The organism is Kocuria rosea, from assembly GCF_023715525.1.
Lineage (GTDB): Bacteria > Actinomycetota > Actinomycetes > Actinomycetales > Micrococcaceae > Kocuria > Kocuria rosea_A.
In genome coordinates this window covers 1-57671 of record NZ_JAMBOG010000002.1, presented here as the reverse complement: position 1 = coordinate 57671, position 57671 = coordinate 1, and the positions used below count along the sequence as shown (strand labels likewise).

Sequence of the window (57671 nt, the reverse complement as noted above, 5' to 3'; positions counted from 1 at the left end):
CCCGTGGACCTGTCCCCGTGGCGCGACGACGTCCCGGAGCTGGAGCACCCCGCGGGGACCGACCGCGCCCGGCTGGAGGACGCCACCGAGGCGATCATGCGCGCCGTCACCGCCGAGCTCGCCGTGCTGCGCGGCGCCGAGGCCCCGCCCCGGCCGTGGGACCGCCGCCGAGGAGGACGACTGTGACCGGGGCCGGCGCCGTGCCCGGCACCCCGCCGGCCGCCCGGTCCGCCGCCGGCCCCCGGAAGGCCGCCGTCCTGGGCGCCGGCTCCTGGGGGACCACCTTCGCGAAGCTGCTCGCCGACAGCGCGCGGGAGACCGCCCACGCCCGCCACGAGCCGCTCGCGCGCACCGTGGTGCTCTGGGGCCGCGACGCCGCCGCCATGGACCACGTCGCGCGCACCCACGTCAACGACCGCTACGTCCCCGGGATCCGGCTGCCCGAGCGGCTGGCCGTCACGGGGGACCTCGCCGCCGCGGTGCGGGGCGCGGACCTCGTGGTCCTCGCCGTGCCCGCCCAGTCGCTGCGCGCCCAGCTGCCGGCCGTGGCAGCGCTCATCGACCCGGACGCCGTCGTCCTGTCGCTGGCCAAGGGCCTCGAACGGGACACCGGGCTGCGGATGAGCGAGGTCATCGCCGAGGAGCTCGGGCGGGACACGGGCCTGGGCGCCGAGCACTGGCGGGCGCGCACGGGCGTGCTCTCCGGGCCGAACCTGGCCATGGAGATCGCCGAGGAGCAGCCCACGGCCTCCGTCGTGGCCGCCTCCGACCCCGCCCTCGCCGCCTGGGTGGCCCGCGCCTGCCGCACCCGCTACTTCCGCCCGTACACCAACACCGACGTGGTGGGCACGGAGGTCGGCGGCGTGGTGAAGAACGTCATCGGCCTGGCCGTGGGCATCGCCGACGGCCGCCACTTCGGGGAGAACTCGAAGGCGTCCATCATCACCCGCGGGCTCGCCGAGACCACCCGCCTCGCCCTGGCCCTCGGTGGCCGGCTGGAGACCCTCTCCGGGCTGGCCGGGATGGGGGACCTCGTGGCCACGTGCTCCTCCCCGCTGTCCCGCAACCGCACCGCGGGCCGGCTGCTGGGCCTCGGCAAGACGATGGCCGAGGTGGAGGAGGAGATGACCCAGACCGCGGAGGGCATCAAGTCCGCGCCCGCCGTGCTCGCCCTGGCCCGCGGGCACGGCGTCGACATGCCCATCACCGAGGCCGTGGTCGCGGTCCTGCGGGAGGAGATCGACGTCGACGACCTGGCCCCGCTGCTGCTGGGCCGCGAACTCAAAGCCGAAGGAACCGATTCATGACCCCCCACACCTCCCCGGTGCCGGACACCGCCGCCCGCCCCTGCGTCGCCGTGCTCTTCGGCGGGCGCTCCAGCGAGCACTCCATCTCCCTCATCACGGCCCGCGGCGTGCTCCAGGCCATCGACCGGCGGAAGTGGGACGTCGTCACCGTGGGCATCGCCACCTCCGGGGAGTGGTTCCTGTACCCGCAGGAGGAGCTCGAGCGGCTGCTCGAGCAGAGCCCGATCGCGGAGCTGCCCGTGGGCGAGGAGCGCGTGAGCCTGCCCCTGGAGGTGGGGGAGAGCGAGCTGCTCGTCCGCCAGGCCGGCCCCTGCGGGGAGACGGTCACCCGCGACCGGCACATCGACGTGGTCCTGCCCCTGCTGCACGGGCCCTTCGGCGAGGACGGCACCCTGCAGGGCCTGCTCGAGCTCGCCGACCTGCGCTACGTCGGCTGCGGGGTCACCGCCTCGGCGATGGGCATGGACAAGCACTTCATGAAGCTCGCCTTCGAGGCCGCCGGCCTGACGGTCGGGCCCTACGCCGTTGTCACCGACCGCCAGTGGCGGCGCGACCCCGAGGACGTGCGCGCCCGGATCGCGGCGCTCGGCTTCCCGGTGTTCGTCAAGCCCGCCCGCGCCGGGTCCTCGTTCGGGATCACCAAGGTGGACGGGCCCGAGGGCCTCGACGCCGCGATCGACGCCGCGCGCGAGCACGACCGGAAGCTCGTGGTCGAGGCCGGCATCCCGGGCCGGGAGATCGAGTGCTCCGTGCTCCAGGGCCGCGGCACGGACCCGGCCCGCACCTCGATGCCCGGGGAGATCGAGATCGTCGACGAGCACGCCTTCTACGACTTCGAGGCGAAGTACGTCTCCCAGGCCTCCGCGAAGCTCAGCTGCCCCGCGGAGCTGCCCCAGGAGGCCGTCGACGCCATCCGCGCCGACGCGGTCACCGCCTTCGAGGCGCTCGACGGCGAGGGCCTGTGCCGCGCCGACTTCTTCTACACCCCCGACGGGCGCGTGGTGATCAACGAGGTGAACACGATGCCCGGGTTCACCCCGATCTCGATGTACCCGCGGATGTGGGCGGAGTCCGGCCTCGCCTACGGGCAGCTGATCGACGAGCTGCTCACCCTCGCCCTGGAGCGGCCGGTCGGCCTGCGCTGACCGGCCGGCGCCGGCGGGTGCCGCCGGCCGGGAGGACCGGTGCTCGGCGCCGCCCGCCGGGGCCCTGGCCGGTGTGGCGGGACGCGCGTATCGTGGACGGAGGTCGAGCAGGGGCCGTGGGACACCGCATGCGACGAAGGATGCTCTCATGGACCACAAGCTCTCCGTGCTCGTCCAGGTCGACCTCGAGGGCCACGACGTGCGCCTGTTCGTCACCGGATGCCTGACCGAGGTCAACCAGCACGCTCTCTACCCCCTGATCCGCCGCGCCAGGACGCTGATCCCCCCGGTGACGGTCAGCGTGGACCTCACCGCCGCCGAGCACGTGGAGGCGATCGCGGTGGACCTGCTCCGCTGGGCGGTCGACCACGACGCCGGCATGGAGGGGGCCAGCCCGGTGGAGCTGCTCACCCCGACCGGGCTGCCCGACCACCCGCCCGCGCCGGCCCGGATCACCCACCACCTGCGGGCCCCGGGATGGGCGCCGGCGTGAGCGGGCGGTCCCGCGGGGGTGTCCGGCCGTGACCCGGGCGCGGGCACCGCGTCAGAGCCCCTCGAGGGTGTCCTGCAGGTCGAGGCACTGCCGCTCGGCCGGGATCTGCTCCACGGCCGAGCCGAGCTCCACCAGCAGGGTCGAGGAGGCGACCGCGTCGCTGTCGAAGACCACCTCGACCGCGGGGTCCCGCCCGAAGGTCGTCGCCGTCCAGGTGGCCCCGCCCTCCTCGTCCTGGCGGATCAGCCAGTCCACACCGTTCACGGACGAGCACGGGTCCGTGGTCGGTCCGGGCGGGGCGACCCCGCAGCGCACGACCGCCGCGGTGGGCTCCCCGTAGGCCGTCGTGCCCTGGCTCGTGGTCTCCCGCTGCCCGTGCTCGCCGACGACCTCGGGCATCGCCACCATCGCCGCCGCGCACCCGGGGTCGGCGGCGTTCTCGGCGGGATCCACGGTCACGGCGGGGGTGCAGCCGGTGAGGACGGCGGCCAGGGCGCCCGCGGCGAGCAGGGCGTGGGCAGGGCGGGGGAGGGGGTGCGAGGGCATGCCCCCAGCGTAATCCGGGCCCGGACCCCCGTACCGCGTCCGGGGCCCTCGTTAGGATGGCGCCATGATCCGACCCCCAGCGGACCCGCCCCCGCCGTCCCCGTCCCGCGACGCGAGCGCGGCCGCCACCGTCGGGGACCTCTCGGAGGCCGAGCTGCTGGAGCGGGTGCTGCCCCTGCTCGTGCGCCCCGCCGACCGGCACGTGCTGCTCGGGCCCGGGGACGACTGCGCGGTGGTCGCCGCCCCCGACGGGCGCTTCGTCGTCACCACCGACACCCAGGTCCAGGACCAGGACTTCCGCCTGTCCTGGCCCAGCGGCGTGGTCACGACCGGCTTCGACACCGGGGTGAAGTGCGCGGCCCAGAACCTCGCCGACGTCGCGGCGATGGGCGCGGTGCCCACGGCCGTCGTCGTCTCCCTCACCCTGCCGCCGGAGACCCCCGTGTCCTGGCCCGAGGACTTCGCCCGCGGCCTCACCGCCGGGTTCGCGGCCATGGGGGCGGACCGCTGCTCCGTGGTCGGCGGGGACCTCGGCGCCGGCCGCGAGCTGTCCGTCACCGCGACCGTGACGGGGGACCTCGAGGGGCGGGAGCCCGTGCGCCGCTCCGGGGCGGGCGCGGGCGGGGTGCTCGCCCTCGCCGGGTCCACGGGCCGCGCGGCGGCCGGCGTGGCGCTGCTCGACGACCCCCGCTACCGCCCCGGCGCCGATTCCGCACTCGACGAGCTCGCCCGGGCGCAGCTGCGGCCCTGCCCGCCCGTGCCCGCCGGTCCCGCGGCCGCCCGCGCGGGGGCCGCGGCCATGATCGACCTCTCCGACGGCCTGCTGCGCGACGCCGGGCGGATCGGCGCCGCGAGCGGCGTCGTCGTCGACCTCGACGGCGCGGCCGTGGCCGCGCTCGCCGAGCCGCTGCGCCCGGCCGCCCGGCTGCTGGGCACGGACCCGCGGACCTGGGCGCTGACGGGGGGCGAGGACCACGGGCTGCTCGCGGTGTTTCCACAGGCCACCCCGCTGCCGGAGGGGTTCCGTGCGATAGGCTCGTGTGCGCCCGCGCCTCCCGCGCACGACGGCCCCCATCCCCGGGTGCTGCTCGACGGACGAGCGCCTGACCTCGCCCTCGGGCGCCGGATCGGCGAAGGATGGGATCACTTTGCACCATAGGATCGGCTCGAACGCGGTCGTCATGCGGCGGTGGCTCGACCTGGCCCACCGCGAGCTCGTGCGGCACAGCCCCGTCCTCGACGCCCTCAACGTCTTCCCGGTCGCGGACTCCGACACCGGGACGAACCTGTCCGCCACCGTGCGCGCCGCCGCCGAGGCCGCCGCGGTGATCGAGACGGGCGACGTCGGGGAGCTGCTCGCCCTCGCCGGCCAGGCGGCGATGGAGGAGGCCCGCGGCAACTCCGGCAGCCTCTTCTCCGTGTTCCTCACAGCCGTCGGCAAGTCCCTCGAGGGGCAGACGCGGCTGACCGCCGAGACGGTCCGGCTCGCCCTGCACGCCGGCCACGTGCGCGCCTGGAGCGTGCTCTCCGACCCGGTGGGCGGGACCCTGCTCTCCGTGCTCGAGGCGGTCGCCGCCGTGCCCGTGCCCGCGGAGGTCGAGGCCGGGTCCAACCAGCAGCTCAAGGACTTCCTGCACGCGGTCGACGGCGCCGCCCGCGCCGCGGTGCTCGCCACCCCGGAGCAGCTGGAGGTCCTGCGCGAGACCGGCACGGTCGACGCCGGGGCCCTGGGCATGCTCATCGTCTTCGACACCCTCGCGCGCACCGTGGGCGGCGACGACCCCGAGGACGCCGCCGCGCTGGACCGGCTGCTCGCCTCCGCCGCCGCGCAGACCCTGCGCCCCCTCGACGCCCCGCACGCGGTGCACGGGGGCGTCGAGGTGATGTGCACCGTCGAGCTGTCCCCGCTGGACGCCGCCGAGCTGCGCCACGAGCTCAGCGAGGTGGGCACCAGCGTGATCATGAGCGCCGTGACCGAGTCCGGGGACGCCTACCGCTGGCGCGTGCACGTGCACGTCGAGCGCCCGGAGGACGCGCTGGCCGTGATCGGCGCCCGGGGCGAGCCCCTCAACCTGTCGGTGACGTCCCTGTCCGAGCCGTCCCAGCCGTCCGGGACGTCGCGGGCCGACGGCCGCGCGGGATGAGGTCCGGCTGAGATGACCCGGTCCCCCGGCGCCGGGGCGTTCCCCGGCCCCCTCTCCGAGCTCGACCAGCCGCTGGCCCGGCTGCTGGGCCGGTCCACGGCCGACCAGCTCGCCCGGCAGCTCGGCGTGAGCACGATCGGCCAGCTGCTCGACTACTTCCCGCGCAAGTACATGCCCCGCGGCGAGCTCACCCCCTTCGCGGAGCTGCGCATCGACCAGCAGGTGACCATCGTGGCCGAGGTCGTCCACGCGTCCACCCGCCAGATGCGCTCCCGGCGCGGGTCCATCACCGACGTCGTGATCACCGACCGCGCCTCCTCCGACCCCCACCGCCTCTTCGAGGACGGGGACCCCGGCCCGGGACGGACCATGCGGCTGAGCTTCTTCAACGCGTGGACCGCCGCCAAGGACCTGCCCCCGGGCACGCACGCCCTGTTCTCCGGGAAGGTCGGGCTCTACAACGGCTCCGTCACCATGACCAACCCGCACTACGCCATCCTCGACCCGGACGCCCCCGAGGCGGGGGAGTCCGCCGAGGAGCGGGCGGGCCGGCCCATCCCGATCTACCCGGCCACCGCCAAGCTGACCACGGACAAGATCGCCCGCGCCGTGCACTCCCTGCTGCCGGTCGTGGACTTCGGCGCCGTCCCGGACCCCCTCCCGGAGGACATCCGGGCGCGGGAGCGGCTGATGGGCCTCGAGGAGGCCTACCGGCAGATCCACCGCCCGCGCGACACCCGCGCCCACGGCGAGGCGCGCCGCCGCTTCCGCTACCAGGAGGCGTTCCTGCTCCAGTGCGCGCTCGCCCGCCGCCGGATCGAGCTCGCCGCCCACCCCACCACGGCCCGCCCCGGGGCCCCCGGCGGGCTGCTGGGCCGGTTCGACGCCGCCCTGCCGTTCGAGCTCACCGCCGGCCAGCGCGCCGTGGGCGCGGAGCTCGCGGCCGAGCTCGCCGGCACCCACCCCATGAACCGGCTGCTGCAGGGCGACGTCGGCGCGGGCAAGACCCTCGTGGCGCTGCGGGCCATGCTCCAGGTCGTGGACTCGGGCGCGCAGGCCGCGCTGCTCGCGCCCACCGAGGTGCTCGCCGCCCAGCACCACGGCTCCGTGCTGCGCTCGCTGGGTCCCCTCGGCCGCGGCGGACAGCTGGACGGCGACCCCGACGGCACCCAGGTCGTGCTCCTCACGGGATCCATGGGCGCCGCCGCCCGCAAGCGCGCGCTGCTGCAGATCGCCTCCGGCGAGGCCGGGATCGTCATCGGCACCCACGCCCTGCTCTCCGAGGTCGTGCAGTTCGCGGACCTCGGCCTGGTGGTCGTGGACGAGCAGCACCGCTTCGGCGTCGAGCAGCGGGACCGGCTGCGGGACAAGGCCGGGCGCCCGCCGCACCTGCTGGTGATGACCGCCACACCCATCCCGCGCACCGTGGCCATGACCGTCTTCGGGGACCTCGACGTCTCGGTCCTCGACCAGCTCCCCGCCGGGCGGCAGCCGATCACGACCCACACGGTGGGCCTCGTCGAGCACCCCGGGTGGGAGCAGCGGCTGTGGCGCCGCGCCCGGGAGGAGATCGACGCCGGCCGGCAGGTCTACGTCGTGGCCCCCAAGATCGGCGACGACGACGAGCCCGCCCCGTTCTCCTCCCTCGCCGAGTCCGCCCTCGCGGCCGCGACCGAGGACGAGGCCGAGGCGGCGATGGCCTCCGTGACCTGGCTCGCCGAGCTCGTCGCGCACGAGCCGGCCCTGCAGGGCGTCCGGGCCGAGGTCCTGCACGGGCGCCTCGACCCCGCCGAGAAGTCCCGGGTGATGCAGGAGTTCGCGGACGGCGCCGTCCAGCTGCTCGTGTGCACCACGGTGGTCGAGGTGGGCGTCGACGTCCCGAACGCCACGCTGATGGTCATCGTCGACGCCGACCGCTTCGGGATCTCCCAGCTGCACCAGCTGCGCGGGCGGATCGGGCGCGGCGGCCACGCGGGGACGTGCCTGCTCGTCACCCGCCGCCCGGCGGAGCACCCGTCCCGGGAGCGGATCGACGTGGTGGCCGGGTCCACCGACGGCTTCGAGCTCGCCCGCGCGGACCTCGAGCTGCGCCGGGAGGGCGACATCCTGGGCGCCGCGCAGTCCGGGGGCCGCTCGACCCTGCGGCTGCTGCGGGCCCTCGACGACGCCGAGCTCATCGAACGCGCCCGCCGGGACGCCGTGACGATCCTCGGCGAGGACCCGCAGCTGCTGGAGCACCCCGAGCTCGCCGAGGCCATCGAGCGCTACCTCGACCCGGACGCCGAGGCGTTCCTGGACCGGGGATGACGGGGATGAGAGGAGCCGCACCGTGAGCAGGATCGTCGCCGGGGCCGCCGGCGGACTGCGGCTGCAGTCCGTGCCGGGCCAGGGCACCCGGCCCACCACCGACCGCGTCAAGGAGTCGCTCTTCGCCCGGCTCGAGGCCTGGGGCATGCTCGAGGGCACCCGGGTCCTCGACCTCTTCGCGGGCTCGGGGGCCCTGGGCTGCGAGGCCGCGAGCCGCGGCGCCGCCGCCGTGACCCTCGTGGAGCGCCACGCCCCGGCGGTGCGGGTCTGCCGGGCCAACGCCGCGGTGGTCCACCGGGCGCTGGGGCGCGACGGCGTGGTGGCGGTCCGGCAGGGCTCCGTCCGGGGCTACCTGGCCGAGCCCGGCGAGGGCCCGTGGGACCTCGTGCTCGCCGACCCGCCCTACCCGCTGCCCGAGCCCGAGCTCGCGCAGACGCTCGCGCTGCTGGCCGGGCGGCTGCGGGAGGGGGGCGTCGTCGTCGTCGAGCGCTCCTCCCGCTCCCCGGAGCCGGCCTGGCCCCCGGGGCTGCGCCGCTTCGAGCACCGGCGCCACGGCGAGACGACCACGTGGTTCGCCGAGCCCGACGAGGCCGACCCGGGCGACGAGGGCGGCGACACGGCCGGCTGAGCCGGGGCCGGCTGCGGGGAGGCCGCACGCCGACCCGGCACACTGAATACCGCACACCGAACGAACGGAGACAAGGTTCATGAAGATCACGGTTCTGGGCACGGGCTACCTGGGGGCCACGCACGCCGCGTCGATGGCGGAGATGGGCTTCGAGGTGCTGGGGCTGGACGTCGACCCGGCGAAGGTCGACGCGCTGTCCCGCGGCGAGCTGCCGTTCCACGAGCCGGGTCTGGGCGAGCTGCTGCGCAAGCACGTCGGCACCGGCCGGCTGCGCTTCACCACGAGCTACGAGGAGGCCGGGGCCTTCGGCGACGTCCACTTCGTGGGCGTGGGCACCCCGCAGCGCCCCGGCGGGTTCGCCGCGGACATGCGCTACGTGGACGCCGCCGTCGGCTCGATCGCCGCCGCCGCCACGAAGGACTGCGTGATCGCGGGCAAGTCCACGGTCCCCGTCGGCTCCGCCCGGCGCCTGGCCGACCTCGCGAAGGCCTCGGCCCGCGAGGGCGTGAACGTGGACCTCGTGTGGAACCCCGAGTTCCTGCGCGAGGGCTACGCCGTGGAGGACACCCTCTCCCCGGACCGGATGGTGCTCGGCGTGGACGGCGGCGCGGGGGAGGCCGTGATGCGCCAGGTCTACTCGCGCCAGCTCGGCGCGGGCGTGCCGCTGATCGTCACCGACTACGAGACCGCCGAGCTGGTCAAGGTCGCCGCCAACGCGTTCCTGGCCACGAAGATCTCCTTCATCAACGCCCTGTCGGAGCTCACCGAGGTCGTCGGCGGGGACATCCGCACGCTGGCCGACGCCATCGGCCTCGACGACCGGATCGGGCGGAAGTTCCTCAACGCCGGCGTCGGCTTCGGCGGCGGCTGCCTGCCCAAGGACATCCGGGCGCTGCGCGCGCGGGCCGCCGAGCTGGGCGTGGAGCAGTCGGTGCGCTTCCTCGCCGAGGTCGACGACGTCAACGTCCGACGCCGCGAGGCCACCGTCCAGGCCGTCACCACGATGCTCGGCGGCTCCGTGGTCGGCAAGCACGTGGCCGTGCTCGGGGCCGCCTTCAAGCCGGACTCCGACGACGTGCGCGACTCCCCGGCCCTGGACATCGCCGCACGCCTGCACTCGATCGGGGCCGAGGTCGCCGTGTACGACCCGAAGGCGAACGCCAACGCGGCCCAGCGCTACCCGCGCCTGGACTACGTCGACTCGCTGGAGGCCGCCGTCACGGGCGCGGAGGTCGTCGTGCTGCTCACGGAGTGGGCCGAGTTCAAGGCGATGACCCCCGAGCAGCTGGACCCGCTCGTGGCCGCCCCCCAGATCCTCGACGGGCGCAACGTCCTGTGCCCGGAGCGCTGGGAGGCCGCCGGCTTCACCTACCGGGCGCTGGGCCGCCGCGCGGTGCCCGCCTGAGCCGCCGGGGTCCCCGCGGCGGCCGGGAATAGGACGGGCCGGCTCCGCCTTGAACGGGTCGGTGATGTATCAACATCAGTCGTCGCGCCGCCGCCCGGGCACCCGCCGCGGGCGGCGGCCCCTCCCGGAAAGGCAGTGGTCATGGACCGGACAGCGGAGCACACCTACACCCTCGCCGTGCTGAGCGCGGGGCTCGGGGAGCCCTCGAGCACCCGCATGCTCGCCGACGTCCTCGCCGCCGCGACCGCGGACGCGCTGCGCGAGCGCGGCCACCGCGTGCGGACCGAGGTCGTCGAGCTGCGGGAGCGGGCGGTGGACATCGCCCACGCCTTCGTCACCGGCTTCCCGGCCCCCGCGCTGCAGGACGCGCTCGGGACGGTGCTGGACGCCGACGGGCTCGTGGCCGTGACCCCGGTGTTCAGCGCCTCGTACTCGGGGCTGTTCAAGTCCTTCTTCGACGTCGTGGAGCACCGGGCGCTCGCCGGCAAGCCCGCGCTCGCCGGCGCGACCGGCGGCACGGAGCGGCACTCGCTGGTGCTCGAGCACGCCGTGCGGCCCCTGTTCTCCTACCTCGGCCTGCAGACCGCGCCCACGGCGGTCTACGCGGCCCCGGACGACTGGGGCCGGGGCCGCGGGCCGGAGGGCGCCCTGCAGGAGCGGGCGCGGCGGGCGGGGACGGAGCTGGCGGAGCTGATGCTCCGGCGCGGCCCGGCCCGCCGGGTCGACACCGTGGGGGAGTCGCTGCCCTTCGAGCAGCTCCTCGCCAACGTCTCCCCGCGCTGACACTCCCGCGGGCCGATCTCCCCCGCGGGCCCGGCGGGGCCGGGCGCGCTGCGCGGCCGGCCCCGCCGGGCGACCCGGGCCTCAGTCCCCGTAGTGCTCGAAGATTAGGTCGTCGGTGTTCTTGTCCAGCTGCATGGAGCTGCTGTGCTGGATGAGGCGGGCCACGGTGCTGGCCTCGCTCTCCGGGACGACGAGCAGGTACTCCTCCACGCCGTCGTCGAGGGTGAGCTCGAACGTGTACGCCCCCGAGTCCCCGTCCCCCGTGCTGCTGCGGATCACGTCCACGTTCGTGACCCGGCGGATGTTCTTGCCCTGACCGGCCGGCATGATGCCTCCTTCGGAAAGTGCCCCCTGTCCGAGGCCGGGCCCGCGCCCGGAGGACCGGGTCCGCGCTGCCGCCTCGGCTGTCGAGGGCGGCCCCGCGGGACCGCCCGCCCGCACCGGTGCGCCGCTTCCTCGCCCGCCGCGGGTGAGCCTCACGCTAGCCACCGGCCCCGCCCGTGCCAACGGTGCCGGCGGTGCTTACGGTGTGTGACGGGCGCGGGCCCGCACCGCCGGGCCCGGCGGTGCGGGCTCAGGCCCGCAGGCGGCCCGCGGCCTGCTCGAGGACCTCGGTGCGCTTGCAGAACGAGAAGCGCATCCACGGGGCGTACATCTCCCGCTGCCCGGGCGAGCACAGGGCCGTGACGGGGATGCCGACCACGCCGGCCCGCTCGGCGAGCAGCGGGGCGAGCGCCGCCGCGTCCGCCACGCCGTGGCGCGCGCACAGCCCGCCGACGTCGGCCACGACGAAGAAGCTGCCCTGCGGCTCGTACGCGTGGGCCCCCGCCGCGGCCAGGCCCTCGAGCAGCACGTCGCGGCGCCGCCGGTAGTCCTCGCGCAGCCCGTCGTAGAAGGCGTCGGGCAGGCGCAGGGCCGCGGCCGTGCCGGTCTGCAGGGGCGTGGGCGCGCTGTAGGTGAGGTAGCCCTTCGTGGCCCGCACCGCCCGGACCAGCTCCGCGGGGCCCGTCACCCACCCGACCCGCCAGCCCGTGGCCGAGAACGTCTTGCCCACCGAGGAGACGGTCAGGGTGCGCTCCGCCGCGCCGGGCAGGGCGGCCAGGGGGCGGTGGCGGCCCGTGTAGCGCAGGTGCTCGTAGACCTCGTCGGTGACCACCAGGCAGTCGTGCTCCGCGGCGAGCGCGGCCACGCGGGCGAGCACGGCGTCGTCGAGGACGGTGCCCGTGGGGTTGTGCGGGTCGTTGAGGAGCACCATGCGGGTGCGGGGGCCGAAGGCCGCCGCGAGGCGGTCCGGGTCGGGGGTGAAGTGCGGGGGCTCGAGCGGGACCGTGACCAGCCGGGCGCCGGCGAACTCCACGACCGCGCCGTAGAGGTCGTAGCACGGCTCGAACGTCACGACCTCGTCGCCGGGGCGCAGGAACGCGAGCAGGCTCGCGGCCAGGCCCTCCGACGCGCCCACGGTGACGACGACGTCGGTGGCGGGGTCCAGCTCGATGCCGTAGAAGCGGCGCTGGTGCTCGGCGACGGCCTCCCGCAGGGCGGGCAGGCCCGCCACGGGGGTGTACTGGTTGCCGCCCCCGCGCAGGGCGGCGGCCGCGGCGTCGAGCATCTCCGGCGGACCGTCCACGTCGGGGAAGCCCTGGCCGAGGTTGATCGCCCCCGTGCGCCCGGCGAGCACGGACATCTCCTCGAAGATCGTCGAGGACGGCACCCCGGCGCTGTCGAGCAGCCCGCCGCCGTGGGCGATGCGCTCCCAGGGGAGGCGGGCGAGGTCCGGGGCGGCGGTGGTGTCGCGGGCGTCCATGCGGGCCAGTCTAGGCCGCGGCCCCCGGGCGGGGCGCGGCGGCCGCGCCCCTAGGATGGGGCGCATGCACCGCGCCATCTGCCCCGGCTCCTTCGACCCCATCCACCACGGCCACGTGGAGGTCGTCGCGCGCGCGGCGGCCCTGTTCGACGAGGTCGTGGTCGCCGTCTCGACGAACCCGCACAAGCGCTACCGCTTCGACCAGCGCCAGCGCCTGGCCCTGGCCGAGGAGAGCCTCGCCGGGATCGCGGGAGTCGTCGTCGAGCCCATGGGGGAGGGGCTGCTCGCGGAGTACGCGGCGCGCCGCGGGGCCGTGGCGCTCGTCAAGGGCCTGCGCTCGGGTGAGGACTACGCCTACGAGGTGCCCATGTCCACCATGAACCGCCACCTCAGCGGCGTGGAGACCGTCTTCCTGCCGGGGGACCCCCGCTTCCTGCACGTGTCCTCGACCCTGGTCAAGGAGGTCCAGGGCCTGGGCGGGGACGTCGCGCCGTTCGTGCCGGCCCCCGTGCTGCGGGCCCTCGGGGGCTGAGCCCCGCCGGGGCGCCCCGGCGCGCCCGGGGCCGGGCCCGTTTGAGTAGGGGAGGGGCGGCGCGCTAACATGGTCTGTCGGTCAGAATTTCACCAGGAGTTTGTCATCAGCCGCGAGAACAGTTCGCCCCTCATCATCGGTGTCAGGGACCTCGAGCACCGCCCGGGGACCATGCGAACCCTGGACGGAGTTGTGCCCGCGCCGAAGAACTTCGGCAACGCACTCATCGGCGCCCCGGAGGGCTCCGACATCGATCTGAACCTCCGGCTGGAGTCCGTCCACGACGGGATCCTGGTCTCCGGCACCGCTGTCGTCGCCATCCACGGCGAGTGCAGCCGGTGCCTCGACCCGATCGACTACGATGTGGACGTCGACGTGCAAGAGCTCTACCTCTTCGACGCCACCACCGTTGGTGGGGAGACCGTCGAGGACGACCAGATGTATGAAGTTCAGGACGAGACGATCGACCTCGAACCCATGCTTCGGGACGCAGTGATCACCCAGCTGCCGTTCCAACCGGTGTGCCGGGAGGACTGCCAGGGGTTGTGCGCCCAGTGCGGCGCGCGCCTGGAGGACGACCCGGAACACCACCACGAGGTGCTCGATCCTCGCTGGAGCGCCCTGTCCGGGCTGCTCGAGCAGGACACCTCGACCGAGACGACCGAACCGAGAGAAGAGAGATAGCCGTGGCTGTTCCCAAGCGGAAGATGTCCCGTGCCAACACCCGTGCACGCCGTTCCCAGTGGAAGGCGACCGCGCCGAAGCTGGTCAAGACCGTCGAGAACGGCAAGGTCACCTACAGCCTGCCGCACCAGGCCAAGGTCGTGACCGACTCCGCCGGGACCGCGCTGTTCCTGGAGTACAAGGGCCGCAAGGTGGCCGACGCCTGACCACGGTGAACCCCACCGCGAACCCTCAGGAGCTGCTGGAGCGTCTCGGCGTCGACATCGACGCCGAGACGCTCCGTCTTGCCCTCACGCACCGCTCCTACGCCTACGAGCACGAGGGGCAGGGCCACAACGAGCGCCTGGAGTTCCTCGGCGACTCGGTGCTCGGCCTGGCCGTCACCGACGAGATCTTCCACCGGTACCCGGACGACTCCGAGGGCAGCCTCGCGAAGATCCGCTCGGCCGTGGTGAGCACCCGCACGCTCGCGGAGCTCGCCCGCTCCCTCGGCGTCGGCCCGCACATCCGCCTGGGCAAGGGCGAGGTCCGGACCCACGGCCACGAGAAGGCCTCGATCCTGGCCGACACCATGGAGGCCCTGATCGGCGCCGTCTACGTGTGCTCGGGCCTGGAGCCCGCCCGCGCGTTCGTGCTGCGCCTGGTGGTGCCGCTGCTCGAGGACGGCTTCGTCGTCACCGAGGGCCGGGACTGGAAGACCGAGATCCAAGAGCTCGCCGCGGCCCGCGGCCTCGGCGGCGTCCGCTACGACGTGGAGGGCACCGGCCCCGACCACGACCGGCGCTACGAGGCCCACCTGCTGATCAGCGGCCAGGACTACGGCACCGGCACCGGGACCACGAAGAAGGAGGCCGAGCGCTCCGCCGCCGCGCAGGCCTACGCGGCGCTGGCCGCCCGCAGCGGTGTCTGAGCCCGCCCCCGGGCCCCGGAGGACCCGTGCCTGAGCTGCCCGAGGTGGAGGTCGTCCGCCGCGGTGTGGAGCGCTGGGTGGTGGGCCGCCGGATCAAGGCCGTGCAGGTGCTCGATCCCCGCTCCGTGCGCCGCCACGAGGCCGGCCCCGTCTCCTTCGCCCAGGAGCTCGACGGCGCCGTGGTCGCCGACGCGGTGCGCCGCGGCAAGTTCCTGTGGCTGCCGCTCACCGGGGCCGCCGGGCGGACCCCGCAGGAGGCGCTGCTCGTCCACCTCGGGATGAGCGGGCAGCTGCTGGTCAAGGACCCCGGGTTGCCCGACGAGAAGCACCTGAAGGTGCGGCTGAGCCTGTCCGAGCGCCCCGGCACGCCGTCCGAGCTGCGCTTCGTGGACCAGCGGATCTTCGGCGGCATGGTCCTGGACGCGCTGGTGCCCACCGGCGACGGCGCCCCCGGCGGCCGCTGCGCCACGGACGTGCCCCTCGTGCCGGCGCGCGCCGCGCACATCGGCCGCGACCCCCTGGACCCCGCGTTCGACGCCGACGGCCTCCACGACCGGCTGCGCCGGCGCCGCACCGGGCTCAAGCGGGCGCTGCTGGACCAGTCGCTGGTCTCCGGGATCGGCAACATCTACGCCGACGAGGCGCTGTGGCAGGCGCGCCTGCACTGGGCCCGGCCCACGGACACCCTGCGCCGGACCGAGACGCACCGGGTGCTCGACGCGGCCCGCGCTGTGATGGAGCGGGCCCTCGCGGCCGGCGGGACGAGCTTCGACTCCCTCTACGTCAACGTCAACGGCGAGTCCGGGTACTTCTCCCGCTCCCTCAACGCCTACGGGCAGGCGGGCCGGCCGTGCCCGCGCTGCGCGGCCGAGGGGCGCACCGCGCTGATCGTGCGGGAGCAGTTCATGAACCGCTCGTCCTACCGCTGCCCGCACTGCCAGCGCACCCCGCGCAACGCCCGGTTCTGAGCCGGGGCCGGGTGCGGGCCCCGGCTCAGGCGCGGTCCGCCGCCGTGGAGCCCGTGGCCGGCACCGGGGCGGCGTGCGCGCCCAGCGGGTGCGTCCGGTAGTACTCGGCGAGCCGCTGCATGCCCTCCTCGACGGTCACGGAGGGGGCCCAGTCCAGGACCTCGCGGGTGTGCTGCTGGTCGAACCAGTGCGCCGTGGACAGCTGCTCGGCGAGGAACGCGGTCATGGGCGGCTCGTCCTGGCCCGGGCGCAGGGCCCAGATCCTCTCGATGACCTTCCCGGCGAACCGCGCCAGTCCGCCCGGCACCCGGCGGGTCGGCGGCTCCACGCCGCCGGCGCGGCACATGCCGGTGAGGATCTCCGCCACGGTGCGCGGCTGGCCGTTGGTGACCACCAGCGCCTGCCCGTGGGCCCACTCGATCCGCTCGAGCGCCCGCACGACCGCCTCGGCGGCGTTGTCGATGTAGGTCGTGTCGATCAGCGCGGCGCCGTGGTCGAGCAGCGGCATCCGGCCCCGGCCCGCGCGGTCGAGCACCCGCTCGACGAGCTGGGTGTCGCCGGGGCCCCACACGATGTGCGGGCGCACGGCCGTCACGCGCAGGTCCCGGCCGTCCGCCTCGAGCGCCAGCAGCTCCGCCGCGGCCTTGGACCGGGCGTAGTCGCCGCGGGCGTGCTGCGGGTCGGCGGGGCGGGCGGGCTCGCCCACGATGGAGACCCCGGCGTGGGCCACGGAGGGGGAGGACACGAACACGACGTTCTGGGCGCCGGCCCGCTTCGCGGTCTCCAGGATCACCCGGGTGCCGGTGACGTTGGTCGTCACGAACTCGTCCCAGTGCCCCGCGAAGGAGACCTTCGCGGCGAGGTGGACGACGTCGTCGACGCCCTCCAGGGCCCGCGCGACGGCGTCGGGGTCCGCGACGGAGCCCAGGACCTCCTCGACGTTGGGCTGGTCGGCCAGGGGCGCGTGCCGGCGCTGCAGCAGCCGCACCGTCCAGCCGCGGGCCGCGAGCCGGCGGGCCACGTGCTCGCCGAGCATCCCGGAGGCGCCGGTGACGAGGACCGTGCGCCCCTCGCCGGTCAGCTCCCGGGGCCCCCGCTCGACCTCGTGGCTGCCCGTGTCCGTACGGGGGGCGCCCTCCACGACCGTGGCGTCGTAGGCGGGGACCTCGTCGTGCGCGGGGCTCTTGCGGTGCTTGGCGTTCACGGGTTCCTGATCCTTCCTCCGGCCAGGGCGGCGTCGGCCCACCCGGCCAGCAGGGTCCGGTCGATCTTGGAGTTGTGCCGGATGTCGGTGGGGTGCTCGGGGAGCACGAGCACGGCCGCGAGGTCCAGCCCGGTGGCCTGCCGCACGGCCTCGCGCACGGCGCCGGCGAGCAGGGGGTCGGCGAGGCCGGGCCGGGGGGCGGGCGGGACGGTCTCGGCGACGGCGACGGGCACCTGCGCCCCGGCCGGGCCCACCCCCACGACGGCGACGCGGCCGACGCCGGGCACCGTCCGGGCCGCGTGCTCCGAGGCGACGGGCGTGAGCACGCCCTGCGAGGCCACGATCACGTGGGCGAGGCGGCCCTCCACCCACAGCCGGCCGGCCGCGTCGAAGTGCCCCACGTCGCCCGTGCGGTGCCACCCCGCGAGCTCGGTGCTGCGGTGCTCGGTGAACCACAGGCGGTCGTAGCGGTCCTTCACGTGCGGGGCGCGGGCCACGATCTCGCCGGTGGTCCCGGCCTCGGTGGTGACCTCGTCCGTGGGGGTCCCGTCCGGGCGCAGGGGGGTCACCCCCAGCGCGGCCCCGTGCACCGCGGTGCCCACGCACACGCCGTTGCCGGTGCCGGCCCGGCGGATCGTCCCGAGCGTGACGTCGGTCAGCGGCAGGGCCTCCGTCATGCCGTAGGGGGTGTGCAGTGCCGCGGCGGGCATCAGCTCCTGCAGCTGCGCCAGGAGGGGCTCCGGCAGCGGGGCGCCGGCGGAGAGCATCAGCTCGACGGAGCCCAGCGCGCTGCGCTGCCCGGGGTCGAGCTCGCCCTGGGTGGCCAGGACGTTGGCGATGGCCGCCGGGGAGAGGAAGACCGCGGTCGCCCGGATCGCGGCGGCCGCGTCGGCCAGGGCCCGGGCGGTGAGGGTCTTCGGCGCGGTGACGTCCATGTCGGGGGTCACGGAGGTGGCCCCGAGGGCGGGGCCGAGCAGGGCGAAGGGCGCGAAGCCGGCCACGAGCCCGGTGCCGGCGGCGAGGCCGTACGTCCCGCGCACCGCGTCCCGCATGGCCGAGAGCTGGCGGTGGGTGTACACGACGCCCTTGGCGGGGCCGGTGGACCCGGAGGTGAACAGGATCGCCGCGTCCGCGTCCGGGGCGGGGGCCGGCAGGTCCGCGCGGGGGGCGGTCTCCAGCAGCCGGGGGACGGTGTGCGCGACGCCGAGCGCCCGGCGGGTCACGGGGTCGAGGGCCTCCAGGGAGATCCGGGTGCCCGGCCAGCCCAGGGCGCGCCCGGCGACGAGGGCCTTGCGGATGCCCACGAGCCACGCGGGGGTCGCCCCCTTGAGGGCCCGGGTGAGGCCCTTGGCGCCCAGGCCGGTGTCGGCCACGACGATCACGGCCCCGATCCGCAGGCAGGCGTAGATCAGCGCGGTGAGCTCGGAGCCGGGCGGGACCATGAGGTTCACGCGGTCGCCGGGGCGCACCCCCGCGGCCGCGAGCCCGGCCGCGAGCCGGTCCACCCGCTCGGCGAGCTCGGACCAGTTCAGGCTCGCCCGCACCGGGGGCACGCGCGCGCCCGCGCCGGGGTCCTGCGGGGAGGGCGCCATGTCGACGACGGCGAGGCCCGGGTCGGCCCGGCGCTCGGCGAGCTGGGCGTGGAACGGGACGTGCGGGTCCTCGGCGTGGGCGCGGCGCTGCTGGTGCAGCTCGCGGCGGGTGGGGCCGGGGCCGAAGCGGTCGGCCAGCCAGGCCATGACCGGGGTGGCGATGTCCCGGGACTCGGCCACGAGGTGGCTGGCGCCCTCGAAGCGGTGCACGTCGGCGTGCGGGACCCGGCGCACCAGGTCGGTGAGGTAGCGCTCCTGGAACACGGGGTCCCCGATGCCCCACAGGAACAGGGCCGGGACCTGCAGCCCGGCCACGCCGGCGGCGATCTGCTCGAACCGGGCGTGGGAGGGGTGGTCGGCCGGGACGGGGATGTCGGCCACGAACGTGCGGATCGCCGCGCGGCGCTCCCGGGTGGCGTAGGGCGCGAGGTAGGCCCGGCGGACCTCCGGGCTCAGGGGCGGGTCGGCCAGCCGCAGGGTCACGTCGAGGAACGCCGTGGTCGTCTCCGTCAGCAGCCCGTGGGCGGCGGGGGCCAGGGCCAGGCGCAGGGCGGCGGGGATCTGCTCGGCGCCGTCGTGGTGGACGGCGGTGTTGGTGAGGATCGTGCCCCGGTGCACCTGCGGGTGCTCGAGGGCCCACCCGGAGGAGATCAGCCCGCCCCAGTCGTGGGCGAGCGTCACGACGGGGCCGGGGCCGTCGTCGAGGCCCAGGGCCGCGGTGAGGTCCGCGAGGTCCCGCACGCGGTCGTCCAGGCGCCGGGTCAGCCCGGTGCGCTCGGAGAAGCCCATGTCCAGCTGGTCCACGGCGACCACGCGCCACGGGTTGGCGGGGTCCACCCCGGCGGCCAGGACGGTGCGCCACAGGTACGACCACGTCGGGTTGCCGTGCACCGCCAGGACGGTGCCGCGGGGCGTGAGCCCGGCCGCCTCGAGCGAGGCGGCGTTGTCCAGCAGGTGCCAGCTCCGGGGCCGGCCCGGGACCGGCTCGACGGGGGCCGTGGAGGGCACGGAGAGGATGCGGGACCACGCCGGGTCCACGCCCGGCAGCGGCACCTCCGTCATGGGCAGCCGGGCCGGCCCCGGCCCCTCCTGCTGCGCGGTCGTGGACGGTCGTGGACGGGCCATGGGCGTGGTGCTCCTCACGGGTGCGGTCGAGCGGGGGAGGTCGGGCGGGGCGGTCGTGCGGCGTGCGGTGCTCAGCGCCGCGGGCTCACCACTCGATCTCCATGTACGTCGAGTTCAGCCCCGAGCCGACGCCCAGGCACAGGACGCGCTGGCCGGCCTCGAGCCGCTCGGCCTCCAGGGCGAGGGTCATCGGCAGCGCGGCGGCGGCCACGTTGCCCCAGAACGGGAACGTCAGCGGGAAGCGCCCGGGGTCGATCCCGACGTCGTCCAGCAGCTTGTTCGTGTGGGACGTCGAGACCTGGTGGGCGATGTAGCGGTCCATGTCCGTCCAGTCCCAGCCGTCGGCGTGCGCGTCGTGCCAGGCGTCCACGAGCAGGCCCACGCCGTGCTTGAGCAGCCCCGTGGCATCGGTGTACATGCCGTCGAAGCCGCCGATGCACAGGCCGTGGTGCTCCGTGGCGGAGCGGGCCACGGAGCCCACGATGCGGTGGCCCTCGGGGTGCCGCTCGGCCGGGCCGACGACGGCCGCGGCCGCGCCCGCGCCCAGCGTGAGGGTGGCGAACTCGCGCACCACCTGGTCGCGGGTCACGTCCGGGGCCTGGAGCCGCTCGTAGGTCTCCCGGTGCCAGGGGCTCGGGTCCTCCCCGGCGATCACGACGGCGTACTCGACGGCGCCCGAGTCGATCATCGTGGAGGCGATCGTGAGGGCGTTGACGAAGCCCAGGCACGCGTTGGTCACGTCGAAGGTCAGGGCGGAGGGGGCCAGGCCGAGGCGGTGGTGCACGGACACGGCCACCGCCGGCTCGTAGCCGTCTCGGGTCACCGAGGCGTTGATCAGCAGCCCCACCTGGTCCGGGCGGATGCCGGCCTGGTCCAGGGCGGCCTGGCCGGCCTCCACGGCGCCGTCGGTGAAGTGGCGTCCCGGGGCCCACTCGCGCCGCTCCTTGACGCCCGCGAGCCGTACCAGCAGCCCCTTCGGCATCTTCAGCCGCGCGAACGTGTCCGAGAGGATCTCGTCGGCGCGGGAGGAGGGGACCACCTCGTCCGCCTCCACCTTCGTGATGGCGAGCAGAGCGGCGTTGCGGTGGCGGATCGTGGAGTTACCGGTCAAGGTCTCTGGCTTTCGTTCGGGGCTCGTCGACGGTCCGGCCCGCCGGTGGAGGGCACCGCGGCGGAGGGCGGACGGGTGGTGCTGGTCGCGGTCAGTCTAGTCGCCGGTCACGGGGCAGCCGGTCCCCCCGCCCGGTTTCTCTGCAGGCTTACCGTCTCGCGGGCGGGCTCCGGCCCGCGGATAGAATCGAGGGGCCCGCCCGACCCCGCCCCAGGAGACTGCTTCCCCCGTGCACCTGAAGACCCTCACCGTGCGCGGGTTCAAGTCCTTCGCCTCCGCGACCACGTTCGAGTTCGAGCCGGGGGTCACCGCCGTCGTGGGCCCCAACGGCTCGGGCAAGTCCAACGTGGTGGACGCCCTGTCCTGGGTGATGGGGGAGCAGGGGGCGAAGTCCCTGCGCGGCGGGAAGATGGAGGACGTGATCTTCGCCGGGACCTCCGGGAGGGCGCCGCTCGGGCGCGCGCACGTGTCCCTCACCATCGACAACGCCGACGGCGCCCTGCCGATCGAGTACTCCGAGGTGACGATCTCCCGGACCCTCTTCCGCACCGGCGGCTCCGAGTACGCGATCAACGGCCGCGCCTGCCGGCTGCTCGACATCCAGGAGCTGCTCTCCGACTCCGGGCTCGGCCGGGAGATGCACGTCATCGTGGGCCAGGGCCAGCTGGACCGCGTCCTGCACGCCACCCCGGAGGAGCGCCGCGGGTTCGTGGAGGAGGCCTCGGGCATCCTCAAGCACCGCCGCCGCAAGGAGCGCACGCTGCGCAAGCTGGAGGCGATGCAGGCCAACCTCGACCGCCTCGAGGACCTCACGGCCGAGCTGCGCCGCCAGCTCACCCCCCTGGGCCGGCAGGCGCGGACCGCCCGCCGCGCCCAGCGCATCCAGTACGACGTGCGCGACGCCCGCGCGCGGCTGCTCGCCGACGACCTCGTGCAGGCCCGCACCACGCTCGCGGTCGACGAGGACCTCGAACGCCGGCTGCGCGCCGAGAAGGCGGAGGCCGAGCGCGCCCTCGACGCCGGCCGCGCCCGCCGCGCCGACGTCGAGGCGCGCGCCGCGCAGGCCACCCCCGCCCTCACCGCCGCCCGGGACACCTGGTACCGGCTCGCCGCCGTGCAGGAGCGCTACCGCTCGCTCGCCTCGCTGGCCGCCGAGCGGCGCCGGCTGCTCGGCACCGCGGAGGAGCCGGCCGACCCCGGGCGGGACCCGGACCGGCTCGCCGCCCAGGCGGCCCGCACCCGCCAGGAGCAGGCCCGGCTGGTGGAGCAGGCCGAGGACGCCACCGCAGCCCTCTCCGCCGCCGTCGAGGACCGGGAGGCCGCCGAGGCCGCCGCCCGCGCCCAGGAGGCGGTCGTCACCGGGCTGCTGCGCTCGGCCGCCGACCGCCGCGAGGGCGCGGCCCGGCTCACGGGCTCCGTGGCCGCCGCCCGCTCCCGGGTGGAGGCCGCCGAGGACGAGCTGGCCCGGCTGCACGCCACCCACGCCGAGGCCGGCGCCCGCCGGGAGCAGGCCGGCGCCGAGGCCGGGCGCCTGGCCCTCGCCGCCCAGGACGCGCGCACGGCGGCCGGGCGGGCCCGCGCCGAGCACGACCGGGCCGCCGCCGCCCACGCCGGCGCGCGGACCGCCGCCCGGGAGGCCGAGGCGGCCGCCCAGGAGCTGCTGCGCGCCCACGACGCCCAGGCCGCCCGCGCCGAGACCCTGCACGCCGCCCTGCGCCAGCCCGACGGCTCCGGCGCCGTGCGCACGCTGCACGCCGAGGCCGTGGTGGGCGCCGTCGCGGACCTCGTCGGCGTCGAGCCCGGGTGGGAGCGGGCCGTGAGCGCCGCCCTCGGACCCCTCGCCGACGCCCTCGCCGTGCGCTCCCACGACGCCGCGCTCGCCGTGCTCGAGTCCCTGCGCGCCGGGGGAGAGGGCCGCGTGCACCTGCTCGTGGCCGGCGCCGCCCCGGGGGAGCCCGCGCTGCCCGCGGCCGTCCTTGACCGCCCCGGCACCCGGGCCGCGGCCTCGGTCCTGCGCCCCGGCACCGCCGGCGGCACCGGCAACCACACCGGCGACCACACCGGCGACCACACCGGCGACGACGGCGCCGCGGCGGGTGCCGCGGCCGTGCGGGCCGCGCTCGCCCGGACCGTGCTCACCGAGGACCCCGCCACCGCGGCGCAGCTCGCCGCCGCCGAGCCGGGGCTCACGGCCGTGACCCGCGACGGCGACGTCTTCACGGCCTCCAGCGCCCGGGGCGGGGCCGCCGAGGCCGCGGGCACGCTCGAGACCCGCGCGGGCGCCGAGCGCGCCGAGGCGGAGCGCGCCCGGCTCGCCGCGTCCCTGGACGCGGCCCGCGCGGGGGCCCGCACGGCGGGCGCGGCGCGCGACGCCGCCCGCGCCCGCGCCGAGGAGGCCGCCGCCGCCCTGCGCGCCGCGGAGCGCTCCGCCGACCGGGCGGCGGCGGAGCTGTCCCGGGTCCGTGCCGTCCTGGACTCCGCCGAGGCCGAGACCGGGCGCCTCGACGACCAGCTCGCCGCCGCGCGCACGCACCTCGCGCGCGAGCAGCAGCGCCTGCGGGAGGCCGCCGAGCGCCTCGCGGCCGCCGAGGACCTCGGCGCGCAGGACACCGAGGCCGCGCAGCTGGAGGCCGCGGCCCGCCGCGACGCGCTCCAGCGCGCCGCCACGGACGCCCGCTCCGCGGAGACCGAGGCCCGGCTGGTGCTGCGCTCGCTCGAGGAGCAGGCCCGCGCCGTGGGCACCCGGGCCGCGTCCCAGGAGCGGGCCGCCGCGGCCGAGCGCCGGGCCCGGGAGGAGGCCGAGCGCCGGGCCCGGCGCCGGCGCCTCCAGGCCCGCACCGCCGAGGCCGTGCTCGACGCCGCCGAGCAGCTGCTCGCGCACGTCGGCGCCTCCGTGGCCGCCGCCGCCCACGAGCGCGACCGGGCCGAGGCCGTGCGCGCCGGCCTCGACGCGGAGCTCGCCGACCTGCGCGCGGCCGACGACCGGCTCGCGGCCCGGCTCGCGCAGCTCACCGACTCCGTGCACCGCGACGAGCTGGCCCGGGCCCAGCACCGCGCCCGCATCGAGGCCCTCGAGGCCCGCTCCCGGGAGGAGCTGGGGCTGACCCCGGACGCGCTCGTGGAGCACTACGGCCCGCACCTGCCGGTCCCCGAGCCGGTCGCGGACGCCGCGGACGCCGCCGGCGCGCAGGACGGTCCGGACGCGCCGCCGCCCGCCGGCGACGGGCAGGGCGGCCTGTCCGGGACCGCGCAGGGCAGCCCGTACGTGCGGGCGGAGCAGGAGAAGCGGCTGCGCCGCGCCGAGAGGGAGCTGGCCTCCCTGGGGCGGGTCAACCCGCTGGCGCTCGAGGAGTTCGCCGCCCTCGAGGAGCGCCACCGCTTCCTGGCCGAGCAGCTCGAGGACCTCAAGCGCTCCCGGCAGGACCTGCGCAGCATCATCCGGGACGTCGACGACCACGTCGAGCGCGTGTTCACGCAGGCCTACGCCGACACCGCCCGGCAGTTCGAGGACGTCTTCGCCGCGCTCTTCCCCGGCGGGGAGGGCCGGCTGCGGCTGACGGACCCCACGGACATGCTCACCACCGGCATCGAGGTGGAGGCCCGGCCCGCCGGGAAGAAGGTCAAGCGGCTGTCCCTGCTCTCCGGCGGGGAGCGGTCGCTGACGGCCATCGCGCTGCTCGTGGCCATCTTCAAGGCCCGCCCCTCGCCGTTCTACGTGATGGACGAGGTTGAGGCCGCCCTCGACGACCGCAACCTCGGGCGGCTGCTGACGGTCTTCCGGCAGCTGCAGGAGACCTCGCAGCTGATCATCATCACGCACCACAAGCGCACCATGGAGATCGCCGACGTCCTCTACGGGGTCTCGATGCGCGGCGACGGCGTCACCACGGTGGTCGGGCAGCGCCTCGCCGAGCTGCGCTGAGGGGTGCCGGGGCGAGCTGCGCCGCGGGGGTGGCGCAGCGCGCTACCGGCCGCCCGGGTCGTCCGTGGGCACGGGGACGGCGCCGGGGCGCTCCAGCGTGTCCCGGACCGGCAGCCACGCCAGGGCCGCCACGAGCAGCAGCGCCCCCGAGACGCCGAAGGCCCAGCCGAAGCCGGCGGCGTCGGCGAGCGCCCCGGCGACGACGGGGCCGAGGATCTGCCCGGTGTCCGCGCTCATCTGGTACCGGGCCAGCACGGGCCCGCCCGCCCGCCCGGGGCCGATGACGTCGGCCACGGCGGCCTGCTGGCCGGGGTTCATCGTCCCCGAGCCCATGCCCGCGACGAGGGAGAGCACCACGAACCACGGCACGTCCTGGGCGAGGCCCAGGGCCATCGTCGCGAGCCCGTTGACCACGAGCCCCACGAGCACCAGCGGCCTGCGCCCGAACCGGTCGGTGAGCCGGCCCGTGACCGTCAGGGCCAGGGCGTTGCCCGCGGCGAACACCGCGAGGGCGAGGCCTGCCACCTCGGGGCCCGCCCCCAGCACGGCCACCGCGAGCAGCGGCACGAGGGCCACGCGGATGCCGTAGGAGGTCCAGCCGTTGGCGAAGTTCGACACGACGGCCGAACGGTAGGCGCCCACCGACCAGGCCTCGGCCACGGTCATCACCGGCTGGGCCGAGCCCCCGCGGCCGGCGCCCAGGACCTCGTCCTTGAGCCGGAAGTGCACCACGGCCACGGCCACCACCAGCGCGCCGGCGTAGATCAGGAACGGGGCCTGCATGCCGAGCCCGGCGAGCAGCCCGCCGACCACCGGCCCGAGCACCCCGCCGACGAGGAACGCCGAGGCGTAGTAGCCCGAGACCCGCCCGCGCATCTGCGGCGGCGCCAGGCGCACGATCAGGCCCATCGCGGAGATCGTGAACATCACGGAGCCGATCCCGCCCAGCCCCCGGAACAGCAGCAGCTGCCAGTAGGTCTGCGCGAACGCCGTGGCCGCCGAGGACAGCGCCACCACCAGCACCCCGACCACGTACGTGGGGCGCTCGCCGATGCGGTTGACGATCCGCCCGCCCGCGGGCGCGAAGAGCAGGCGGGCGAGGGCGAACGCGCTGACCACGGCGGAGGCTGCGGCCACCCCGACGCCGAAGGTCGAGGCGAACTGGGGCAGCACCGGGGCCACGATGCCGTAGCCGATGGCGATGACGAAGGCGGCGGCGACGAGCACCGTGATCTGCTGCGGCACGCGGTCACGACCGGGGTCGCTGGCCGGGCCGGGCGCGGGGGCGGGAGGCTGAGCGGGCACCCGACGAGTCTAGGACCCCGGGCCGACCGCGGCCCGGTCGGCGGGGCAGGGCGGTGTGAGAAGCTGGGGGACGTGGATTCGATACCGGTCATTGTTTACGTGCTCATCGCCGTCGTGGTCCTGGGTCTGCTCGGTCTGGTGCTGCTGCGCGGGCCGAAGGCGCCCCGCGGCGGCTACGCCTCCACGCGCGACCCCGACGACCTCGGCGGCGACCCCGTGCAGGCCCCCGGCGAGATGCGGGCGGGCACCACGGAGACCGCCCCGGAGGACACGCGCCCGCGCCTGGACCGGCCCGAGTCGGCGGCCTCCCGGATGGCGCGGCTGCGCGGGCGGCTGGCCAAGTCCAACAACGTCTTCGGCAAGGGCCTACTGTCCCTGCTCTCCCGCGACCGCATCGACCAGGACGTGTGGGACGAGATCGAGGAGACGCTGCTGCTCGCCGACCTCGGCACGGACGCCTCCCTGCGCCTCGTCGAGGCCCTGCAGCGGCGCGTGAAGGTCGAGGGCGCCGACGACCCCGCCCACGTGAAGGCCATGCTGCGGGAGGAGCTCGTCGCGCTGGTCGACCCGTCGATGGACCGCTCCCTGGCCGTCGGGCGCAAGGGCCCCCTCCCCGCCGTCGTGCTCGTGGTGGGCGTCAACGGCGTCGGCAAGACGACGACCGTGGGCAAGCTCGCCCGCGTGCTCGTGGCCGAGGACAAGGAGGTCATGCTCGGGGCCGCGGACACGTTCCGCGCCGCCGCCGCGGACCAGCTCGCCACGTGGGGCGCCCGCGTGGGCGTGCCCACGGTGCGCTCGGCGACGGAGGGCGCCGACCCCGCCTCCGTCGCCTACGACGCCGTGGTCGCCGGCATCGAGCAGGAGGCGGACGTCGTGCTCATCGACACCGCCGGGCGGCTGCAGAACAAGGCGGGGCTGATGGACCAGCTCGGCAAGATCAAGCGCGTCGTCGAGAAGGCCGCGGAGGTGGACGAGGTGCTGCTCGTCATCGACGCCACCACCGGCCAGAACGGCATGACCCAGGCGCGGGTGTTCTCCGAGGCCGTCGACGTCACCGGCATCGTCCTGACCAAGCTCGACGGCACCGCCAAGGGCGGCATCGTCGTCGCCATCCAGCAGAGCCTCGGCGTGCCCGTCAAGCTCATCGGCCTGGGGGAGGGCCCCGACGACCTCGCGCCCTTCGAGCCCGGGAGCTTCGTGGACGCGCTCCTCGACTAGCGCGGCACGCGCCCCGCCGTGGGGGAGCGCAGGAGGGCCACCGGGCGCGTCCCGGTGGCCCTCCCGCGCTCCCCCACGCCGGTTTAACGCCGCCGTAACCCCTGCGGCACCCATGAAACACGGCGGCAACGCAGCACGGGCGCAACGGAAACATCTCTCTCGGAGACTCGAAGGAAACGGTGAGCACCGGACGGCCCCATGGGGAGCGGGCCAGTGGCACCGGTGAACGACCAACCTGAAAGAGAAGAGAGGTGCAGATCGTGGAAATCACCGCCGGACACGTCTGGACGATCGTCGCAGCCGCCATGGTCTTCTTCATGACCCCTGGCCTGGCCCTGTTCTACGGAGGCATGACCCGCGCCAAGGGCGTGCTCAACATGATGATGATGAGCTTCATCGCGATCGGGTTCGTCTCCGTCGTGTGGGTGCTGTGGGGCTACTCCATGAGCGGCGGGGACCCGCTCCTGGGCGGGATCACGGGCAGCCCCGTCCCGTCCTTCGCCCTGGGCAGCATCATGGGCACCGAGGACCTGCTCGGCGCCGCCTACGGCGGGACCTTCGCCATCATCACCGTCGCCCTGATCTCGGGGGCGATCGCCGACCGCGCCAAGTTCGGCGCGTGGGCCCTGTTCGTCCCGGTCTGGGCCACCCTCGTCTACGCCCCGCTCGCCTACATGGTCTGGGGCGGGGGCCTCCTGACCGAGGACGGAGCCATCGGCGCCGCGCTCGGCGAGGCCATCGACTTCGCCGGCGGGCTCGTGGTGCACATCAACGCCGGCGTCGCCGCCCTGATCCTCATCTCCATCGTCGGGGCCCGCAAGGGCTTCGGCCAGGACCCGAGCCAGCGCCCGCACAACCTGCCGCTGGTGATGCTCGGCGCCGCGATCCTGTGGTTCGGCTGGTTCGGCTTCAACGCCGGCGCCGCGGGCACCGCGGAGCAGGGCGGGCTGATCTGGATCAACACCCTCGTGGCGCCCTCCGCCGCCATGCTCGGCTGGCTGTTCACCGAGCGGATCCGCGACGGCCACCCGACGTCCCTGGGCGCCGCCTCCGGCGCCGTGGCGGGCCTCGTGGCCATCACCCCGGCGTGCGCGAACGTCTCCCCGGTGTGGGCCATCGTGCTCGGCTTCGTGGCCGGCATCGCCTCCGCGCTCGCCGTGGGCCTGAAGTACAGGATGAAGATGGACGACTCGCTGGACGTCATCGGCGTGCACCTGGTCTCCGGCGTCGTCGGCACCGTGGCCCTGGGCTTCGTGGCCCTGCCCTCCGAGGGCACCGCGGGGCTGTTCTACGGCGGCGGCTTCGGGCTGCTGCTCACCCAGGTCGTGGCCGTGGTCGTCTCCGTGGCCTACTGCGCCGTGCTGACCTTCGTGATCGCCTTCGTGATCGACAAGACCGTCGGCTTCCGCATCACCGAGCGGGAGGAGATCGACGGCATCGACATCACGCAGCACGCCGAGACCGGGTACTCCCTCTCCGGCGACGCCACCGGCTCCTTCACCCCGGGCCGCCACGCCGCGGCGGAGACGGCCGCGTTCGTGCCCGCCGGCGCGGAGGCCGGGAGCGCCGCCGGCGCCGAGCCCGCCCGCTCCGAGCGCGTGCCCGGCTGACCGGCTCGTTCCCCGCGTGCGCCACCCACATCCCACGAAAGGCAGCTTCTCCATGAAACTCGTCACCGCGATCGTGCGCCCGGACAAGTTCAAGGACATCAAGTCCGCGCTCGAGTCCTACGGCATCCAGGGCATGACCGTGCAGAACGTCTACGGCTACGGCCAGCAGCGCGGCCACACCGAGGTCTACCGCGGCGCCGAGTACACCGTGGACCTGCTCGAGAAGGTCCGGATCGAGATCCTCGTCGACAACGACCAGGCGACCGACATCGTGGACGTCATCGTCTCCTCCGCCAACACCGGCCGCGCCGGCGACGGCAAGGTGTGGGTCGTCGACGTCGCCGAGGCGGTGCGCGTGCGCACGGGCGAGCGCGACGAGACCGCCCTGTAGCACCCGCGGCCCGCGACGGCCGGTCCACCGCTTCCCGGCGGCGGACCGGCCGTCGTCGTCCCCGGGCGGCGCCGCCCATGGGGCAGCACCGCCCGGAGTTGGTAACCTTGGAGACTGACCCGGCGTATCGGGCCGGGCGCCGGCGCGGTGCAGACCGCGGCGCGCCGGCCGCCTCCCTCGACGAAAGCAGCTTTCGACCCGTGTTCAATTCACTGTCCGACCGGTTGACCGCCACCTTCAAGAACCTGCGCGGCAAGGGCCGCCTCACCGAGGCCGACGTCGACGCCACCGTGCGGGAGATCCGCCGCGCCCTGCTCGACGCCGACGTCGCCGTCCCGGTCGTGCGCGAGTTCACCGCGGCGGTCAAGGAGCGCGCCCTCGGGATCGAGGTCTCCGAGGCGCTCAACCCGGGCCAGCAGGTCGTGAAGATCGTCAACGAGGAGCTGCAGAACATCCTCGGCGGGCAGACCCGCCGGATCCGGATGGCCAAGACCGGCCCCACGATCATCATGCTCGCCGGCCTCCAGGGCGCCGGCAAGACCACCCTGGCCGGCAAGCTCGGCAAGTGGCTCAAGGACCAGGGGCACCGGCCCCTGCTCGTGGCCTCCGACCTGCAGCGGCCCAACGCGGTCACCCAGCTGAAGGTCGTGGGCGAGCGCGCCGGGGTGCCCGTGTTCGCGCCCCACCCCGGCACCACCTCCGAGTTCGACGACCCCACGGGCGACCCCGTGCAGGTGGCCCGCGACGGCGTGGCCCAGGCGCGCGCCCGGCTGCACGACGTCGTCATCGTGGACACCGCCGGCCGGCTCGGCATCGACGAGGCCCTGATGGCCCAGGCGCGGGACATCCGCGACGCCGTCCAGCCCGACGAGGTGCTCTTCGTCATCGACGCGATGGTCGGCCAGGACGCCGTCAACACCGCGCAGGCGTTCAACGAGGGCGTGGACTTCACCGGCGTCGTGCTCTCCAAGCTCGACGGCGACGCCCGCGGCGGCGCGGCCCTGTCCGTGGCGTCGGTGACCGGCAAGCCGATCATGTTCGCCTCGACCGGTGAGAACGTCGGCGACTTCGAGCAGTTCCACCCGGACCGCATGGCGTCCCGCATCCTCGACATGGGCGACGTCCTCACCCTGATCGAGCAGGCCGAGAAGCAGTGGGACCGCGCCGAGGCCGAGAAGATGGCCCGGAAGTTCACCGACCAGGAGGACTTCACCTTCGAGGACTTCCTCGCGCAGATGCAGCAGCTGCGCAAGATGGGCTCGATGAAGAAGATGCTCATGATGATGCCCGGCGCCGCCGGCATGCGCGAGCAGCTCGAGAACTTCGACGAGCGGGAGATCGACCGTGTCGAGGCCATCGTCCGCTCCATGACCCCCCACGAGCGCGTCGCCCCGAAGATCATCAACGGCTCCCGCCGCGCCCGCATCGCCAAGGGCTCGGGCGTGACCGTCTCCGAGGTCAACCAGCTCATGGAGCGCTTCGCCCAGGCGCAGAAGATGATGAAGCGCCTGGCCCAGGGCAAGGGCGTGCCCGGCCTGCCCGGGGGCATCCCCGGCATGCCCGGCGCCGGCGCCGGCGCGGGCGGCGGCAAGAAGGGCAAGGGCAAGGGCTCCGCGAAGAAGGCCGGCTCCCGCTCGGGCAACCCGGCCAAGCGGGCGCAGGAGAACGCCGCCCTGGAGCAGCAGCGCAAGCAGAAGGCGCCCGTGGGCTCGGCCTTCGGCACCCCGCAGCAGGAGCTCGACCCGGCAGACCTCAACCTGCCCAAGGGCTTCGAGAAGTTCCTGGGGAAGTGACCCGGCCGTGACGTCCTACCTCTCCGAGGCCGAGCTGAAGAAGTTCGTCGACTCCCTGCCCACCCGACGGCTCGCCGCCGAGGCGCTCATCCGGGACCCGCAGGGCCGGGTGCTGCTCGTCGAGCCCAACTACAAGTCCGACTGGACCGTGCCCGGCGGGACCGTGGAGGCGGGGGAGGACCCCCGCACCGGGTGCTTCCGGGAGGTCGCCGAGGAGGTCGGCCTGGACCTGCCGCCCGGGCGGCTGCTGGCCGTGGCCCACGGCGTGGCGATGGGCATCTGGGGGGACTCCGTCTCGTTCGTCTACGACGGCGGGGTGATCGACGCCGACACGCCCATCACCGTGCAGGAGGAGGAGCTGCTCAGCCACCGCTGGACGGCGCCCGAGGAGCTGGACGGGTACCTGCGCCCCGGCCTGGCCCGGCGCCTGCGCCTGGCCCTGGCCGCCCTCGAGGACGGCACCGTCGCCGAGACCGTCAACGACGCCGGCTGAGCCCCCGGGCGGGCCGGGGCGACGGCGTAGCATGGACGCCATGACCTCTCTGCCCGCCGACGACGTCGCCTCCCCCGCCTCCGCGTGGGACCTGGTCCCCGCCACGGTGCTCTGCGCGGAGGAGGCCGCCGCCCCGGACACCCCCGGGCCGCGGCCCCCGCACGAGGGGGTGCGCGGGACCATCGCCCGGCACCGCCTGATCGGCGCCTGCGCCGAGGGGCCCCGCGCCACGCAGCTGATGTTCCTCGCGGACGCCGGGGGCCGCCTGGCCCGCGCCGCCGAGGACGGCGGCGTGGAGCCCGGGTGCACCCTCGACGAGCTCGCCGCGGACCTGTCCCGGGCGACCGGGCAGCAGCTGCAGCCGGAGCACCCCTCCCTGCGCCGCGTGCTGCTGGTGCGCCTCGACGCCCCGGAGCTGCCCGTGCTGGCGGCCCTGTCCGGCACCGGGTTCACCGCCGTCTCCCGGCACGGGTGGTCCGTCGTGGTCTTCGACGACGAGGTCGACTTCTGGGCCGTGCGCACGGGGCTCGCCGAGACCGCCGTGGTGCTGTCCTCGGACGGGGCGACCCGCTCCCTCGAGGTCCTGCTCGCGGGGGAGGACCCGGCGTCCGTCACCGACCTCGAGGCGGCCGACGCGGTGTGCGTGCTCGAGTGGGGGCCCGAGTGGCACCCGGCGGGCGGGCTGGCCGCCGGGGCGGAGGACACCCCCGCCGCCCGCTTCGAGCACGAGCTCGTGCAGCTGTGCAGGAGCCGGACCTCCGAGCTGCAGCTCGAGTCCGTCGCCTCCGTCTTCGACCTCGACCCGGCCGAGACGAACCGGCTGCGCAACTACGTGCGCGGCGGCTCCACCGACCTCGTGCTGGAGTCCGTGCTCCAGCTGGTGGGCCTGCCCGTGCTCGCCGCCAAGATCGTGGAGGGCCGGCGCACGCCGGCCGAGCTCGAGGACGCGGAGCACTACGAGCCCACGGCCGTGGGCCCGGCCGTGCTGCGGGGGATGACCATCGCCCCCACCGGGGACGGACTGTTCGCCCGCTACCAGCGGGCCCTCGTCCGCCGCCCCGAGCTGCTGCTGGCCATCGCCGGGACCGAGACCGCGCTTGGCGTGGGCCTCGCCGGGGCCGCCCGCCGCGGCAGGGCCGGCGCGCGCGTGCTCGGCACCCTCTCCGCGGCGCTGCTGGCCGACGCCGCCGCCGAGAGCGCCTACTACGCCGCCCTGCGCAGCGCCCGCCGGCAGCGCCCCGGGCGCACCGCGACCCCCGAGCCCGAGGAGCCTGTGGTGCCCGCCGACGCGGCGGTCCCCGCTCCCGTCCCGTCCGGCTCCCGGGCCCGGCTGCGCCGGTTCTTCGGCCTGGGCTGAGGCCGCGACCGCACGCCCCCGGTCGCTCCCGCCCGCCGGCCCCGCCCCCAGGACCGGGGACCGGCGGGTCGGGCGCGCCCGACTTGACCGCGTCTGGCATACTGGACGGGTACTCGATGCGTGCGGTCCCTCTCGCCGCACGTTTCTCGTGTCCACCGAACCCCTGCGACCGGCCCGCCCCACGGGAGCGAGACCAGGGCGTTCACCTCATCCAAGAACCAGGAGAGTCCACACCAGTGGCTGTTAAGATCCGTCTCAAGCGCATGGGCAAGATGCGCGATCCCCGTTACCGCGTCGTCGTCGTCGACTCCCGCAAGAAGCGCGACGGCCGCGTCATCGAGGAGATCGGCAAGTACCACCCCACCGAGCACCCCTCCTACATCGAGGTCGTCTCGGACCGGGCCCAGTACTGGCTCGGCGTCGGCGCCCAGCCGTCCGAGGCCGTCGCCGCGATCCTCAAGGTGACCGGTGACTGGCAGCGCTTCAAGGGCCTGGAGGGCGCCGAGGGCACTCTCCAGCAGCCCGCGGCCAAGGCCGAGTTCGTCACCCCGGACAAGGGCTCCGTGATCATCCCCGAGGCGATCACCCCGAAGGCCGAGAAGGCCGAGGCCGAGACCCCGGGCGCCCAGTCCGACGACGCCCCCGCGGCTGACACCGAGAAGGCCGAGTAGTCGTGCTCGCCGGCGCGTTGGAGCACCTGGTCCGCGGCATCGTGGACAGCCCCGATGACGTCGACGTCCGGCTCAAGAACGGGCGCCGCTCGGAGACGCTCGAGGTCCGCGTCCACCCGGACGACCTCGGCCGCGTCATCGGCCGCCAGGGCCGCACCGCCAAGGCGCTGCGCACCGTGATCGGCGCGCTCGCCCAGGGCGAGCCGGTCCGGATCGACGTCGTCGACACCGACCGCCGCACCCGCTGAGGCGGGCCCGGCGCCTCAGCGGCCGGCCCCGCCACCCGCACGGTCCCCGCATCCGCACCGGATGCGGGGACCGTGCGCTTTCCCGGCCCGCCCGCCGGGCGCACCCCCTGTCGCGCGGACCCGCGCGCACCCGTCGAATCCCCTCAGGAGCACCATGAAGGTCCAGGTCGCCCGCATCGGCAAGCCGCACGGCATCCGCGGGGAGGTCACCGTGCAGCTGTACACCGACGCCCCGGAGGAGCGCTTCGCCCCCGGCGCCCGGCTGCTGGTCGAGCCCGTGCCCGCGCTCGCCCCCGACGGCACCGTCACGGTCCGCTCCGCGCGCTGGAACAAGGCCGTGCTCGTCGTCGGGCTCGAGGAGGTCCCCGACCGCAACGGCGCCGAGACGCTGCGCGGGTGCCGGCTCTTCACGGAGGCGCAGGAGGACGACGAGGACGACGAGGCCTGGTACGAGCACGAGCTGGTCGGCCTCGAGGCGCGCACCGGCCCCGAGGACGGCACCGGGCCCCGCATCGGCGTGGTCACCGGGCTGGTGACCATGCCCGTCCAGGACCTGCTCGAGGTCGAGCTCGACGAGGACGGCCGGACAGCCGTGCTGCCGTTCGTCGAGGAGATCGTCCCGGTGGTCGACCCCGAGGCCGGGTTCGTCGTGGTGACCCCGCCGCCCGGCCTGCTGGAGCTCGGCCGCGACGACGCGGACACCGGCGCGGACGATCCGCACGAGGCCCCCGGGGCGGAGGGCGGGCGCTGATGCGGATCGACGTCGTCAGCATCTTCCCGGAGTACCTCGCCGCCCTGGACCTCTCGCTCATCGGCAAGGCCCGGCAGCAGGGACTGCTGGAGCTCACCGTGACCGACCTGCGCCAGTACGCGACCGACCGGCACCGCACGGTCGACGACACCCCCTACGGCGGCGGCGCCGGGATGGTGATGAAGCCGGAGCCGTGGGCGCAGGCGCTCGAGGCCGCCCTCGGGCGGGGCCCGGTCGCCGGGATGCCGGGGGAGCGGCCCGTGCTGGTCGTCCCGTCACCGGCGGGGGAGGTCTTCACCCAGGCCACCGCCCGGGAGCTCGCCGACCGGGAGCACCTCGTCTTCGCGTGCGGGCGCTACGAGGGCATCGACGAGCGCGTCGTCGACTGGTCCCGCGAGCACTTCGAGGTCCGCCCCATGAGCCTCGGCGACTACGTCCTCAACGGGGGAGAGGTCGCCGTGCTCGCCATGGTCGAGGCGATCGGCCGGCTCGTGCCCGGGGTGATCGGCAACCCCGAGTCCCTCGTCGAGGAGTCCCACTCGGACGGCCTGCTCGAGTACCCCGTCTACACCAAGCCCGCGCTGTGGCGGGACCGGCCCGTCCCGGAGGTCCTGCTCTCCGGGCACCACGGCAGGATCGCCCGCTGGCGGCGGGACCGGCAGCTGCAGCGCACCGCCGCCCGCCGCCCCGACCTCGTGGCGGCCCTCGACCCGGCGGCCCTGGACCGCGCCGACCGAGCCGTGCTCGCGGAGGCGGGCTGGCGGGTCGACGGCGGGCGCCTCGGGCGCGCCGCGGACGGCGCGCCCGGCGCACCTGTGGCATAATGGTCAGCTGTGCGTCTGCTGGGCACGCCCCCGCCGCAGGGGGATGAGCGACCAACAGCCGACGCCCGGGAGCCCCGCCGGGGGCCCCGGACACCACGTCTTGCGGACTCCGCACCCGCTCCGGGGACCACCCGGTGCGCACCACGGGTCCGCGCCGATCCACGTGAGCGGCCTGCGGCGTTCACCAGGAGGAACACCATGAACATCCTCGACCAGCTCGACGCCAAGTCCCTGCGCGACGACGTCCCCGACTTCCGCCCGGGCGACACCCTCAACGTCCACGTCAACATCGTCGAGGGCAACCGCTCCCGCGTGCAGGTCTTCAAGGGCTTCGTCCTGGGCCGCCAGGGCGCGGGCGTCCACGAGACGTTCACCGTCCGCAAGGTCTCCTTCGGCGTCGGCGTGGAGCGCACCTTCCCGGTGCACTCCCCGGTCATCGACAAGATCGAGGTGGTCACCCGCGGTGACGTCCGCCGCGCGAAGCTCTACTACATGCGCGACCGCCACGGCAAGGCCGCCCGCATCCGCGAGAAGCGGGACAACACCGTTGCCGCGGGCAAGTCGGCCAAGTCCGGCAAGTAGGACGGCCCGCGCTTCGGTGCCCACCGAGATCCGGGCGCGGGACCCGCACACCACCGGGTCCCACGCCGTACGGCGAGAACGCCAGTCCCGCACCCGGGGCTGGCGTTCCGTCGTCCTCGCCCTGCTGATCGCCGTGGTCCTCACCGGGCTGCTGCGCGCGTTCCTCGTGGACGTGTACTGGATCGGCTCGGACTCCATGCAGCCGACCGTGGAACCGGGGGACCGGGTGCTCGTCGGCAAGCTCCTCGACGAGAGCGAGCCCCGGCGCGGCGACCTGGTGGTCTTCGACGGCCGGGGCAGCTTCGCCCCGCTGCGCAGCGACGACCCGTGGCCCGTGCAGGTCCTGCAGGCCCTGGGCCGGTGGAGCGGCCTCGCCGGCTCCGACACCGTCTACCTCAAGCGGGTGATCGGCGTGCCCGGGGACACGGTCCAGTGCTGCGGGCCCTCGGGGAAGCTGCTGGTCAACGGCCAGGAGACTACCGAGGCCTACATCCACCCCGACGACCGGCCGAGCACCGTGGAGTTCACCGCCGTGGTGCCCGAGGGCCGGCTCTGGCTGATGGGGGACCACCGGTCCGTGTCGGTCGACTCGCGCAGTCTTCTCGGCGCGCCCGGCGGCGGACTGGTCCGAGCGGATAAGGTCATCGGAGTACCCGTTGCTGTCCTGTGGCCCCTCGACCGGGCCGGACAGCTGTGACGCGATCCCGAGGGATCCGGACCCGGACGCGCACAGGCGCCCGCCCAGGAAGGACGAGAGCAGTGGCCGACAGGACGTTCCCCGCCGGCGACGGCGCACCGCACGAGGACAGCGGCCCCGCCGGGCGCGGCATCCCTCCCGCACCGCTGTCCGACGCCCCCGCCGACGGCGCCGCGGCCCCCGGCACGACCGGCGCCGCCACCGGCACGGCCGATGCCGCCACCGGCAGCAGGGCGCACGACGGGCCCGGCGCCTCACCCGGCGCGGAGCCGGCCACGCGGCGCGCCCGCCGGCGCAACGGCCGGGCCCGCAAGCAGCGCCCGGACACGTTCTGGGGCTCGGCCCGGGAGATCCTCCTGGTCCTGCTGTGGGCCGTGCTCATCGCCTTCGTCGTCAAGAGCCTGCTCGTGCGCGGCTTCTACATCCCGTCCGGGTCCATGGAGAACACCCTGCAGCTCAACGACCGGATCTTCGTCAACGTCGTCGAGCCGACGCTCGGCCCCCTGGAGCGGGGCGACATCGTCGTCTTCGAGGACGCCAAGGGCTGGCTCCCCGAGCAGCCGGACGACGGCGCCGGGCCCTCCGACGCCGTCTACGACGCCCTGGCGTTCGTGGGCGTGCTGCCCGACCGCACCGACCAGCACCTCATCAAGCGCGTGGTCGGGGTGGGCGGCGACCACGTCGTGTGCTGCGACGGCTCCGGCCGGGTCACGGTCAACGGTCAGGCCCTCGAGGAGCGCGACGCCTACCTCTACGCGGGGGCGGAGCCGTCTGAGATCCCCTTCGACGTCGTCGTGCCCGAGGACCACTACTTCGTGCTGGGCGACCACCGCAACGCGTCCGCCGACTCCCGCGTCCACCTCCAGGAGCCGTCGGAGGACAGCGCGTTCATCAGCCACGACGACGTCGTGGGCACCGCCTTCGTCATCGCCTGGCCGCTCAACCGGTTCGAGTGGCTGCAGAACCCCGGCGACGTCTTCGGGACCGTCCCCGACCCCTCCACCGGTGGCTCCTGATCCCCGCCCGGCCCGGCGCGCCGCGACCGTCCGCGGCGCGGCCCCCGGGCTGGCCGTGGAACGGTCCCTCGAGGAGGCCGGTGCCCGGCACGTCGGCGGCATGGACGAGGTCGGCCGCGGCGCCCTCGCCGGCCCGGTCACGGTCGGCGTCGTCGTGCTGCACCCTGGCACGGAGCGCGGCCTGCCGGGGCTGCGCGACAGCAAGCTGCTGAACCCGGCCCAGCGCGCGGCCCTCGTCCCGCGCGTGCTCCGCTGGTGCGCCGCCGGTGGCGTGGGCCACGCCTCTCCCGGGGAGATCGACGCGCTGGGGCTGACCGGGGCCCTGCGCCTGGCCGGGCGCCGGGCCCTCACGGCCGCCGCCGGCGGGGGCGCGCCCGCACCAGACGTGGTGCTCCTCGACGGCAGGCACGACTGGCTCTCGGAGCCGGCCGCCTCCCTGTTCGACTCCGTCGCGCCGGCCGGCCCGCCCGGCGCCCCCGCCGGCTGGTCGGGAAAGGTCGTCACCCGGATCAAGGCGGACCTCACGTGCGCGAGCGTGGCGGCGGCCAGCGTGCTCGCCAAGGTCGAGCGGGACCGGATCATGGAGGAGCTCTCCGGGGAGTGGCCGCAGTACGGTTGGGACAGCAACAAAGGCTACGGTGCCGGGGGGCACCGCCGGGCCCTCGAGGAGCGGGGACCCACGCCGCACCACCGGCTGAGCTGGCGGCTGACCCGGCCACCGGTCCCGACCGCTCCGGGCACGACCCCACAGAGCACGAGCAGAGACGAGACGACATGAGCGCCGAAGAACTCGAGAACTTCGAAACGGACCTGGAGCTGCAGCTCTACCGCGAGTACCGGGACGTCGCCGGGCTGTTCCAGTACGTCGTCGAGACCGACCGCCGGTTCTACCTGGCCAACTCCGTGAAGATCGAGCCGGTGGAGACCAGCAACGGGCTGTACTTCGACGTGGAGCTCAAGGACGCGTGGGTGTGGGACGTCTACCGCTCCGCCCGCTTCGTCAAGCACGTCCACGTCATGAGCTTCAAGGACGTCAACGTGGAGGAGCTCGCCCACGCCGACCCCTTCAGCGTGCCGGGAGCGGCAGGACCCGCGGCCGGAGGGCCGGCCGGCTCCTGAGCGGGCCGCGCCGATCCCGGACCCGCTCCGGGGACACCGGCACTGCACAGGCGGGCGGCGGCGCAGCGACCCGCCGCGGGGGTGCGGCACGACGGGCCCGGCACCGGAAAGCCCCGTGCCGCCGGCCGACCAGGGAGGTGCCGCGTGGGTCGTGCAAGCGCGGCCGGGGCGCTGGGACGGCACGGTGAGGAGCTCGCCGCCGAGCACCTGGCGCAGCGGGACTACCGGATCCTGGCGCGCAACTGGCGTGCGGACCCCGTCCGGGACGGTGTCCGGGGTGAGGCCGACCTCGTCGCCGAGCACGACGGGTGGCTGGTCGTGGTGGAGGTGAAGACCCGTTCGAGCTTTCGTTACGGCCATCCGTTCGAGTCCATTACGCCGCCCAAGGCGGTGCGCCTGCACCGCCTGGCGGTCGCGTGGGCCCGTCTGCACGACCGCGACCCCCGTCTGATCAGGGTCGACGCCGTGGCCGTGACGGCCCTGCCCGGGACGCCGCCCTGCATCGAGGTGCTGACCCGGATTCATTGAGACGCGCCCCTCGAGTGGCGGCGTGACATGCCCCGTAGGACGTGCCACTGTGGAACCGTCGACGACCGGGGAAACGACGGAGGTGCGCCTTGGCGGCATGCGGACCGATCGCGGCATCACGCCGTGCGCCGGCGCTCACCGCAGCCCTGATCGCCGGCGTGTCCGGGGTCGTGGCCCTCGCCGCCACGGGGTGCGGCCTGCTGAACCGGCCCGAGACCGAGGCGGTCGCGCAACCGGGCACGGTCACCCCGGCACCGACCGGCCTGAGCCAGGGCGCCTACGCCCTCCAGACCGAGGACGGCGCCGTCATCACCTTCGACCTGCCCACCGCGCCCGCGCCCGACAAGCACGTCGAACGCCTCCGGCGCGACCTCCGGGTCGAGCCCGTCACCTACGTCCAGGTGCACATCGACAACTCCAAGGGCACCCGGCCCGTCGAGATCAAGGATCTGAAGGTGATCAGCCACGAGGGCGGGCTCTTCCCGTTCGAGACCGCCGCCGAGGTCCTGGGGGAGTGGGACCCCAACCGCTCCGCCCTCGGCGGATACTGGCGCGCCGACGGATCGTCCCCGAACCTGCAGGAGGGCGCCGCGCTCGACGCCCGTACACACGAGCTCATCGACCGGTACACCGGCGTCGTGCCGGCAGGCGGCACGGGCCGGGAGCTGATGATCGGCGAGTTCGACCACCTGCCGCAGACCTTCGACGACGTCGAGCTCACGCCCTACCTGCACGAGCGGGCGCTCGGTCCGGCGCCCGTCGGGCACGGCCCCGAGGAGCTCCAGTACCGGGAGGAGCAGCCCACCCAGGAGGCTCCGGAACCGGCGGAGCCCGCTCCCGTCCCCGCGCCGGCGGAGCCGGCCCCGGCGCCGGCGGAGCCCGCCCCCGCCCCGGCGCCCGTGAAGCCCGAGCCGGCCCCGAAGCCGGTGGAGCCCGTGCCGACCCTGCCGCCCGCGCCACCGCCCGCGAAGCCCGCGCCGCCGCCCGCCAAACCGCTCGAGCCGCCCACGGCGGAGCCGACCACCGCACCTCCGCTGCCGGTCGAGCCGGCCCCGACGACGCCCCCGGTCCAGCCGACCCCGTCACCGACCGTGCCCGGCCCGGTCGGGACGGCCGGCAACCCCACGCCTGCGCCCACGCCCACAGGCACGCCCACGGCGGCGGCGACGATCCCGGTTGCGCCCACGGTCTCGCCCACCGCGGCGGCCACGCGCCGGCCGTGGCCGCCGGCGCCGGTGGCCGGCGCGCCGACCCCCACCGCGAGCGCCGGGAGCACCACCGGTCCTGAGGCGACTGATCCTGAGGCGGCACCGACGACCTCACCCTCCCCGGCCACCTCCTCCTCCCCGGCCACCTCCTCCTCCCCGGCGGCCTCGCTCCCCGTCCTGCGCGACGAGGCCTGAACCGGGGGAGTTCTCCACAGACGCGCTCCGGACCGTCCCGTTCCCCGGGACGGCCGCGGAGCATGGGAACGGGAGGTTCCCATGCACCGGCGCCACTGCGCCCCCGTTCCCGTCCTCCCCGCCCGGGTGGGTGACCACCCTGCTGTCGCCCGGGCGGCCGCCCCATGAACGGGTTCGCCCGCACGTGGGCGGTGACCCTCGTGGGGCTCGACGGGTCGATGGTCGAGGTCGAGGCCGACATCGGCCAGGCCCTGGCGGCGTTTTCGACCGTCGGCCTGCCCGACCCCGCTGTTGTCGTAGGCCTTGTCCGCGTGCAACTTGACCGGCCGGCGTCTCGGGAGTCCCGGCCCTAGGTGTACTGACCGGGACCAATCCGTCCAGGATCGGCTCCACCAGCATGGAGTCGTGCCGGTTGGCCCCGGTCACCGCAACCGCCAACGGCAACCCGTCGGCCGTAACCAGCAAGTGGTGCTTGGTGCCGGCCTTGCCGCGGTCGGTGGGGTTGGGCCCGGTCAGCTCACCCACCCTTTGGCCCGCACGCTCACCGAGTCCAGGCAGGCCCGGGAGCAGTCGAGCGCCCCATCCTGCCCGAGCTTCTCGAGCACGGCGTGGTGTAGCTTTTCCCACACGCCAGCCTCTTGCCAGGCCCGTAGCCGGCGCCAGCAGGTGATTCCGGAGCCGAAGCCCAGCTCGGCCCTCCGCCAGCCGCTCGAGTGCGGCGCGGTGACGATCGACCGCTCCCTCGCCTCGGCCACCTGCCCGGCACGCTTCCAGCTCGTGCTCGCCGCCAATCCCTGCCCGTGCGGGCGGGGGAGCGGGCGCGGGGCCGAGTGCACCTGCACCCCGCGGGAGCGCCGGTCGTACTTCGGCAAGCTCAGCGGCCCGTTGCTGGACCGGGTGGTCTGCAGCTCGCCGTGCCCCCGTCTCCTACGGCGAGCTCGCCGCCGGGGCCGGACAGGGGATTCGACCGCGGACGTCGCCCGCCGGGTTGCCCGGGCGCGGACGGCCCAGGCCGAGCGGCTCGGCCCGGTGGGCGTGCGCACCAACGCCGAGCTCGGCGGACGGCTGCTGCACGGCGCCCTGCGCCCGCCCCGGTCCGTGACGGCCCTGCTGGAGCGGACCATGGACCGGGGCACGCTCACCGCCCTCGGCCACCAGCGGGTGCTGCGGGTCGCCTGGACCCTCGCCGATCTCGACGGGCGCTGCGCACCGAGCACGGAGGACGTGGGCGCCGCCCTGTGGTTCCGCTCGCTCGTGCCCCCCCTGAGCCCGCTCCGCACGTCATCCGCCCGACCCGTCCAGGAGGACCGCCCGTGGACCCCGCACCGACCGCTCCCGCCGCCCCCGCCGACCCGCACCGGGTGCGTCTTGCCCGGGCGGGGCTGTCCCGCCTCGTGGAGCCGACCAACCCGGTCGCGATGCTGCTGCTGGCCGTGCTCGGGCCCGTGGAGCACGCGGCGTTCGTGCGGGGCTCCTCGACCCCGTCCGCGACCTCGAGGCGGCGGCCGCGTGCGGGGGCTGGTTCGCCGTTCCGGAGGAGCCCGACTGGCCGCCGGCCCTCGACGGCCTGGGCCTCGCCGCGCCCGTCGGCCTGTGGGGCCGCGGGCACCGCCGGGGGCTGCCGTTCCCCGTCTCGCGCTCCGTCGCCGTGGTGGGCTCCCGCGACTGCTCCGCGTACGGGAGCCAGGTCGCCATGGACCTCGCCGGAGGGCTCGCCGCACGGGGCTGGACGGTCGTCTCCGGCGGCGCCCACGGCATCGACCACGCCGCGCACGCCGCCGCCCCGCCCATGGTCTCCGTCATGGCCGGCGGGATCGACCGCTTCCACCCGCGCGGCAACGACGCGCTGCTTGCCCGCATCGAGGCGGCAGGACTGCTGCTGTCGGAGGTCGCCCCCGGCGGCACGCCGAGCCGGTACCGGTTCCTGCAGCGCAACCGGATCATCGCGGCCCTCGCGGCCAGCACCGTCGTCGTGGAGGCCCGGTGGCGGTCGGGGGCCCGGAACACCGCCCACCACGCGGACGGCCTCAGCCGTCCCGTGGGCGCCGTGCCGGGCAGCGTCCACACGGGCACGTCGGCCGGCTGCCACCGGCTGGTCCGGGAGGGCACCGCCGTGCTGGTCACCGACGTCGACCAGGTGCTCGAGCTCGTCCAGCCCCTCGTTGCCGCCCCGGCGCCGGAGCGCACCGCCCCCGCCGCCGCCGTCGACGGGCTCTCGGCGCCCGACCGGCGGCTGCTCGACGCCCTGCCGCTGACGGTGCGCAGCGGTCCGAACCGCCTCGCCCGGACCGCGGGGCTGTCCCCGCGGGAGGTGCTCGGCGGGCTGCTCCGCCTCCAGGAGCGCGGGCTGGCCGACGGCACGGGGGAGGGCTGGCGGCGCCGCTGATCCCGCTGCCCGGCGCCCGGCGTCCCCGCGCGCCCTGCCCCGCCCGTCACGGTGCGGACCGGTGGCGGAACGGGTTGACGCCCGCCGGAAGCTTGCAGAAGAATGAGTTGCGGACTGCACTCAGTGTTCCGGTCGCGGCAGGACCCCCGCCGCCCGCACCGGACGCGGGGTGCGCCGCCCGGAGCGACCGGGCGCCGCGCGGGCCTCGAATCCCCGCGGCGCGGCGGGCGCCCGGCACAACTGCATCACGGGCGGCGGCCGAGCGGCCGCGGCCCGGCGGGTGGACCGCCTCCGGGCAGGGCGTTGGGGAAGACGTACCTACACGACGGAGGAGCAGGTCATGTCTTCACCCAGCACGCGCGGAGTGCTCTACGTGCACTCCGCGCCGCGAGCCCTGTGCCCGCACATCCAGTGGGCCCTGGAGTCCGTGGCGCGCCAGCGCACGGAGCTCGAGTGGACCCCGCAGAACGCCGAGCCCGGTTCCGTCCGGGCGGAGCTGGAGTGGTCGGGCCCCGCCGGCACCGGCGCCCTGCTCGCGTCCGCGCTGCGCACGATGGGCCGGATCCGCTTCGAGGTGACCGAGAACCCCTCCCGCGGCCACGACGGCGCCCGCTGGTCCTTCACCCCCGACCTCGGCATCTTCCACGCCACGACCGACGCGGCCGGCAACATCATGATCTCCGAGGACCGCATCCGCTTCGCCTACGAGTCCGCCGCGGGTAACCCGCTGCTCGTCATCAACGAGCTCTCCGTGGCGCTCGGCGAGGCCTGGGACGAGGAGCTCGAGCCCTTCCGGCACGCCGCCGAGGGCGCGCCGGTGCGCTGGCTGCACCGTGTGAGCTGACCCGCCGGAGCCCCGTCCCGCCTCCGGGGGCGCGGGCTCCCCACGGCGAGAGGGCCGCCCCCCCGCTGCGGGGCGGCCCTCTCGCCGGTGCCGAGTCGGTCGGCCGGCGCCGCGGGCGCCGGGTCCGTCCGGCTCACACGGTGCGGAACGCGGCGACGGCGTTGTGCCCGCCGAAGCCGAACGAGTTGGACACCGCCACGAAGTCGCCCGAGGGCAGCTCCCGGGCGTCGGTGACGACGTCGAGGTCGATCTCCGGGTCCTGGTTCTCGAGGTTGATCGTGCACGGGGCGAGCCGGTGGTGGACGGCGAGCACCGTGAGCACGGCCTCCACGGCGCCGGACCCGCCCAGGACGTGGCCGGTCATGGACTTCGTCGCGGACACGCACATGTCGTCCACGGCGGAACCGAACGCCCGGCGCAGCGCACCGGCCTCCGGGGCGTCGCCCTTGGGGGTCGACGTCGCGTGGGCGTTGACGTGCCTGACGTCCGAGGGGGCGAAGTCCCCGAGGTCCATCGCCTCCTGCAGGGCGCGGGCGGCGCCGCGGCCCTGCTCGTCGGGCGCGGTGATGTGGAACGCGTCGGAAGTCAGGCCGGCCCCGGCGAGCTCCGCGTAGACGCGCGCCCCGCGGGCCCGGGCGAACTCCTCCGCCTCCAGCACCACGGCCCCGGCGCCCTCGCCCATGACGAAGCCGTCGCGGGCCGTGTCGTAGGGCCGGGAGGCGCGCTCGGGCTCGTCGTTGCGCTTGGACAGCGCCTGCATCGACGCGAACGCCGCGATGGTGACAGGGTGGATGGTGGACTCGGCGCCGCCGACCACCACGATGTCGGCCTTGCCCGAGCGGATCAGGTGCATGCCCTGGTAGAAGGCCTCGGTCCCGGACGCGCACGCCGAGACAGGGGTGATGGACGCGGCGCGGGCCCGGAGGTCCATGCCGACGGCCGCGGCGTTGCCGTTGGGCATGAGCATGGGCACCGTGAGCGGCATGACGCGGCGCGCGCCCTTCTCGCGGAGCGTGTCGTAGGCGTCGAGCAGGGTCCAGATCCCGCCGATGCCCGTGCCGAAGGCGACCGCGAACCGGTCGGGGTCGACCTCCGCGGCGTCGTCGGCGTTGGCGGCGGAGAAGCCCGCGTCCGCCCAGGCCTCGCGGGCGGCGATGACGGACAGCTGCCCGGACGGGTCCAGGCGCTTGGCCTCGACGCGGGTGAGGACCTCGCTCGCGGGGGTCGAGACCGGGGCGGCGATCCGCACCGGCAGATCGTAGGTCTCGACCCAGTCGTGCTCGATGGCTCGGACACCGGAGACGCCCGTGGTGGCGTTGCGCCACAGCTCGGGGACGGTGCCGCCGATGGGCGTGGTGGCACCGAGTCCGGTGACGACTACTTTGCGGGACATAACTGCACTTCCTCGTGTCCTGGGGATGATGCGGCGGGCGACCCGCCCTGCTGCGGTCGGCGGGGCGCGGCGACCGGCCGGCTCAGGCCTGGGCGTTGTCGATGAAGTTGACGGCGTCCTCGACGGTCTTGAGGTTCTTGACCTCCTCGTCGGGGATGGTCACGTCGAACTTCTCCTCGGCGTTGACGACGATCGTCATCATCGAGATCGAGTCGATGTCGAGGTCCTCGGTGAAGGACTTGTCCAGCTGGACGGCCTCGGTCTCGAGCCCGGTCTCCTCGTTGACGATCTCGGCCAGGCCGGTCAGGATTTCCTCTTTGCTCGCCATGGTGGCTTCCTTTCTCTGCGGCTGCCGGAGCAGCCGGTGGTGACGGGCGCCCCCGGGCGGTGCCGGGGTGCATCGGTCCCGGCCAGGCGGAGGGCCGGACCGGGGGGACAACGGGGTGTGCGGTTCAACCCTACGACGAGTCCGGGGCCCTCGATCACGGGACGGACGCGCAGGGGCGGGCCGGAGCCCGCGACGGGGTCAGGGCAGGACGACGACCTGCGCGCCGTAGACGAGCCCGGCGCCGAAGCCGATCTGCAGGGCGAGCCGGCCGGAGAGCTCCGGGTGCTCGGCCAGCAGCCGGTGGGTCGCCAGCGGCACGGACGCGGCGGAGGTGTTGCCGGCGTCGGCGATGTCGCGGGCGATCACCACCGACTCCGGGAGCTTGAGGGTCTTGGCCATCTGGTCGATGATGCGCATGTTCGCCTGGTGGGGGATGAACGCGGCGATGTCCTCCGGGGCGACGCCGGCCACGTCCATGGCCTCCTGCGCCCGCTTGGCGACCTCCCACGACGCCCACCGGAACACCGTCTGGCCGTCCTGGCGCAGCGTCGGCCACAGCGGGGCGTCCTCGCGCATCTCGCCGGTCTCCTTGTCGTGGAGGTCAGGGGCGTCGGTGCGGGACCGGCCCTCGTCCACGGCCCGGACGTCGGTGAGCGGGTGGGTCATGCGGATCGCGTCCCACTTGGACCCGTCGGAGCCCCAGACGGAGGGGCCGATGCCGGGGGTCTCCGAGGGGCCCACCACGGCCGCGCCGGCGCCGTCGCCGAGCAGGAACGAGATGCTGCGCTCGCTGTTGTCGATCACGTCGGAGAGCTTCTCCACGCCGATGACCAGCACGTAGTCCGCCGCGCCGGAGCGCACCAGGGCGTCCGCCTGCGCGATGCCGTAGCAGTAGCCGGCGCAGGCCGCGGAGATGTCGTAGGCGGCGGCGGGGGTGGCCCCCAGGCGGTCGGCCAGCGCGGCCGCCGCGGAGGGGGTCAGGTACGGGAAGGAGATCGTGGAGAGGATCACCGCGCCGAGCTGGGACGCCTCGATGCCGGCCGCGGCCAGCGCCTCGCGGGCGGCGTGCTCGGACATCTCCAGCACGTCCACGTCCGCGGAAGCGCGGTGGCGGGTCCTGATCCCGGTGCGCTGCTGGATCCACTCGTCGGAGGACTCGATCCACTGGCAGACGTCGTCGTTGGTCACGACCACGTCCGGGCGGTAGGCGCCGAGGCCGAGGATCCGGGAGTGGGCGTTGGGCTGGTTCTGCTTCAGGGTCACCACAGGTGTCGTTGCTCCTTCGTGTGGCCGGGCGCGGCGGGGCGGCCCCACGGGGGGCGGGCGGCGTTCGGCTGGTCCGGTCCCGGGGCGGGGCGCGCGGAGACGCGCGCGTGGACGTCAGTCAAGGATACTCCTGGCCTGCGCCAGCTCCTCGGCGGAGTTGACGGCGAGGGCCGGGACGCCCTTCATGCCGCGCTTGGCGAGGCCCACGAGCGTGCCGGCCGGGGGCAGCTCGACCAGCTGCTCGACGCCGCGCTCGAGCAGGGTCTGCATGCACAGGTCCCAGCGCACGGGCCGGCAGACCTGGGCCACCAGTGCGTCGAGGTTCGCCGCGCCCGAGGCGACGGGCGCGCCGTCGGCGTTGGAGAGCAGGGGGTGCACGGGCTCCGCCGGGGCGAGCTGCGGGACCAGGGCGCGCAGGGGCTCCAGGGCGGGCGCCATGTGCTCGGTGTGGAAGGCGCCGGCGACCTTGAGGGGGACCACCCGTGCGCGGGCGGGCGGGTGCTCGGCGAGGGCCGCGAGCTGCTCGAGGGTGCCGGCGGCCACGGTCTGCCCGCCGCCGTTGGCGTTGGCCGGGGTGAGCCCCGCGGCGGCGATCGCGGCGAGGACCTCGTCCTCCTTGCCGCCGAGCACCGCGCTCATCCCGGTCGGGACGGCCGCCGCGGCCGCGGCCATGGCGTTGGCGCGGGTGCGGACGAAGGCCATGGCGTCGGCCTCGGTGAGCGCACCGGCCAGGGCCGAGGCGGTGATCTCGCCGACGGAGTGGCCGGCGAAGACCAGGTCGTCGCGCCCGGGGCCCAGCCGGTCGCCCAGCAGGCGCCCGGCCACCAGACCCGCGGCCACGATCAGGGGCTGCGCGACGGCGGTGTCCTTGATCGTCTCCTCGTCGGCCTCGGTCCCGTAGTGGACCAGGTCCAGGCCGGCGGCCTCGCTCAGCTGCTCCAGGTGCTCGCGCACGCCGTCGAGCGCGAGCCATTCGGTGAGGAAGCCGGGTTTCTGGGAGCCCTGTCCGGGGCAGAGGATCGCAATCACCGTCCCAGCTTGGCAAGAACCCGTCCCGGACACGCGGCGCGGAGGCCACCAACCCGCACGGCGCTGTTTGTAGGGAAGCTACAAGACGGGCGGGGCGGGGGGCGCTGAGGTGTCGATCGGCGGGCAGGAGTCGGCCAGCCGGCCGGCCACGAGGGCGCAGTGCAGCACGAACGCGTCGCGGGGGACCAGTGGGTCCCACCCGGTGAGGTCGCAGATCCGGCGCAGCCGGTAGCGCACGGTGTTGGCGTGCACGAACAGCTCCCGGGCCGTGGCCTCGAGGGAGTGGCCCACGGACACGTACGTGGACAGGGTCTCCACCAGCCCGGTGGCCGAGCGCGTCAGCGGACGGTAGATCGACTCGACCATCGCGGTGCGCGCGGCCTCGTCCCCGGCCATGGCCCGCTCGGGCCACAGGTCCTCGGAGTGGACCGGCCGGGGCGCGGCGGGCCAGGCCGGCGCCACGGACAGGGCGGCGTGCGCGAGCCGGGCCGAGCGTCCGGCCTCGAAGATCGTGGGCGCCTCGGGCCCGTGCACCACGGCGCCGGGGCCGAAGGCGGCGGTGAGCTTCTCCAGGGCGAGGTCGCGGTCGGCCACGCCGCCGAGGACGAGGATGAGCCGGTCGCCCTGGATGGAGACCAGCGAGTCCTGGGCGTAGCGGCAGGCCAGCCGGCGCAGCCGGGCCACCGTGGAGGGGCCGGTCGCCTCCGGCGCGGACCCCGTGAGCACCGTGACGGGTCCGGTCGAGGCCCACCCCAGCGCGGCGATCCGGGAGCGCAGGGAGTCCGAGTGCTCGCCGCGCAGGATCCCGTCGACGACCAGCGACTCCAGGCGCGCGTCCCACGAGCCCCGGTTCTCGGCCGCGCGGGCGTAGACGTCGGCGGCCGCGAACGCGATCTCCCGGGAGTAGCGCAGGACGGCCTCCCGCAGGGCGGCCTCGTCGTGGTGCTTCGCGAGCTCCGGGACCATCTCCTCGACGACGTCGACGACGATCCGCAGCAGCTGCAGGGCGTGCTGCAGGGAGATGGAGCGGGTGAGCTCGGTGGGGGCGTTGCGGAAGACCTGGGTGAGCACCCACAGGGGCTCCTCCGGGTCCTCGTACCAGCGCACGAAGGAGGAGATGCCCCGCTGCGCCACCAGCCCGAGCTCGGAGCGCTCGTCGGCGCGCAGCTGCTGGAACCACGGCAGGTCCGTCTCGAGGCGGCGGGTCGCGACCGTCGAGATCGTGCCCAGGTTCGCCTTCAGGTTCTCCAGGGTCCGGGGGTGCGGGGGTGCGGCGGGGCGGGCGCGGACCTTCTCCGCGGTCCCCCCGGGGCGCTTGCGGGGGGCGCGCAACCAGCGCGTGGTGGAATTCCCGTCCTGTCCGGCCATGCCCCCGAGCTTAGAGCACCGGGCGCACCGGCCCGGACGGCGACGGCGCCCCGGCCACCCGCGCGGGGTGACCGGGGCGCCGTGGTGCACCGGAGGGGCCGGCTCAGGCGTCGCCCCCGGCGTTGCCGGTGGTGCCGGCGTTGACGTCGTGCAGGCGGTACTTCTCGATCGCCTCCCCCGGCGCGCGCCAGTCGACCTCGCCGCGCTTGGCGAGCATCTCCAGGGCCCGCACCACCATGGAGTGCGAGTCCACGTGGAAGAAGCGGCGGGCGCCCTGGCGGGTGTCGGCGAAGCCGAACCCGTCGGTGCCGAGGGTCGCGAAGTCGTTGGGCACGAACTGGCGGATCATGTCCGGCAGGTCCGAGCTGAAGTCCGAGGACGCGACGATCGGCCCGGTGGCCCCCGCGAGCTGCTGGGCCACGAACGGGGTCCGCATGCCGTCGCCGGGGTTCAGGAACGACTCCTCCTCCGCGGCCAGGCCGTCGCGGCGCAGCTCCACCCAGGAGGTCACCGACCACACGTCCGCGGACACGCCCCAGTCCTCGGCGAGCAGCCGCTGCGCCTCGAGGGCCCACGGCACGGCCACGCCGGAGGCGAGCAGCTGCGCGCGCGGCCCGTCGTTCTCGGCCGGCTGGAGCAGGTAGATGCCCTTGAGGATGCCCTCGACGTCGACGTCCTCCGGCTCGGCGGGCTGCTGGTACGGCTCGTTGTAGACCGTGAGGTAGTACATGACGTCGTGGTCCTCGTCGCCGCTGCCGTACATCCGCTCGATGCCGCGCCGGACGATGTGGGCGATCTCGTAGCCGAACGCCGGATCGTAGTGCACGACGGCCGGGTTGGTCGAGGCGATGATGGGGGAGTGCCCGTCGGCGTGCTGGAGGCCCTCGCCGGTGAGCGTGGTCCGCCCCGCGGTGGCACCGATGAGGAACCCGCGGGCCAGCTGGTCCGCGGCCGCCCAGAACTCGTCGGCGGTGCGCTGGAAGCCGAACATCGAGTAGTAGATGTAGACGGGGATCATCGGCTCGCCGTGCGTGGCGTAGGCCGTGCCCGCGGCGGTGAACGCCGCGCTCGCGCCGGCCTCGTTGATGCCCGGGTGCAGGATGACGCCCTGCTCGGACTCCTTGTAGGCCAGCATCAGCTCGCGGTCCACCGACAGGTAGTTCTGCCCCTTGGGATTGTAGATCTTCGCGGTGGGGAAGAACGAGTCCATGCCGAAGGTCCGCGCCTCGTCCGGGATGATCGGCACGATGCGGTGGCCGAAGTCCTTCTCCCGCATGAGGTCCTTGAGGATCCGCACGAACGCCATCGTGGTGGCGGCCATCTGCTTGCCCGAGCCCTTCTTCGCCGACTTGAAGGCGGCGTCGGTGGGCAGGGTGATGGCCTTCTGCTCGTGGGGCCGGTCCGGCACGAACCCGCCGAGCTCCTGGCGCCGCTCCAGCAGGTACTTGATCTCCGGGGAGTCCTTGCCGGGGTGGTAGTACGGGGCGCCGTAGAGGTCCGACTCCAGCTGCTCGTCCGAGACCGGGATGCGCAGGTGGTCGCGGAAGGTCTTGAGGTCCTCCAGGGTGAGCTTCTTCATCTGGTGGGTCGCGTTGCGCGCCTCGAAGTGGGTGCCCAGGCCGTAGCCCTTGATGCCCTGGGCCAGGATCACGGTCGGCTGGCCCTTGTGCTCCGTCGCGGCCTTGTAGGCGGCGTAGACCTTGTAGTAGTCGTGGGCGCCGCGCTTGAGCTCCCAGATCTCGTCGTCCGTCATGTCCGCGACCATCTCCTTGGTCTTCGGGGACTTCCCGAAGAAGTGGTCGCGCACGAACCCGCCGGACTCCGCCTTGAAGGTCTGGTAGTCGCCGTCGACGGTCTCGTTCATGATGCGCACGAGCTCGCCGTCCTGGTCCTTGGCGAGCAGCTTGTCCCACTCGCGGCCCCAGACGACCTTGATGACGTTCCAGCCGGCGCCGCGGAAGAACGCCTCGAGCTCCTGGATGATCTTGCCGTTGCCGCGCACCGGCCCGTCGAGGCGCTGCAGGTTGCAGTTGACCACGAAGGTGAGGTTGTCCAGGTTGTCGTTGGCGGCCAGCTGCAGCGCGCCGCGGCTCTCCACCTCGTCCATCTCGCCGTCGCCCAGGAAGGCCCACACGCGCTGGTCGGAGGTGTCCTTGATCCCGCGGTTGTGCAGGTAGCGGTTGAACTGGGCCTGGTAGATGGCGTTGAGCGGGCCGATGCCCATCGACACCGTCGGGAACTGCCAGAAGTCGGGCAGGGAGCGCGGGTGGGGGTAGGAGGACAGGCCGTGCGGGGCCTTCGTCTTCTCCTGCCGGAACCCGTCCAGCTGCTCCTCGGTCAGGCGGCCCTCGAGGTACGCGCGGGCGTAGTTGCCGGGGGCCGAGTGGCCCTGCCAGAACACCTGGTCGCCGCCGCCGGGGTGCTGCGGGCCGCGGAAGAAGTGGTTGAGGCCCACCTCGTAGAGGGTGGCCACGCCGGCGTAGGAGGAGATGTGCCCGCCCACGCCGATCTCGGGACGCTGCGCGCGGTGGACCATCACGGCCGCGTTCCAGCGCAGGAACGCGCGGTAGCGCCGCTCGATCTCCTCGTCACCGGGGAAGTCGGGCTCCTGGTCCACGGGGATCGTGTTGATGTAGTCGGTCGTGGTGACCATCGGGACGCCGACGCTCTTCGCTCCCGCGTGCTGCAGCAGGGCGCGCATGATGTACTGCGCCCGCGCCGTGCCCTGCGTCTCGATCAGGTCCTCGAACGACTCGAGCCACTCCTGGGTCTCCTCGGTGTTGGAGTCCTGCAGGTTGTTGGTCAAGCCACTGAGGATGTGGTGGTTGCTGGATGAAGGCACGATCTACCTCTCTTCGTGGGACTGTCCGATGGTCCCGGGCGGGTGCGCGCGCGCAGGCGCGGCCGGGCCACCGACGGTCTCAAGCTACCCGTGCTCCGGTCCGGGAACCCGGTGCACCGCCGGTGAGGGCGGTCACCCGGGCACCCGCTGCGCCGAGCGGATCGCGCCGACGGGCTGTCCGGCGCACGGGATGTCTGTCGGAACCATGTTTCCACACCCGGGACGGCCCGTCATACGCCGCCCCGGCGGGCAATTCGGCGGGCCGAACCACGGGCCGGAGCTTGAAAGCAACCCTGATCCGGTGTTGTCTGGACCTCGAAGCCGGTTTCCGGCCCGCCACCGTGCCCCGCGGTCCACCTCGGGCGGGCGGACCCCGCACCGGTACGCAGTGCGAGGTCGTCGACGGTCGGCCCGATCCAGAAGGAGCAAGAAGTGAGCGAGGCCAAGACCACCGCGGGTGACGCGGTAGTCCAGCTCGGTTTCAAGGATGGCGACTACATCCAGGAATTCGGATATGACGAGGACGTCGACTTCGACCTGCGGGACGGGATCGAGGACCTGATCGGGTCGGACCTGCTGGACGAGGAGGACCAGGAGGTCGTGGACGCCGTGCTGCTGTGGTTCCGCGAGGGCGACGGCGACCTCGTGGACACCCTGGTGGACGTGCAGACGACCCTGGACGAGGGCGGGGTGGTGTGGTTGCTCACCCCGAAGGCCGGCCGCGACGGCTACGTGCCGCCCTCGGACGTGCAGGACGCCGCGCCCACCGCCGGGCTGCACGTGACCACCACGGCCCGCGTGAGCGCCGACTGGGCCGCCACCCGCCTGATGCCCAAGCGCAACATCTGAGCCGCCGTCCCGGCCCCCGCCCCGACGGCTTCCCGCGCCCGGTCCCGGGCGGGGCCGTTCCCGGACCACAGGAGTACCCACCATGCCCGAGATCGGCCGCCCGGCCCCGGACTTCACGCTCGAGAACCAGTTCGGCGAGCCCGTCGCCCTCAGCGGGCTGCGGGGCCGGCCCGTGGCGCTGGTGTTCTTCCCGTTCGCCTTCTCCGGGGTCTGCACCGGTGAGCTCTGCCGGCTCCAGGACAGCCTCTCCGTGTTCGAGGACGCCCGCGTGAAGCTGCTCGCGGTGTCCGTGGACTCGAAGTACGCCCTGCGCGCGTTCGCCCGCGAGGAGTCCTTCGACTTCGACCTGCTCGCCGACTTCTGGCCCCACGGAGCCGTCGCCCAGCGCTACGGCGTCTTCGACCCGGTCTCGGGCATGGCCGAGCGCGCCACGTTCGTGCTGGACGCCGACGGGGTGGTCGTCGACGCCTTCCGCGCCGAGCGCGGCACCGCGCGGGAGCTGGAGACGTACCGCGCGGCCCTGGCCAAGCTGCCCCGCTGACCGCCGCCGCGCACCGTTCCCCGATGCCCACCGTCCGCGCCGGGTACGGCGCCCCCGGCACCCCCGACCAGTTCCCCGACCCCGACGCCGCCGATCTTGCCACCGGGCTCGCCGCCGCCCTCGAGCTGCTGCGCGGGCGCCGCACCGCCGTGCTCACCGGCGCCGGCATCAGCACCGACTCCGGGATCCCGGACTACCGGGGCCCCGGCTCCGCCCCGCGCACCCCCATGACGTTCCAGGAGTTCATGGGCAGCGCCGCGAAGCGCAGCCACTACTGGGCGCGCAACCAGTACGGCTGGCGACACCTCGCCGAGGCCCGCCCCAACGCCGGTCACGAGGCGCTGGCCCGGCTCGAGGAGGCCCGGGCCGTCACGGGGGTCGTCACCCAGAACATCGACCGGCTGCACCAGGCCGCCGGGTCCGTCAACGTGGTGGACCTGCACGGCCGCTACTCGCTCGTGCGGTGCATGCAGTGCGGGACCCGGATCCCGCGGGCCGTGCTCTCCGACGTGCTCGACGAGCTCAATCCCGGCTTCTACGACTCCCTCTCCTCCCCGGAGGACATCGAGTTCGCCCCGGACGCCGACGCCGTGATCCCGCGGACCGCCGGCTTCCGGGTCCCCGACTGCCCCGTCTGCGGCGGCGTGCTCAAGCCCGACGTCGTGTTCTTCGGGGAGAACGCCCCGCGGCACCGGGTGCTGCGGTCCCTGCGCATGGTCGAGGCCGCGGACGCCCTGCTGGTCGTGGGGTCCTCCCTGACCGTCAACTCGGGCCGGCGCTTCGTGCGCCACGCCGTGCGGGGGGACCGGCCCGTGGTGATCGTCAACCACGGCCGGACCCGCGGGGACGCCGCCGCCCGGCTGAAGATCGACGCCCGGGCCACGGAGTTCCTGACGCGGCTCGAACAGGCGTTGCGGAGTCCGTAGACTGGGAGCCCGGGTGTGGTGAACGTCACTCGGAGGGCACCCCGACCGTGGGGTTACTGGTGGGTAACAGCTAGTAGCCTGTTCGGGAACCGGGTGCTGGCGGTTGCGCAAACCGTCCACCCGGTTGTCAAGGGTCTTTAGCTCAGCTGGTAGAGCGCCACGTTTACACCGTGGATGTCATCGGTTCGATCCCGGTAGGACCCACCCCTCGTGCGACGCCCGCCCCGAGGGGCGCGGCGTTCCGGCCCCGGACTCCGGGCCCCGGCGTGCTCGACGCCGGCGTTGCCCCGCCCGTGCCGGTCCCCCTCGATCCACCCCGTCGTGGCCCGGGGCGCCTCGATCCCGGGGCGCCTCGATCCCGGAGTGACTCGGTCCCGGTGGCGCTCAGTCCCGGGGTGGACGCCCGTCGCGGCGTGCGGCCGCGGCGAGCACGGTGGCGAGCAGGCCCGGGAACAGCACCTCGAGGTCCTCCTCGCGCAGGGCGTTCAGGCGGGCGGTGCCCCGGTAGGACTGGCGGATGACCCCGGCTTCGCGCAGCACGCGGAAGTGGTGGGTGCCGGTCGACTTGGTGACCGGCAGGCGGAAGGCGCTGCAGGCCATCGCGGAGCGGCCGGCGGCGAGGTCCCGCACGATGCTCAGGCGCACCGGGTCCGCCAGGGCCGCCAGCACGGACTCCAGGGTGATCTCCTCCCGGGCGGGGTGGGCGATGGCCCGGGGGAGCGGCGGCGTGGTGGGCGTGGGCACCGGGATCCTTCTCGTCGTCGTGGCGCCCCCATTCTACGAGGGTCTGCACAGGGCTCGCCGGGCGTAGTACGGTGATTGTCGTACTAGAACCGGTGGCGCCCGTGCGCCCCCTCCCGCCGACCTCCGGAAGGAGCGCCCTTGAGCGCTTTGTTCGAGCCGATGACCCTGCGGTCGCTGACCGTGCCGAACCGCGTGTGGATGTCCCCGATGTGCATGTACTCGGCCGAGGCCTCCGGTCCCCGGGCCGGGGTCCCCACCGACTTCCACCTCCAGCACCTGGCGAGCCGGGCGGCCGGCGGGGTCGGGCTGGTCATGGTGGAGGCGACCGCCGTGCGCCCCGACGGCCGGATCACCCCCTGGGACCTCGGGCTGTGGAACGAGGCGCAGCAGCAGGCGTTCACACGGATCACGGCCGCGATCGCCGAGCACGGGGCGGTGCCCGCGATCCAGCTCGGCCACGCCGGGCGCAAGGCCTCCACCGACCGCCCCTGGCGCGGCGGCGGCGGGGTGCCCGAGGCCGAGGGCGGCTGGTCCGCCGTGGCCCCCAGCGCGGAGGCCTTCGGCGACCTGCCCGCCCCGCAGGAGCTCGGCGTCGAGGAGATCCGTGACCTGGTGCAGGACTTCGCCGCCGCAGCCCGCCGTGCCCTGGCGGCCGGGTTCCGGGTGGTGGAGATCCACGGCGCCCACGGGTACCTGATCCACTCGTTCCTCTCCCCGGTGGCGAACCGGCGCACCGACGCCTACGGCGGCCCGTTCGACCACCGCGCCCGCTTCGCCCTGGAGATCGTCGACGCGGTCCGCGCCGTGTGGCCGGAGGAGCTGCCGGTGTTCTTCCGGGTCTCGGCCACCGACTGGGTGCAGGAGGCCGGGGGGGCCGAGGCCTGGACCGGCGAGGACACCGTGCGCCTGGCCGCCGCCCTGCAGGAGCACGGCGTGGACCTGCTCGACACCTCCACCGGCGGCATGGCCCCGCGGGTGCGGATCCCCGTCGGGCCCGGCTACCAGGTGCCCTTCGCCGAGGCCGTGCGCGCGTCCACCGGACTGCCCACGGGTGCGGTCGGGCTGATCACCGACCCGGCGCAGGCGGAGGCCGTCGTCTCCGGGGGCCGGGCCGACGCCGTGCTGCTGGGCCGGGAGCTGCTGCGCGACCCCTACTGGGCCCACCGTGCCGCCGCCGCCCTCGACGCCCCGGCCCGCGTGCCCGTCCAGTACGAGTACGCCCTCTGAGCGCTCCCCGCACTCCACCACCCGCCCCGCCACCCCGACCCCGTCCTCAGGAGGACCCTGTGCCCACGTCCGTTCCCGCCCTGCTCGCCCCCACCGCCGGCGCTCCCTTCGAGCGCGGCACCATCGAGCGCCGCGACCTCGGTCCGCACGACGTGCTGATCGACATCGCCTACGCCGGCGTCTGCCACTCCGACATCCACCAGGTCCGGCAGGAGTGGGGGCGGGCGATCTTCCCGATGGTCCCCGGCCACGAGATCGCCGGCGTGGTCGCGGCCGTGGGGGAGGAGGTCACCGCCCACGCCGTGGGCGACCGGGTCGGCATCGGCTGCTTCGTGGACTCGTGCCGGGAGTGCGAGAACTGCCTCGCCGGCGACGAGCAGTTCTGCGTGCGCGGCATGGTGGCCACCTACAACGGCCGCCAGTACTCCGGCGAGCCCACCTACGGCGGCTACAGCACCCGGATCGTGGCCGACGAGAACTACGTGCTGCGCATCCCGGAGGGCCTCGACCTCGACGTCGCCGCGCCCCTGCTGTGCGCGGGCATCACCACGTACTCCCCGCTCAAGCACTGGGGGGCCGGCCGGGGCCGGAAGGTCGCCGTGGTGGGCATGGGCGGGCTGGGCCACCTGGCCGTGAAGATCGCCCACGCCATGGGCGCGGAGGTCACGGTGCTCAGCCAGTCGCTGTCCAAGCAGGAGGACGGCCTGCGCTTCGGCGCCGACCACTACTACGCCACGAAGGACGAGGCGACCTTCCAGGAGCTGCGCGGCAGCTTCGACCTCGTCCTCAACACCGTCTCGGCGGACCTCGACGTCGACGCCTACCTGGGACTGCTGCGCGTGAACGGCGCGCTCGTCTACGTCGGGCTGCCGGAGAACGCGCAGTCCTTCGGGGTGTTCTCCCTGGTGGGCGGGCGCCGCAGCCTGGCCGGGTCCAACATCGGCGGCATCCGCGAGACCCAGGAGATGCTCGACTTCTGCGCCGAGCACGGCATCGGGGCGGAGATCGAGCTCATCGGCGCGGACGACGTCACCGCCGCCTACGACCGCGTCGTCGGCAGCGACGTGCGCTACCGCTTCGTCATCGACACGGCGACCATCCCGGCCTGATCCGGCGGCGACGGCGGGGCGGACCACCGGTCCGCCCCGCCGTCGCCGTCACACCCGCCGGTAAGGCACCACGGGCCCCGCTGCTCGGTCCTGCCCGCCGGGGGGCTCGATAGGCTGGGGGCATGCCTGTTGAACAGAAAGCTCAGATCGGTGTCACCGGCCTTGCGGTGATGGGGGCGAACCTGGCCCGCAACTTCGCCCGG

At 74.8% G+C, this 57671-nt stretch carries 54 protein-coding genes, 1 tRNA gene and 2 pseudogenes (1 of these 57 running past the window's edge); 42 read left to right on the top strand and 15 right to left on the bottom strand.

Annotated features, from left to right (window positions below; translation table 11 throughout):
- The 4 genes from M3185_RS01520 to M3185_RS01505 form a co-directional block, all read left to right on the top strand.
- Positions 1-186: the 3' end of a lysophospholipid acyltransferase family protein gene (locus M3185_RS01520; protein WP_251331911.1), read on the top strand. 561 nt of this gene lie to the left of the window's left edge; the window shows 186 of its 747 coding nt (coding positions 562-747); the start codon falls outside the window, past its left edge; the stop codon is at positions 184-186.
- A complete protein-coding gene (locus M3185_RS01515; RefSeq protein ID WP_374238452.1) occupies positions 183-1307 on the top strand; it encodes an NAD(P)H-dependent glycerol-3-phosphate dehydrogenase in 1125 nt (374 codons plus the stop codon). The genes M3185_RS01520 and M3185_RS01515 overlap by 4 nt, the downstream gene beginning before the upstream one ends.
- Positions 1304-2452 carry a D-alanine--D-alanine ligase family protein gene (locus M3185_RS01510; protein WP_251331910.1) on the top strand — a complete coding sequence of 383 codons (1149 nt, stop codon included), beginning with the start codon at positions 1304-1306 and terminating at the stop codon, positions 2450-2452. Before M3185_RS01515 ends, M3185_RS01510 begins: the two co-directional genes overlap by 4 nt.
- 148 nt (positions 2453-2600) lie before the next feature.
- Complete coding sequence (locus M3185_RS01505; protein ID WP_251331909.1) at positions 2601-2945, top strand: hypothetical protein; 345 nt, start codon at positions 2601-2603, stop codon at positions 2943-2945.
- A 51-nt stretch (positions 2946-2996) separates the two neighbouring features.
- Here M3185_RS01505 and M3185_RS01500 read toward each other — a convergent pair whose 3' ends face one another.
- The gene (locus M3185_RS01500; RefSeq protein ID WP_251331908.1) at positions 2997-3491 is read right to left on the bottom strand and encodes a DUF3515 family protein; all 495 of its coding nucleotides are present in this window, start codon (positions 3489-3491) and stop codon (positions 2997-2999) included.
- Between the two features lie 64 nt (positions 3492-3555).
- Between M3185_RS01500 and thiL the strand changes: the two genes are divergently transcribed.
- The 6 genes from thiL (at position 3556) to M3185_RS01470 (ending at position 10758) form a co-directional block, all read left to right on the top strand.
- On the top strand, positions 3556-4650 hold the full coding sequence (thiL, locus tag M3185_RS01495) for a thiamine-phosphate kinase (protein WP_251331907.1): 1095 nt from the start codon (positions 3556-3558) through the stop codon (positions 4648-4650).
- A complete protein-coding gene (locus M3185_RS01490; RefSeq protein ID WP_308222162.1) occupies positions 4640-5635 on the top strand; it encodes a DAK2 domain-containing protein in 996 nt (331 codons plus the stop codon). Before thiL ends, M3185_RS01490 begins: the two co-directional genes overlap by 11 nt.
- Positions 5636-5647: 12 nt before the next feature.
- On the top strand, positions 5648-7942 hold the full coding sequence (locus M3185_RS01485; RefSeq protein WP_251331906.1) for an ATP-dependent DNA helicase RecG: 2295 nt from the start codon (positions 5648-5650) through the stop codon (positions 7940-7942).
- A 22-nt stretch (positions 7943-7964) separates the two neighbouring features.
- Complete coding sequence (gene rsmD, locus M3185_RS01480) at positions 7965-8570, top strand: 16S rRNA (guanine(966)-N(2))-methyltransferase RsmD (protein ID WP_251331905.1); 606 nt, start codon at positions 7965-7967, stop codon at positions 8568-8570.
- Positions 8571-8649: 79 nt separating this feature from the next.
- Positions 8650-9975: a UDP-glucose dehydrogenase family protein gene (locus M3185_RS01475; RefSeq protein WP_251331904.1), complete on the top strand. Its 1326-nt coding sequence runs from the start codon at positions 8650-8652 to the stop codon at positions 9973-9975.
- A 141-nt stretch (positions 9976-10116) separates the two neighbouring features.
- The gene (locus M3185_RS01470; protein WP_251331903.1) at positions 10117-10758 is read left to right on the top strand and encodes an FMN reductase; all 642 of its coding nucleotides are present in this window, start codon (positions 10117-10119) and stop codon (positions 10756-10758) included.
- An 81-nt stretch (positions 10759-10839) separates the two neighbouring features.
- Here the strand turns inward: M3185_RS01470 and M3185_RS01465 are convergent, their stop codons facing one another.
- Positions 10840-11085 (bottom strand): hypothetical protein, encoded by a 246-nt coding sequence (locus tag M3185_RS01465; protein ID WP_251331902.1) that lies wholly within the window; start codon positions 11083-11085, stop codon positions 10840-10842.
- A gap of 247 nt (positions 11086-11332) precedes the next feature.
- Entirely contained in the window at positions 11333-12562 is a 1230-nt protein-coding gene (locus M3185_RS01460; RefSeq protein ID WP_251331901.1) for an aminotransferase class I/II-fold pyridoxal phosphate-dependent enzyme, read from the bottom strand.
- Between the two features lie 64 nt (positions 12563-12626).
- On the opposite strand from M3185_RS01460, the gene coaD reads away from it, so the two are divergent.
- The 5 genes from coaD (at position 12627) to mutM (ending at position 15656) form a co-directional block, all read left to right on the top strand.
- Positions 12627-13094, top strand: coding sequence for a pantetheine-phosphate adenylyltransferase (gene coaD, locus M3185_RS01455; protein WP_251331900.1), 468 nt, complete (start codon positions 12627-12629; stop codon positions 13092-13094).
- A 171-nt stretch (positions 13095-13265) separates the two neighbouring features.
- The gene (locus M3185_RS01450) at positions 13266-13778 is read left to right on the top strand and encodes a YceD family protein (RefSeq protein WP_374238451.1); all 513 of its coding nucleotides are present in this window, start codon (positions 13266-13268) and stop codon (positions 13776-13778) included.
- 2 nt (positions 13779-13780) lie between these two features.
- Positions 13781-13984, top strand: coding sequence for a 50S ribosomal protein L32 (rpmF, locus tag M3185_RS01445; RefSeq protein ID WP_031282896.1), 204 nt, complete (start codon positions 13781-13783; stop codon positions 13982-13984).
- A gap of 5 nt (positions 13985-13989) precedes the next feature.
- Entirely contained in the window at positions 13990-14688 is a 699-nt protein-coding gene (gene rnc, locus M3185_RS01440) for a ribonuclease III (protein ID WP_251331898.1), read from the top strand.
- A gap of 26 nt (positions 14689-14714) precedes the next feature.
- On the top strand, positions 14715-15656 hold the full coding sequence (mutM, locus tag M3185_RS01435) for a bifunctional DNA-formamidopyrimidine glycosylase/DNA-(apurinic or apyrimidinic site) lyase (protein WP_251331897.1): 942 nt from the start codon (positions 14715-14717) through the stop codon (positions 15654-15656).
- 25 nt (positions 15657-15681) lie between these two features.
- Here mutM and M3185_RS01430 read toward each other — a convergent pair whose 3' ends face one another.
- From M3185_RS01430 to M3185_RS01420, 3 genes are all read right to left on the bottom strand, one after another.
- On the bottom strand, positions 15682-16860 hold the full coding sequence (locus M3185_RS01430) for an NAD-dependent epimerase/dehydratase family protein (RefSeq protein WP_251331896.1): 1179 nt from the start codon (positions 16858-16860) through the stop codon (positions 15682-15684).
- Positions 16857-19514: an alpha/beta fold hydrolase gene (locus M3185_RS01425; RefSeq protein ID WP_251332072.1), complete on the bottom strand. Its 2658-nt coding sequence runs from the start codon at positions 19512-19514 to the stop codon at positions 16857-16859. Before M3185_RS01425 ends, M3185_RS01430 begins: the two co-directional genes overlap by 4 nt.
- 148 nt (positions 19515-19662) lie before the next feature.
- Positions 19663-20688, bottom strand: a complete 1026-nt coding sequence (locus M3185_RS01420; protein ID WP_251331895.1) for a 3-oxoacyl-ACP synthase III — start codon at positions 20686-20688, stop codon at positions 19663-19665.
- 229 nt (positions 20689-20917) lie between these two features.
- Here M3185_RS01420 and M3185_RS01415 point away from each other — a divergent pair, with 229 nt between their 5' ends.
- Positions 20918-24610 (top strand): chromosome segregation SMC family protein, encoded by a 3693-nt coding sequence (locus M3185_RS01415; RefSeq protein ID WP_251331894.1) that lies wholly within the window; start codon positions 20918-20920, stop codon positions 24608-24610.
- Between the two features lie 42 nt (positions 24611-24652).
- Here the strand turns inward: M3185_RS01415 and M3185_RS01410 are convergent, their stop codons facing one another.
- The gene (locus M3185_RS01410; protein WP_251331893.1) at positions 24653-25915 is read right to left on the bottom strand and encodes an MFS transporter; all 1263 of its coding nucleotides are present in this window, start codon (positions 25913-25915) and stop codon (positions 24653-24655) included.
- A gap of 72 nt (positions 25916-25987) precedes the next feature.
- Between M3185_RS01410 and ftsY the strand changes: the two genes are divergently transcribed.
- From ftsY to M3185_RS01325, 17 genes are all read left to right on the top strand, one after another.
- Positions 25988-27133, top strand: coding sequence for a signal recognition particle-docking protein FtsY (gene ftsY / locus M3185_RS01405; RefSeq protein WP_251331892.1), 1146 nt, complete (start codon positions 25988-25990; stop codon positions 27131-27133).
- Between the two features lie 260 nt (positions 27134-27393).
- Positions 27394-28743, top strand: coding sequence for an ammonium transporter (locus M3185_RS01400; RefSeq protein WP_251332071.1), 1350 nt, complete (start codon positions 27394-27396; stop codon positions 28741-28743).
- A 52-nt stretch (positions 28744-28795) separates the two neighbouring features.
- Positions 28796-29134, top strand: a complete 339-nt coding sequence (locus M3185_RS01395) for a P-II family nitrogen regulator (RefSeq protein WP_251331891.1) — start codon at positions 28796-28798, stop codon at positions 29132-29134.
- Between the two features lie 200 nt (positions 29135-29334).
- Positions 29335-30927 carry a signal recognition particle protein gene (gene ffh / locus M3185_RS01390; RefSeq protein ID WP_251331890.1) on the top strand — a complete coding sequence of 531 codons (1593 nt, stop codon included), beginning with the start codon at positions 29335-29337 and terminating at the stop codon, positions 30925-30927.
- Positions 30928-30934: 7 nt separating this feature from the next.
- Positions 30935-31420, top strand: coding sequence for an NUDIX domain-containing protein (locus M3185_RS01385; protein WP_251331889.1), 486 nt, complete (start codon positions 30935-30937; stop codon positions 31418-31420).
- A gap of 40 nt (positions 31421-31460) precedes the next feature.
- Positions 31461-32777, top strand: a complete 1317-nt coding sequence (locus M3185_RS01380; protein WP_251331888.1) for a hypothetical protein — start codon at positions 31461-31463, stop codon at positions 32775-32777.
- 236 nt (positions 32778-33013) lie between these two features.
- Positions 33014-33448 (top strand): 30S ribosomal protein S16, encoded by a 435-nt coding sequence (gene rpsP, locus M3185_RS01375; RefSeq protein WP_251331887.1) that lies wholly within the window; start codon positions 33014-33016, stop codon positions 33446-33448.
- Positions 33449-33450: 2 nt separating this feature from the next.
- The gene (locus M3185_RS01370) at positions 33451-33696 is read left to right on the top strand and encodes an RNA-binding protein (RefSeq protein WP_251331886.1); all 246 of its coding nucleotides are present in this window, start codon (positions 33451-33453) and stop codon (positions 33694-33696) included.
- A 154-nt stretch (positions 33697-33850) separates the two neighbouring features.
- Positions 33851-34447, top strand: coding sequence for a ribosome maturation factor RimM (rimM, locus tag M3185_RS01365; RefSeq protein ID WP_251331885.1), 597 nt, complete (start codon positions 33851-33853; stop codon positions 34445-34447).
- Entirely contained in the window at positions 34447-35271 is an 825-nt protein-coding gene (trmD, locus tag M3185_RS01360; RefSeq protein WP_251331884.1) for a tRNA (guanosine(37)-N1)-methyltransferase TrmD, read from the top strand. The genes rimM and trmD overlap by 1 nt, the downstream gene beginning before the upstream one ends.
- Positions 35272-35469: 198 nt before the next feature.
- Positions 35470-35853: a 50S ribosomal protein L19 gene (gene rplS / locus M3185_RS01355; protein ID WP_251331883.1), complete on the top strand. Its 384-nt coding sequence runs from the start codon at positions 35470-35472 to the stop codon at positions 35851-35853.
- Positions 35854-35869: 16 nt separating this feature from the next.
- A complete protein-coding gene (gene lepB / locus M3185_RS01350) occupies positions 35870-36550 on the top strand; it encodes a signal peptidase I (RefSeq protein WP_251331882.1) in 681 nt (226 codons plus the stop codon).
- 62 nt (positions 36551-36612) lie between these two features.
- On the top strand, positions 36613-37566 hold the full coding sequence (lepB, locus tag M3185_RS01345) for a signal peptidase I (RefSeq protein ID WP_251331881.1): 954 nt from the start codon (positions 36613-36615) through the stop codon (positions 37564-37566).
- A complete protein-coding gene (locus M3185_RS01340; RefSeq protein ID WP_251331880.1) occupies positions 37556-38344 on the top strand; it encodes a ribonuclease HII in 789 nt (262 codons plus the stop codon). The genes lepB (M3185_RS01345) and M3185_RS01340 overlap by 11 nt, the downstream gene beginning before the upstream one ends.
- Positions 38341-38685, top strand: a complete 345-nt coding sequence (locus M3185_RS01335) for a DUF2469 domain-containing protein (RefSeq protein WP_251331879.1) — start codon at positions 38341-38343, stop codon at positions 38683-38685. Before M3185_RS01340 ends, M3185_RS01335 begins: the two co-directional genes overlap by 4 nt.
- Before the next feature lie 144 nt (positions 38686-38829).
- Positions 38830-39213, top strand: a complete 384-nt coding sequence (locus M3185_RS01330; RefSeq protein WP_251331878.1) for a YraN family protein — start codon at positions 38830-38832, stop codon at positions 39211-39213.
- A gap of 158 nt (positions 39214-39371) precedes the next feature.
- Positions 39372-40616: a hypothetical protein gene (locus M3185_RS01325; RefSeq protein WP_251331877.1), complete on the top strand. Its 1245-nt coding sequence runs from the start codon at positions 39372-39374 to the stop codon at positions 40614-40616.
- A 290-nt stretch (positions 40617-40906) separates the two neighbouring features.
- On the opposite strand, the pseudogene M3185_RS01320 reads toward M3185_RS01325, so the two are convergent.
- Positions 40907-41311, bottom strand: a pseudogene (locus M3185_RS01320) (transposase); the annotation flags it as partial.
- Here M3185_RS01320 and M3185_RS01315 point away from each other — a divergent pair.
- The 3 genes and pseudogenes from M3185_RS01315 to M3185_RS01305 form a co-directional block, all read left to right on the top strand.
- Positions 41283-41804 (top strand): annotated as a pseudogene (locus M3185_RS01315) (ATP-binding protein); the annotation flags it as partial. The pseudogenes M3185_RS01320 and M3185_RS01315 overlap by 29 nt on opposite strands.
- A gap of 379 nt (positions 41805-42183) precedes the next feature.
- Positions 42184-43002 (top strand): DNA-processing protein DprA, encoded by an 819-nt coding sequence (locus tag M3185_RS01310; protein WP_251332070.1) that lies wholly within the window; start codon positions 42184-42186, stop codon positions 43000-43002.
- Positions 43003-43342: 340 nt separating this feature from the next.
- The gene (locus M3185_RS01305) at positions 43343-43846 is read left to right on the top strand and encodes a DUF3145 domain-containing protein (RefSeq protein WP_251331876.1); all 504 of its coding nucleotides are present in this window, start codon (positions 43343-43345) and stop codon (positions 43844-43846) included.
- Between the two features lie 133 nt (positions 43847-43979).
- On the opposite strand, the gene M3185_RS01300 is transcribed toward M3185_RS01305, so the two are convergent.
- From M3185_RS01300 to aceE, 6 genes are all read right to left on the bottom strand, one after another.
- Positions 43980-45239: a beta-ketoacyl-[acyl-carrier-protein] synthase family protein gene (locus tag M3185_RS01300; RefSeq protein ID WP_251331875.1), complete on the bottom strand. Its 1260-nt coding sequence runs from the start codon at positions 45237-45239 to the stop codon at positions 43980-43982.
- Between the two features lie 82 nt (positions 45240-45321).
- Complete coding sequence (locus M3185_RS01295) at positions 45322-45567, bottom strand: acyl carrier protein (RefSeq protein WP_017833742.1); 246 nt, start codon at positions 45565-45567, stop codon at positions 45322-45324.
- A 198-nt stretch (positions 45568-45765) separates the two neighbouring features.
- Positions 45766-46833, bottom strand: a complete 1068-nt coding sequence (locus tag M3185_RS01290) for a beta-ketoacyl-ACP synthase III (protein ID WP_251331874.1) — start codon at positions 46831-46833, stop codon at positions 45766-45768.
- A 114-nt stretch (positions 46834-46947) separates the two neighbouring features.
- A complete protein-coding gene (locus M3185_RS01285; protein WP_251331873.1) occupies positions 46948-47862 on the bottom strand; it encodes an ACP S-malonyltransferase in 915 nt (304 codons plus the stop codon).
- A 78-nt stretch (positions 47863-47940) separates the two neighbouring features.
- Positions 47941-49230, bottom strand: a complete 1290-nt coding sequence (locus M3185_RS01280) for a PucR family transcriptional regulator (RefSeq protein WP_251331872.1) — start codon at positions 49228-49230, stop codon at positions 47941-47943.
- 103 nt (positions 49231-49333) lie between these two features.
- Positions 49334-52072, bottom strand: coding sequence for a pyruvate dehydrogenase (acetyl-transferring), homodimeric type (gene aceE / locus M3185_RS01275; protein ID WP_251331871.1), 2739 nt, complete (start codon positions 52070-52072; stop codon positions 49334-49336).
- Positions 52073-52504: 432 nt separating this feature from the next.
- Here aceE and M3185_RS01270 point away from each other — a divergent pair, with 432 nt between their 5' ends.
- The 4 genes from M3185_RS01270 to M3185_RS01255 all read left to right on the top strand — a co-directional run bounded on the left by M3185_RS01270 (position 52505) and on the right by M3185_RS01255 (position 54592).
- Complete coding sequence (locus M3185_RS01270) at positions 52505-52921, top strand: DUF3052 domain-containing protein (RefSeq protein WP_251331870.1); 417 nt, start codon at positions 52505-52507, stop codon at positions 52919-52921.
- Between the two features lie 82 nt (positions 52922-53003).
- Entirely contained in the window at positions 53004-53462 is a 459-nt protein-coding gene (locus tag M3185_RS01265; RefSeq protein ID WP_251331869.1) for a peroxiredoxin, read from the top strand.
- A gap of 23 nt (positions 53463-53485) precedes the next feature.
- Positions 53486-54388, top strand: a complete 903-nt coding sequence (locus M3185_RS01260) for an NAD-dependent protein deacetylase (protein ID WP_251331868.1) — start codon at positions 53486-53488, stop codon at positions 54386-54388.
- A 131-nt stretch (positions 54389-54519) separates the two neighbouring features.
- Positions 54520-54592 (top strand) — tRNA-Val (locus tag M3185_RS01255).
- Between the two features lie 180 nt (positions 54593-54772).
- On the opposite strand, the gene M3185_RS01250 is transcribed toward M3185_RS01255, so the two are convergent.
- The gene (locus M3185_RS01250) at positions 54773-55132 is read right to left on the bottom strand and encodes an ArsR/SmtB family transcription factor (protein ID WP_251331867.1); all 360 of its coding nucleotides are present in this window, start codon (positions 55130-55132) and stop codon (positions 54773-54775) included.
- 138 nt (positions 55133-55270) lie between these two features.
- Here M3185_RS01250 and M3185_RS01245 point away from each other — a divergent pair, with 138 nt between their 5' ends.
- A complete protein-coding gene (locus M3185_RS01245) occupies positions 55271-56359 on the top strand; it encodes an NADH:flavin oxidoreductase/NADH oxidase (RefSeq protein WP_251331866.1) in 1089 nt (362 codons plus the stop codon).
- Between the two features lie 59 nt (positions 56360-56418).
- The gene (locus M3185_RS01240; protein WP_308222161.1) at positions 56419-57468 is read left to right on the top strand and encodes an NAD(P)-dependent alcohol dehydrogenase; all 1050 of its coding nucleotides are present in this window, start codon (positions 56419-56421) and stop codon (positions 57466-57468) included.
- Positions 57469-57671 lie beyond the last annotated feature (203 nt).

Excerpts from the sequence above, each read along its gene's own strand:
- M3185_RS01510 (WP_251331910.1), top strand. The coding sequence starts at position 1,304 with ATGACCCCCCACACCTCCCCGGTGCCGGACACCGCCGCCCGCCCCTGC.
- M3185_RS01505 (WP_251331909.1), top strand. The coding sequence starts at position 2,601 with ATGGACCACAAGCTCTCCGTGCTCGTCCAGGTCGACCTCGAGGGCCAC.
- M3185_RS01500 (WP_251331908.1), bottom strand. The coding sequence starts at position 3,491 with ATGCCCTCGCACCCCCTCCCCCGCCCTGCCCACGCCCTGCTCGCCGCG.
- thiL (WP_251331907.1), top strand. The coding sequence starts at position 3,556 with ATGATCCGACCCCCAGCGGACCCGCCCCCGCCGTCCCCGTCCCGCGAC.
- M3185_RS01485 (WP_251331906.1), top strand. The coding sequence starts at position 5,648 with ATGACCCGGTCCCCCGGCGCCGGGGCGTTCCCCGGCCCCCTCTCCGAG.
- M3185_RS01475 (WP_251331904.1), top strand. The coding sequence starts at position 8,650 with ATGAAGATCACGGTTCTGGGCACGGGCTACCTGGGGGCCACGCACGCC.
- M3185_RS01470 (WP_251331903.1), top strand. The coding sequence starts at position 10,117 with ATGGACCGGACAGCGGAGCACACCTACACCCTCGCCGTGCTGAGCGCG.
- M3185_RS01465 (WP_251331902.1), bottom strand. The coding sequence starts at position 11,085 with ATGCCGGCCGGTCAGGGCAAGAACATCCGCCGGGTCACGAACGTGGAC.
- M3185_RS01460 (WP_251331901.1), bottom strand. The coding sequence starts at position 12,562 with ATGGACGCCCGCGACACCACCGCCGCCCCGGACCTCGCCCGCCTCCCC.
- coaD (WP_251331900.1), top strand. The coding sequence starts at position 12,627 with ATGCACCGCGCCATCTGCCCCGGCTCCTTCGACCCCATCCACCACGGC.
- M3185_RS01450 (WP_374238451.1), top strand. The coding sequence starts at position 13,266 with ATGCGAACCCTGGACGGAGTTGTGCCCGCGCCGAAGAACTTCGGCAAC.
- M3185_RS01425 (WP_251332072.1), bottom strand. The coding sequence starts at position 19,514 with ATGACGGAGGTGCCGCTGCCGGGCGTGGACCCGGCGTGGTCCCGCATC.
- M3185_RS01395 (WP_251331891.1), top strand. The coding sequence starts at position 28,796 with ATGAAACTCGTCACCGCGATCGTGCGCCCGGACAAGTTCAAGGACATC.
- M3185_RS01380 (WP_251331888.1), top strand. The coding sequence starts at position 31,461 with ATGACCTCTCTGCCCGCCGACGACGTCGCCTCCCCCGCCTCCGCGTGG.
- rimM (WP_251331885.1), top strand. The coding sequence starts at position 33,851 with ATGAAGGTCCAGGTCGCCCGCATCGGCAAGCCGCACGGCATCCGCGGG.
- trmD (WP_251331884.1), top strand. The coding sequence starts at position 34,447 with ATGCGGATCGACGTCGTCAGCATCTTCCCGGAGTACCTCGCCGCCCTG.
- rplS (WP_251331883.1), top strand. The coding sequence starts at position 35,470 with ATGAACATCCTCGACCAGCTCGACGCCAAGTCCCTGCGCGACGACGTC.
- M3185_RS01335 (WP_251331879.1), top strand. The coding sequence starts at position 38,341 with ATGAGCGCCGAAGAACTCGAGAACTTCGAAACGGACCTGGAGCTGCAG.
- M3185_RS01305 (WP_251331876.1), top strand. The coding sequence starts at position 43,343 with ATGTCTTCACCCAGCACGCGCGGAGTGCTCTACGTGCACTCCGCGCCG.
- M3185_RS01300 (WP_251331875.1), bottom strand. The coding sequence starts at position 45,239 with ATGTCCCGCAAAGTAGTCGTCACCGGACTCGGTGCCACCACGCCCATC.
- M3185_RS01295 (WP_017833742.1), bottom strand. The coding sequence starts at position 45,567 with ATGGCGAGCAAAGAGGAAATCCTGACCGGCCTGGCCGAGATCGTCAAC.
- M3185_RS01280 (WP_251331872.1), bottom strand. The coding sequence starts at position 49,230 with ATGGCCGGACAGGACGGGAATTCCACCACGCGCTGGTTGCGCGCCCCC.
- M3185_RS01265 (WP_251331869.1), top strand. The coding sequence starts at position 53,004 with ATGCCCGAGATCGGCCGCCCGGCCCCGGACTTCACGCTCGAGAACCAG.
- M3185_RS01260 (WP_251331868.1), top strand. The coding sequence starts at position 53,486 with ATGCCCACCGTCCGCGCCGGGTACGGCGCCCCCGGCACCCCCGACCAG.